Origin of the sequence: Streptomyces zaehneri, assembly GCF_032248645.1 — a bacterium.
GTDB lineage: Bacteria > Actinomycetota > Actinomycetes > Streptomycetales > Streptomycetaceae > Streptomyces > Streptomyces coriariae.
Map to the genome: position 1 here is coordinate 1 of NZ_JASTTJ010000005.1, position 55,410 is coordinate 55,410.

Genomic DNA, 55,410 nt, shown 5'->3' on the forward strand with positions numbered 1-55,410 from the left:
ACCGGCTCAAGAACTCCCGTGCCGTCGCAACCCGTTACGACAAGAGGGCCTACGTCTTCCATGGCACCGTCACCGCAGCAGCGATCCGCTTATGGCTCCGATCATGATCCGTCGGACACTCCCTAGGCCCAGCCGCCTTTTGCCGGGCTCCTGCGCAGCACGGCCGTGAATTCGGCGTTCATGATTGCGTTCGCGCCCGTGAAGTCCTCCGCTCGCGGTGATCTCCCACCGGACAGACCGCCGCGAGCGGAGGAATTCATCGCCGGCCGGCCTCAGGCTCCGGCGGGCACCCGGTCGAGGAATCCGAGGACGACGGTGATCCGGTCCCGGGCGTCCAGCGTGATGACGTCGGATCCGGCCACCGGCGCCGAACCGTCGGTGTCGCTCACCAGCTCCCAGGAGAAGCGGGCCGTGTCGTGGTGGCCGTCCACAGCGCCGGTGAGCCGGAAGGCGAAGCCCGGGAACTGCGCGTGCGCCGCCGCGATCACCGCCGCGATCTGCTCATGGCCCCGGACGTCGGCCAGGGGATCGGTATAACCTCCGTCCACGGCCCACGCGGCCGTAACAGCCTTGGCCAAAGCCTCGGGATCACGCGCGTTCCAGGCCTCGAAGTAGCGAGCGACGGCGTTCTCGTGACGGTCAGTGTTCGCGGACATCGTGAATCGGCCCCCCATGAGGTCATCGATACAGGTCAGGACCCGGATCCCGGTATTCGCCGATCCGGTGTGACCACCTTGCCCGCGCCCGCCGCCCGGGTCGATTACCTGTCGGGTAATGACGACGGGATCGGGGGCTCGCCGCATTTCGGCCATGAACGGCACTGAATATGCCAAGAGACTGGCCGGAAAGTCATGGTGACAGTGTTTCAAGAGTGAACATACTCGAAGGTCAGAAGCAGTTCACCCCACAGGAGCCGCACGGAAAGCGAGGCACGACCGGCCGGCGAGCACCGGGGGAGAGAGACGTGCACGACGAATTCCTGTGCCATGTCACCGCATACGGCGTCTGCGACGGCCGGCGGATCGGCGTACCGCTCGGCACCTATCGTGCCCCGACGCTGGCGCTCGCCCTGTGGTGGCTGCGGGACCGGGCCTCCTGGATGGCCGAACGGCTGGATCCGCGGCCCGAGAGCGAGCACATCCCGCCGGGCGCCCTGGTCCCGGTCGCCGACAAGGTGCCCGACGTGCCCGAGCTGCTGCGGGCCTGGTGTGCCGACATGGGCCGGCAGGAGCTGGTGGCCGACGAGTTGGCGGGCGGGCGGCTGGTGCGGATCGCGATCAGCGACGAGACCACCGAGTACGAGCTGCTCGCCGAATCCGTCGACGCCCTGCGGATGCAGCGGACCGTCCCGGCGCTCGTCCTCCCCGTCGGCTGAGGCCCGCCGCCCGTCGGGCACACAAGGGTACGGATCGATAGAATTCAGGCATGGTGGAGCGACCGGTCTCCTCGACCGCGCCCGAACTCGTGCTGGAGACCGAGACGGGTTCCAGCGTGCTGGTCCCGGGCCACGACTACCGCATCGGACGGGACCCGCTCAGCGACATCGTCATCGACGACACCCGCGTCTCCTGGCACCACGCGGTGCTGCGGCCCGACGGCGACCACTGGACCCTCGCCGACGAACACAGCACCAACGGGACCTACACCGACGGCCGCCGCGTCCAGGAGTGGGGCGTCGGCCCCGGCAGCGTGATCCGCATCGGCAGCCCGGACGACGGTCCTTACCTGGTCCTGTCCGGCCGCCCCCCGCCCGCGGCGGAACGCCCGTCGGCGGTCTCCATGCCCGGCGTGACGGGCACATTCCGCGAGCCCACCAGCGTCCGGCCGCTGCCGGCGCGCACCGTCCGCATCGGCCGCGCCGTCGACAACGACCTCGTCGTCGACGACCTGGTCGTCTCGCGCCGGCACGCCGAACTGCGCGCGCTGCCCGACGGCGGCCACGAGATCGTCGACCTCGGCAGCCACAACGGGACCTACCTCAACGGGCTGCCCGTCACCCGGGCCCCGCTCGACCCCGGCGACATCGTCGGCATCGGACACTCGGACTTCTGTCTCGTCGGCGACCAGCTCCAGGAGTACGTCGACACCGGTGAGGTCTCCCTCGACGTACAGGACCTGACGGTCGCCGTCGACCGCGGCCGCAAGGTCCTGCTCGACCACGTGTCCTTCCCGGTGGGGGAGAAGTGCCTCCTCGCGGTCGTCGGACCCAGCGGCGCCGGCAAGTCCACGCTGCTCGGCGCGCTCACCGGCCAGCGCCCCGCGGATCACGGCACGGTCGTGTACGACGGCCGCGACCTCTACCGCGACTACGCCGAGCTGCGCCAGCGCATCGGCCTGGTCCCGCAGGACGACATCCTGCACGCCCAGCTGACCGTGCGCAGCGCCCTCGTCTACGCGGCCGAGCTGCGCTTCCCGCAGGACACCGCCAAGGCCGAGCGCCGCGAGCGGGTCGAGGAGGTCATCCGCGAACTGGGGCTGGAGCAGCGCGCGGGCCAGCCCGTGCACACGCTCTCCGGCGGCCAGCGCAAGCGCGTCAGCGTGGCCCTGGAACTGCTGACCAAACCCTCGCTGCTCTTCCTGGACGAGCCGACCTCGGGCCTCGACCCCGGCATGGACCGCTCGGTGATGCACATGCTGCGCGGCCTCGCCGACGACGGCCGTACCGTCATCGTCGTCACGCACAGCGTCCTCAGCCTCGACGTCTGCGACCGGCTGCTGGTGCTCGCGCCGGGCGGCAGGGTCGCCTACTACGGACCGCCCGAGGACGCCCTCGCCTTCTTCGGCTTCGAACAGTGGCCCGAGGCGTTCGAGGCCTTCGAACGCGACCAGGATCGGGACTGGGCGGGGGAGTACGGCGACTCGCCGTTCCGGCGGCAGTACGTCGTCAACGACAGCGAGCAGCCCCGGCTGCCCCGCTCCGGCCCGGTGGTCATGCTGCCGCCGGCCCGGCCCCGCAGCAGGGGCGCCCAGCTCGGCACCCTGGTCCGCCGCTACGCGACCGCGCTCGCCGCCGACCGCACCTTCCTCGCGATCATGATCGCCCTGCCGTTCGTCATGGGCGCGATGGCCCGCGCCCTGTCCGGCGGCGAGCTCGACCGCGAGCACGCGATGAACGTGCTGCTCATCCTGTGCGTCGGCGGCGTCCTCACCGGCGCGGCCAACGCCGTGCGCGAACTCGTCAAGGAACGCGTGATCTACCAGCGCGAACGCGCCGTCGGCCTGTCCAGATCGGCGTACCTGATGTCCAAGGTCGTCGTCCTCGGCGCGGTGACCGTCGTGCAGGCGGTGGTGCTGACCCTTGTCGCCCTGCTCGGCGTCGACCTCAACGCTCCCGGCGGCGAAGGCGTGTTGATGCCGCCCCTGGTCGAGATCACCGTCGCCGTGGCCCTGCTGGCCTTCACCGCCATGATGCTCGGCCTGCTGATCTCCGCGCTGGTCCGCAAGGAGGAGGTGACGATGCCGCTGCTGGTGCTGCTCGCCATCGTCCAGGTGGTGTTCTGCGGGGCGCTGCTGCCCCTGGACGGTGTCCCCGGTCTGGAGCAGCTGTCGTGGCTGGTGCCCGCACGGTGGGCGCTCGGCGCGATGGCCGGCACCGTCGGGCTGGCCAGGATCGTGCCCGGGGACATCACCGCGGATCCGCTCTTCGAACACTCGGTGGGGGTGTGGCTGCTCGACGTGGGCATGCTCGTCGTGCTCTCGGCGGTCTGCGGATTCCTCGTCTCCCGGCTGCTGCGCCGGCACGAGCCCGCCGTGATGCGGAAGTAGGGCGGTCCATGACGACTCCCGGATTCCGGCCCACCCACGTGGTCCCCCCGCACGGCATGCCCGCCTGGGAGGCCCCCGACCCGGCCCGCCCCACCGTGCCCCTCGATCCGCTGCTGCCGGTCCGGCTCATGGAGCGGCGCGGCGACTGGGGGCGCGTGCTGTGCTCCAACGGCTGGTCGGCCTGGGTCGACGGCCGCTATCTGGTCGCCGTCCCCCAGGACCCGCCCCGCTCCGACGCCCCCCTCGCGACCGCCGCCGACCCGCGCCCGCTGCTCGGCCGCGCCGAAGAGGCCCTCGCCCGGTACCGGGCGGCGGTGGAGGAACTGGCCGACGCGGGCCTCGACGGCGAGGCCTTCCGGCGCCGCACCCGCGGACTGCGGATCGGCGTGGTCGTCGACGGCGAGGACGTGTGGCTGTACGACACGGCGCGCGAGCGCTGGCTGTACGGCGACGGCACCCGCCTCAGCACCTACGCGGCCGACCGGGCGCCGGAAGCGGCCGAGGCCGCCCAGGACCACACCGCCACCCGGATCGTGCACCCCGACCGGGAATCCCGATGACCCCCGGGACGACCCCCTTCTCCGGCCGGCCATCCGAGCTGGTCGGCCGCAGGATCGCCGGCTACCGCATCGAGAGCGAGATCGGACGTGGCGGCATGGCCGTCGTGTACCGCGCCCACGACCTGCGGCTGGACCGGACCGTCGCACTCAAACTGCTCGCCCCGGAGCTGGCCCGCAACGACGTGTTCCGCAAACGCTTCACCCATGAGTCGCGGGTCGCCGCGGCCATCGACCATCCGCACATCGTGCCCGTCTTCGAGGCGGATGAGACCGACGGCGTCCTGTACATCGCCATGCGGTACGTCGACGGGAGCGATCTGCGCCACCTTCTCGACCGTGAGGGCCCGTTGCCCCCGGCGACCGCCGTCCGCATCGCCGCGCAGGTCGCCTCCGCGCTCGACGCCGCCCATGAGCACGGGCTGGTCCACCGGGACGTCAAACCCGGCAACATCCTCGTCGCCCGCGGCACCGACAGCGACCATCCCGAGCACGTCTACCTCACCGACTTCGGCCTGACGAAGAAGTCGCTCTCCCTGACCGGCTTCACCTCGGTCGGCCAGTTCGTCGGCACGCTCGACTACGTCGCCCCCGAGCAGATCTCCGGGCAACCGGTCGACGGCCGCTGCGACGTCTACGGCCTCGCCTGCGTGGTCTACGAGTGCCTCGCGGGCCGCCCGCCCTTCCTCCGCGACGACGACGTGGCCCTGCTCTGGGCACACCAGAACGCCGATCCGCCCCCGCTGACGCAGGCCCGCCCCGGCCTCCCGCCGTACCTGGACGCGGTGTTCGCCCGGGCCCTCGCCAAGAGCCCCGAGGCCCGCCACCCCACCTGCGGAGCCTTCGTCGCCGAGCTGAGGCCGACGCCGGCCGGCGGGCTCAGGCCCGCTCACCCGCCGACGGAGCCGGCCGCCGCCCAGGCTTCGGCGCCGCAGCCCCCGCCCTGGGCACGGCCGGTCTGCCACCCGATCGGTCGCGGGTGACCGGGAGGGAGGGGCCCGGTCCCGGGTGACCGGAGGGGTCCGGGTGAGCCGAGAGGCCTGCCGCTGCAGGCGCTGTCAAGGGGGTTCCGCCCCGCCCCGGCGGCGCGCCGCCCCCGCCAGCAGCCCGCCCAGGAAGCCGGCCACCAGCCCCCACAGCGCGGCGAGACCCAGCGCCGACCACATCTCGGGGCGCAGGAACAGCTCCCCGGACAGATCGCCGCCCAGGTCGCCGATGCCGAGCACGGACAGGCCGTAGTGCGCCGAGATCCGGCCGACCAGACAGATCATCAGCACCGTGAGCACCAGCGCCACCGCCATGCGCACCGCATGCCGCCAGGCGCGCGTCCCTGCGGGGGAGTGGGCCGCCATCACGAACGCGGCCAGCAGCAGCAAGGCCGCGTCCACGGCGAGGAGCCACCACACGCGGCTGTCGTGCTCGGCGAGGGTGCCGAGGTTCAGCCGGGCGTCCTGCGGGCCGCGCAGCACCTCGTCCAGCACCCGCGGCATCGGCAGCCCGAACGGACCCTCGACCCGGCCGTTCCAGGTGGCGCCCAGCCCGATCGTGAACGCGAGCCACACGAGGTTGGGCAGGCCCAGCAGGACCACGGCGAGGGTCTGGGCGGCGTGCCCGCGGGTCGCCGCGACGACGAGCGCGACGACGAGACCCAGGACGACGCAGCAGAGCAGCAGCAGGACCATGGCGTACGCGGCCGGCCGCACCGATCGGTGCAGGCGCAGCAGCCTTGGCGGCAACGGGGCGCCCGGCGAGACCAGCAAGGCCAGCACCAGCACACCGGCCAGCCACACCAGCCCGACGACAAGGGTGAGGGGGACGTCTGTCGTGAAACCCGCCTCGGGGCTGACGTCGAACAGTTCGCCGAGGTCGCTCAGCGTGTCGTTGCCCAGGGGGATCGGGAAGGTCTGCCGTGCGGACAGGGCCAGACCGAGGAGGCCGAGCAGCCACAGCACCGCGATCCGGGCCGCCCACCCGGCCAGTTCCGCGGCGCCCGCCACCGCCCGGTGCCGCAGCGGCCGCAGGAACCCGGCGCCCACCACGAGCGCCCCGGCCAGGGTGACGGACAGCGGGATCACCGTCAGAGCGGCCTGGGTGTCGGCGAGCCCACCGGCGTTCCCGGAGAGCTCGACCGTGCCGCCGACGCTCGTCACCACGGTCGCCGCGATCACCCGCGGAAAGGCGCCCTGCGGCAGATCCGCGGCCCCGGCCGCCCACAGTCCCAGCCCGGCCACCACCCCCATGGCGAGCAGTCCGGCCAGTGCCACGACGATCGCCGGCACCCAGCCGTGGCGGGAGACTGCCTGGTCGTGCGGGGTGTGCGCGCTCACCCTGCCACGCTAAGCAGCGCGGGGAGAGCGCGCCTGTCGGGAGGGCCGTCCGCGCCCCGCTTGCGAGCCGCGCCCGACCGGCGCACACAATGGTGCGTTGTGGAAGAAAGCGGCGTATGTCGACCATTCGCCCCCGGCGGGACCCGCCGAGTCCTGCCGAGACCCGCCGAGTCCTGTCGGGTTCTGTCGGGTCTTCTCGGGGTCGGCTGTCGAAGCGCTGCGGGAAACCCACGTGGGGAGTGCTCGTGAGCGCAGAACCGCCCTCTTCCGGCCGGCCCACGGGACCGCCCTCCGGCCCGTTGTCGGGACCGCCCTCCCAGCCCCCGTCGGGCCCGCCCTCGGGTCCGCCCTCCCAGCCTCCCTCGGGACCGCCCTCCCAGCCGTCCGACGCGGGCCCCCCGGGGGACGGCGACGGGGAACCGCGCCGGAGCCGCTGGACGTCCGCGCCCCGGATCGCGCTGATCACCACGGCGGTGGTGGCCGTGACGGCGCTCGCCCTGGTGCTCGCCCTGGTGAACGGCGGCGGCTCCGGATCCGGCGGAGGCGGCTCCGGCCAGGTCGGCGAGGTCTTCATGCAGCCGGCAGGCAAGACGGGCCCGGAGCCCTACACCGAGCCCCCTGTCACCGACAGTTCCTTCCCGCCGGCCTCCGTCGCCCCGTCGGGCACCGCGCCGCCCACCGACACCGTCTCCGGTGTCGACGGCGGGGAGGAAGGACTGTACGGCGGCACCCGCAACGTCTCCAGCTGTGACGTGGAGCGGCAGATCAAGGCCCTTCGGGCGGATCCCGCCAAGAACCGGGCCTTCGCCTCCGTGGCCGGCGTCGCCCCCTCCGGGGTGCCGGCCCACCTGCGCTCGCTCACCCCCGTCCAGCTCCGCCTGGACACCCGCGTCACCAACCACGGATACCGCGACGGCGCCGCCACCACCTACCAGGCGGTCCTGCAGGCCGGTACGGCCGTCCTGGTCGACCGGCACGGCGTGCCGCGGGTGCGCTGCGCCTGCGGCAACCCGTTGACCCCGCCGCTCGCCCAGCGGGCCGGGTTCAGGCGGACCGGCGACCCGTGGCCCTCGTACAGTCCCGCGACCACCGTCGTGGTCAAGCCCTCCGTGACCGTGGTCGACGTGTTCGTGCTCTACGACCCCCGACACGACCACCACTGGTTCGCCCGCCGGCCGGGCGACAAGCCGCACCAGGACCGGCCGACCCGGCCGCCGGCGAGGCTCACGCCGTCCATCACGGTCAGCACGCCGAGCGCACCGACGGGCGACGGCCCGCGGACGTCCCCGCCGTGCGTCTCGCCGCCCGCCGACCGGCCTCCTGGCTGTCCGCTGCCGCCGTCCTCCGGGTCGTCCACGCCGCCCCCGTCCTCGGAGTCCCCGTCGAAGGAACCGCCGTCGAAGGAGCCGCCGTCGAAGGAGCCGCCGTCGTCGAAACCGCCGTCCTCGCCGTCATCGAGTTCCGAGTCGAGGAGGTTCGCACCCCCCTCCTCGAAGTCCCCTTCCTCGGAGTCCCCGTCGTCCGAGCCCCCGTCCTCCGGGTCCCGGTCCTCCCAGCACCTGGCGCCCGACTCGCCGGGTTCCGAGTCGCGGCCGAGCTCACCGTCCGAACCCACGAGCGAGTCCGGCAGCTCCTCCGCGGCTGCGCGGCTCCCGCTGACGGGCGACAGCACGAGCCAGACGCCGCCGACCTCGGCGGACTCCTCCGGCGTGAGCTCCGCCGCCCCCGGCACACCGGCCGAGTCGTCAGCCGTGTGAGGCATCCGTGGCCGTCCCGCGTACAAGTGGAAAACTGACGGGGACTGCGCGGCGCAACTCGGGGTACGAGCACAGATGCACACCCAGCGGCGTCCGGCCATTGTGGCCTTCGAGAGAGAAACGCATGATCGAGTACCTGGACGGGGCAGTGATACCTACTGGTTTCGACGTACCCGTGGAACCGCTGCGGCGGGCGGCGCACTACACCGGTGAGCCCGGCTGCATCGCCGAGGCCCGCGCCTTCGCCGCACACTTCGTCGACCAGCTGAGGACCGAGTGGTGCGCCACGATCGGGGACCGGGCGAGCGGTGAGGTGCTGCTGGTGGTCAGCGAACTGATCACCAACGCCGACCGGCACAGCAACGGGCCGTACATCCTGGAACTGGAGGGTACGGAGTCCTCGGTCACCATCTGCGTCTACGACAGCAGCGACGCACTGCCCCTGCGGTTCCCCAAGGACCCAGAGCGCATCGGCCGGCACGGTCTGGAGATCGTGCACGCGGTGGCGGCGGAGGTCACCGCCGAGCGTGTGCCGGTCGGCAAGCGGGTCCGGGCCGTGCTCACCTTCGGCCCGTAGGCCCGGGGGGCGCGCGCCCCCCGGCGATCAGGCGTGGTCCAGCTCGCCCAGCATCCCGTGGCGCAGTCGCACGATGATCCGCTTGATCAGTCGCGACACGTGCATCTGCGAGCAGCCCAGCCGCTCGCCGATCTCCGCCTGGGTGGCCTCCTCCACGAACCGCATGTGGATGATCTGCCGGTCGCGCTCGCTCAGCTCGGCCATCAGCGGGGCGAGCGAGTGGAAGTCCTCGACGAGCCGGAGCCCCTCCTCCTCCACGCCGATGAAGTCCGCGAGGACCGACTCGCCGTGCTCCGGGCCGTCCCCGGTGAGCGCCGCGTCGAGGGAGGAGGAGTTGTAGCCGTTGGCGGCGATCTGCGCCTCGACGACCTGGCTCTCCGCCAGGTTCATCAGGGTGGCCAGCTCGGGCACGGTCGGGTCCCGGTCCAGACGGCTGGAGAGCTCGTCGCGGGCCTTGGCCAGCTCGACGCGCAGCTCCTGGAGCCGCCGCGGCACGTGCACCGCCCACGTCGTGTCCCGGAAGAAGCGCTTGATCTCACCGACGATGTACGGCAGCGCGAAGGAGGTGAACTCCACCTCACGCGAGATCTCGAACCGGTCGATGGCCTTGATCAGGCCGATCATCCCGGTCTGGACGATGTCCTCCATGTCGTCCCCGCGGCCGCGGAACCGGCCGGCCGCGAACCGTACCAGGGACATGTTCATCTCGATGAGGGTGTTGCGCGCGTACTGGTACTCGTGGGTCCCCTCCTCGAGGACGGCCAGCCGCCGGAAGAACTGACGGGACAGTTCCCGCGCGTCCCGTGGAGCCACGCTGCGGGGCGCCTCGATGCCCGGGAGCGGCGCGCCGGCCGTGCTGATGGCTACGGCGGTGTCCTCGACGGCCTTGGCCTCTGACCGGATCACGGCGGTCTCCATTGCCTCTCCCAGTATGGTCACGGCTCGACGTCTGCTGTACTCGGTCCGTGAGCGAGCACCGACGGGCAGACTCCCTCTGGTGGCGACTACCCCGTCCGGGGAGACCCATGCACGCGGGATTCGCCCTCTCGCGACGCGAGGGCGTTTCGTCCGATTCCACCGAGGGCGCAACGCCCGGCCCTTCCGCAGGCGGCCCGCTTTCCTAGGCTGGGGAGGTGAGCAACCAAGCGCCGAACCGAGCCCGCGTGATCCCGCTGCGCCCGCCTGCCGAGCGTCCCGGCTTCGCCGCCACCGTCTCTCCCACCGCCCCCGCGCCCGTTCCCCGGTCCGCGCCGCGCGAGCCCTTGTGGCGCGATCTGGTCGGGGACGTCCTGCGCCGGGAACGCCGGGCCCAGGAACGAACGCTCAAGGACGTCGCCGACTCGGCCCGCATCTCCATGCCCTATCTCTCGGAGGTGGAGCGAGGCCGCAAGGAAGCCTCCTCGGAGGTACTCGCGGCCGCCGCCCACGCCCTCGGCCTGAGCCTGGGCGACCTGCTGGCGCGGGCCCAGGGCGAGCTGATCCGGCTCAGCAGCCGGTCCTCCGCCCGGCATTCCGCCCGGAGCCGTACATCGACGTCGTCGCACGACGGTCTCTGCCTGGCCGCCTGACGAGCCGCGCGGGCCGGCGTCTCACACCCGTAGGGGACGCCGGCTCAGCACCTCGTCGGCCAGTCCGTACGCCACCGCCTCCTGCGCCGTGAACACCTTGTCGCGGTCCATGTCCGTGCGCAGGGTCGCGATGTCGTGACGGGTGTGGCGGGCCAGCACCTCCTCCACCTGGGCGCGGATGCGGACCATCTCCTTGGCCTGGAGCGTCAGGTCCGACACCGTGCCCTGGCGGCCGCCGCTGGCCGGCTGCCCGAGCAGCACGCGCGCGTGCTCCAGGACGAGCCGCCGGCCGGGATCCCCGCCCGCCAGCAGCACGGCCGCCGTGGACGCGGCCTGCCCGACGCAGAGCGTCGAGATCGGCGCCCGGACGAACGTCATCGTGTCGTAGATCGCCATCAGCGAGGTGAACGAGCCACCGGGGGAGTTGAGGTAGATCGAGATCTCGCTCTCCGGTGACGCCGCCTCCAGATGCAGGAGCTGCGCGATGACGACGTTGGCCACGCCGTCGTCGATCTCGGTGCCGATGAAGATGATCCGCTCGGACAGCAGCCGGCTGAACACGTCGTACGACCGCTCGCCCTGCGGGGTCCGCTCGACCACGTTCGGAATCGTGTAGGTCCCCATGTTCACATCCCCACCCGTCGCTTCTGCCCGGCCGGGCGGACGTCCGCGAGGGACTCCACGACCCGGTCCACGATGCCGTACTCCCTGGCCTCCTCGGCCGTGAACCAGCGGTCGCGGTCACCGTCGCGCGAGATGGTCTCCGGCGACTGGCCGGTGTGCTCGGCGGTGATCCGCTCGATGGTGCGCTTGGTGTGCTCCAGGTTCTCCGCCTGGATCTCGATGTCCGCCGTGGTCCCGCCGATCCCGGCCGACGGCTGGTGCATCATGATCCGCGCGTTCGGCAGCGCGTACCGCTTGCCTGACGCACCGACACCGAGCAGGAACTGGCCCATGCTGGCCGCGAAGCCCATGGCGAGCGTCGAGACGTCGTTGGGGATCAGCCGCATCGTGTCGTAGATGGCGAGCCCCGCGTGCACCGACCCGCCGGGGCTGTTGATGTAGAGGGCGATGTCGGTGCGCGGATCCTCCGCCGACAGGATCAGCAACTGCGCGCAGACCCGGTTCGCCGAGACCTCGTCGACCTGGGTGCCGAGCAACACGATGCGCTGGTTGAGCAGTTGGGCGGCGAGTTGGTCGTCGAAGCGGGAGGGCGCGGTGTCGCCCTCCTCGGCACGGGGAGCGAGCGTGGTGCATGGAGTCATCGGTTCTCCTCGTCGTGGCGTGACTGCCGTCGACTCCACTGTTGACCTCCGGAGGCGCCCGCACGCGGTTTCTCTGCCCGCGGCAGATTCGCCACGGGCAGAGCGCCCCTCGCCCCGCTCGCGCGCTCAGCCCTTCTCCCGCAACAGCCGCCGAGAACGCCCGTACGCCACCCACCAGCAGGTCGGGCTCCACCGGCCGGGGACGCTCGGTACGACGACGTGGAAGGCGGCGGCCGGGTCCCGGCCGTGGGCCGCCGGGTCCGTCGACGGGCCGACCACCTCCAGGAACTCGACGACCGAGCCCGGCCGGCCATGCACGGGGATCGGCGGGGTGGCGTCCGGCTCGGGAGCGGGCACGGCCGGCGCGCCGTACGACCAGCCCGTCGCGGGCAGGTCATGGGCCGGATGCCAGTGGCGCGGGCCGCACCGGCCATCCGGATTACCCCACGGCCGAGCGATGACTTCCGGGCCGAGCGGCAGTCGACACTGATGACCGCGTTCCACGCCCAGGAGGTACTCATGACCACCGACGGATTCACCACGTGTCTCTGGTTCGACGGCCAGGCCGAGGAAGCCGCCCACTACTACGTCTCCATCTTCAAGAACTCCGCCATCGGCGACATCGGCCGCTACAACGAGGCCGGTCCCGGCCCGGCCGGTTCCGTGCTGGCCGTGGAGTTCACGGCCAACGGGCAGAAGTTCGTCGGCATCAACGGCGGCCCGCAGTTCACGTTCAGCGAGGCGATCTCCTTCCAGATCCACTGCGCGGACCAGGCGGAGGTCGACCACTACTGGACCAGGCTCACCGAGAACGGCGGCGAGCCCGGCCCGTGCGGCTGGCTCAAGGACAGGTACGGCCTGTCCTGGCAGGTGATCCCCGACGGACTGATCGAGATGATCAGCGACCCCGACCCCGAGAAGGCCACCCGCACCACCAAGGCCATGTACGCCATGGGCAAGCTCGACATCGCCGCCCTGCGGAAGGCCTACGACGGCGAGTAGGGACCGGTCTGCGAGGGTGCGTCGGCGGTCCGGGCCTCGGCCAGGATCTCCCTGATCACATGCCGGGAGTTCTCCGCCAGCGGCGGATTGGTCTCCCAGTAGTACGGCAGCTGGATCAGCGAGATCGACAGTGCCCAGCCCCGGCCGCGGGCCCACTCGGCGTCGTCCGCGCCCACCGCCTCCCGGAAGGCGGCGCGGGCCGAGGCGGGCAGCAGGTTCCAGGCGACGATCAGGTCCACGGCCGGGTCGCCCACCCCGACGCAGCCGAAGTCGATCACCGCCGTCAGCCGTCCGTCCCGGACCAGCACGTTCCCGGGCATCAGGTCTGCGTGGGCCCAGGCGGGCGGCTGCGTGTGCCCCGGCGCCCGCAGTGCCTCCTCCCACAGGGCGGTGACCGCGGTGGTGTCGATCCGCCCCGCCAGCCGGGCGAGGGCGTCGCGGGTGGGGGTGTCCCGTTCGGCGAGCGGGACACCCCGCGGGTTCGGTGGCCCGCCCCGCGTCTCGATCCCGCGCAGGGCGGTGACGAACGCCGCCAGGTCCGCCGCCAGCGCCAGGGGCTTCTCGACGGCCCCGGCCACCGGATTGGCGCCGTCCAGCCAGCGGTAGACCGACCAGGGCCAGGCGAACCCCTCACCGGGTCGGCCCAGTTCCAGCGGCACGGGCGCGGCCACGGGCAGCGTCGGCCCCAGCCGGGCCAGCCAGCGCTGTTCGTGCGCCACGCTCTCGACGGCGCCGGGATGCCGGGGCAGCCGCACCACCTTGTCGGAGCCCAGCCTGAACATCGCGTTCTCGGTCCCGGAGGACGCCAGCCGCCGCACGGGCAGTCCGGCCCATCGCGGGAACTGACCGGCGACGAGCCGGCTCACCAGCCGGGCGTCGAGGTCGACCTCGTCCGCATGCATCTTCAGCGCGCACATGCGCACCATTGGAGGAGACCGGCCTCGCCGCTGTCCAACGGAAATCCAGACCCGCTCGGCCGCGATCAGCCCGGTGTGTGTCACCGCTTCCGCCGTGTGCTCCCGCGCGCCGGAGCGCTCAGGGGACACTTCGGGTCACCCGTGTGTTCGGCGCGCGAGCGGACGGCCGGATGGCTAGCGTGAGGAATCGGACAACCCGTCTCACCGGAAGGCTGCGGTCATGGTCGTACGTCCAGAGGGAATCCCTTGTTGGGCCGACGCGATGTTCAGTGACGTGGAGGGCGCCAAGACCTTCTACGGCGAGGTCCTCGGCTGGACCTTCGGCGATGCGTCGTCGGAGTACGGCAACTACACGCAGGCCTATGCGAACGGCAAGGCGGTCGCCGCCGTCGTCCCGCCGATGCCCGGCCAGGAGGGCCAGTCGCAGTGGTGCCTGTACATCGCCTCCCCGGACGCCGCGGTGACCGCCGGCAAGATCCGTGAGAACGGCGGTGAGGTGCTGATGGAGCCGATGCAGGTCGGTGACTTCGGCACGATGTGCCTGGGCCGCGAGCCCGGCGGCGCCGTGTTCGGCGTCTGGCAGGCGGGCGTCCACGAGGGCTTCGAGGCGCCGCCCGAGCAGCCCGGCGCGTACTGCTGGGCCGAGGTCTTCACCCGCGAACCCGAGAAGACCGACGCGTTCCTTCCGGCCGTGTTCCCGTACACGGCGAAGCAGATGCAGGACGACGCGGTCGACTTCCGGATGTTCGAGGTCGACGGCGACACGGTCCTCGGCCGCATGAAGATGACGGACGAGTTCCCGCCCGAGGTGCCGTCGTACGTCAACGTGTACTTCACGGTCGACGACTGCGACGACGCCGTGGCCAGGGCCACCAAGCTCGGTGGCGTCCTGCGCTTCGGACCGATGGACACCCCGTTCGGACGGTTCGCGGCGATCAGCGACCCGCAGGGCGCGAGTTTCTCCGTGATCGACGTCACGACCACCGCGGGCGACATGCCGCGGACCACGGAGGTGTCCTAGCCGCCCGGCGGGGCGTCGGCGCGGCCGTGGCATGATCGGGCACATGCGTGAACGAGTGGTGGCCGCGTGCGACGGGGCTTCGAAGGGAAATCCGGGACCGGCGGCCTGGGCGTGGGTGGTCGCGGACGACGCGGAGAACCCGGCCCGCTGGGAGGCGGGACCGCTCGGCAGAGCGACGAACAACATCGCCGAACTCACCGCGCTGGAACGCCTGCTGGCCTCGACCGACCCGGCGGTCCCGCTCGAGGTCCGGATGGACTCGCAGTACGCCATGAAGGCCGTCACCACCTGGCTGCCGGGCTGGAAGCGCAACGGCTGGAAGACGTCCGCCGGGAAGCCGGTGGCCAACCAGGAGCTCGTCGTCCGCATCGACGAACTGCTCGACGGCCGCTCGGTCGACTTCCGCTATGTGCCCGCCCACCAGGTCGACGGCGACCCGCTCAACGACTTCGCCGACCGCGCCGCCAGCCAGGCGGCCGTCGTCCAGCAGCCGGCCGGCAGCGAGCAGGGCTCCCCGGAGCCGCCGGCCTCGCCGGACACCCCGAAGGGCAAGTCCGCGAAAACCGGCCGCTCCGCCGGGGGCAAGTCTCCCCGGCGGAGCGGTGGTTCGGCGTCCCGCACGCTCAAGGCCAAGTTCCCCGGCCGCTGTGTGTGCGGCCGCCCGTACGCGGCAGGCGAGGAGATCGCCAAGAACGCGCAGGGCTGGGGGCATCCGGAGTGCCGTACGGCGGACGCCGACGCGGGCTGAGCGGCGGGCGGGTCACAGCACGACGCCGCGCCAGCCTCCGGTCTCCCGGCCGCGCTTCTCGATGAACTCCTTGAAGCGCTCCAGGTCACCCTTGGTCTGCCGCTTCACGAAGCCCAGCTTGTCGCCGACGGTCTCGGTGACGCCCTCCGGCTGGAACACCATCTGGAGCATCACCTTGGTGTGGCTGTCGTCGAGCCGGTGGAAGGTCACCACGCCGGCCTGCCGGGCCTCGCCGGAGACCGTGGTCCAGGCGACCCGTTCGTCCGGGATCTGTTCGGTGATCTCCGCGTCGAACTCCCGGCGCACGCCGTTCACGCTGGTCACCCAGTGGGTGAGCGTGTCCGTGCGCTGCTCGATGCGGTCCACCCCGCTCATGAACGCCGGGAACGTCTCGAACTGCGTCCACTGGTCGTAGGCCGTGTGCACGGGCACGCCGACCTCGATGGATTCCTCGACCTGCGACACGATCGTCTCCTCCTTCGTCCTGGTGCTTCGTCTCGTCGCTGAGTGTCCGTCGCGGGTACCCGTGACCTGCCGGGCAAACCGGCGGGTGACGATCAGTCGGTGTCGAAGGTGTAGTGGGCCGTGTGATCGAGCAGGTCCGCCGGGGTGGTGTCGTTCCAGGGCTTCATCGTCTCGTGGAGGTCGACGACATCCGGCGTGCCGCCGCCGGGAAGGTACGCGGACCCGGGGTGCCGGCGCTGCCACTGGGCCCACAGCTTGTCGATGTAGGCGTGGTGCAGCCAGAACACCGGGTCGTTGGGGGAGACCCCGGTCGCCATCTGCCCGCCGACCCACACATGGACCCGGTTGTGCAGGTTGACCCCGCGCCAGCCCTCCAGATGATTGCGGAAGCCGTCGGAGCCGCTGTTCCAGGGGGCCATGTCGTAGGTCGCCATCGACAGCACCGACTCGACCTCGGACCGGGTCGGCAGCGCGGCGACGCCCGTTCCCAGCGCGCGCCGGAGGTAGGTGCGGCCGTCCACGCGGACGTTGACGGCCCAGTTGCCGGCCGAGGCGGCGAACGGACCGTCCATCACCTGGCCGTCCCGGCTGCGCCCGCTGCCGCCGAGGAAGTCCGGTGCCCACAGCGAGGAACGCGGGGAACGGTCGGTGGACCAGTCCCAGTACGGCAGCGCCACCGAGGCGTCCACCGACTGGAGCGCCCGCTCGAACTCCAGCAGGAATCTGCGGTGCCACGGCAGGAAGGAGGGGGAACGGTGGCCGGTGCGCTCGCCGTTGTCGGTGTCACCGAGGATGAACCCGTTGTGCGTGGTGACGAAGGCGTCGTAGCGGCCGCTGCGCTTGAGCTGGAGGACGGCGGCGACGAAGCGCCGCTTCTCGTCGGAGGTCAGGGACGCCTGGTTCTTGCGGACGGTCATGTGCGGTGCTCCAAGTGTGCGCGGAAGTGGGGCGGTCGGCCGGTCAGCCGGCGGGGAACGGGACGAGTCGCGCGCCCTGGAGCTCGTCGACCGCGGCGCGGGCGGCGGCCCGCGGGGTGGGCACCGGGTCGTAGTGGCTGACCACGCTGATCCAGGTCCCGTCGGCGTTGCGCATCACGTGCAGTTCGACCCCGTCGACGTACACGCCGTAGCCGCCGCCGTGGTGGTGGCCGCCGCCGTCGGTGGGCCGGCCCTGTATTCGGCGGCCCTTGTAGACCTCGTCGAAGGAATCGGGGGAGCCGTGCGCGTCGTGGTGATGGTCGTCCGCCCGGGCGGCGGGGACAGTGACCAGCGCGGCACCGGTGACGGCGGCCGCCGCGGTGAGTGCGCGACGACGGCTGAGTTCCGGCATGCGGGACCTCCTGGGGTGCGTTCGGTTGACGACCCCGTATGCCTATCGACCTGGGGGAGAAAGGGAGAAATCGCCCGAGAGTGGTTGGCTGTGATCAGGACAATCAATTACATGTCGTGCAATCTTGAACGAAGATGATCTTGTTGTGGACGGGGGGCCGGGCCGGGCGGAAGGGGCAATTCCTTTCCGTGAACGCACCGGTTCCGGTGATCTTTCGCGCGCCGGCCCCTCCGCGGTGGTGTGGCCCACGTGGGGAAAGTGGCGTGATCGGGCAGGTGGGGCGGCCAGGCGCGGGCGTCGGGCACTGCTACCCTGCGTCGTCAATCAACCACGTCTGGTAACTCCTGGGAGTGTGCGTGAAGGTCGCCTGTGTCGGCGGCGGGCCCGCCGGCCTGTATCTCTCGATCCTGCTCAAGCGGCAGGATCCGTCCCACGACGTCACCGTCCACGAGCGCAACCCGGAGGGCTCGACCTACGGCTGGGGTGTCACGTACTGGCAGGGGCTCCTCGACCGGCTGCGCGTCTGCGACCCCGAGTCGGCGAGCGCGATCGAGGCGGAGTCCGTCCGCTGGAACGAGGGTGTCGCCCACGTACGGGACCTGGCGACCCGCCAGCCGGGCGACGAGGGGCACGGCATCGGCCGGCACAAGCTGCTGGAGATCCTCGCCGCCCGCGCCCGCGCGCTCGGCGTGCGGCTGGAGTACGAGAGCGGGATCACCGCCGAGAACCTGCCGGACGCCGATCTCGTCGTGGCCGGCGACGGCGTCCACAGTGCCCTGCGCACGCACCACGCCGACGACTTCGGCGCCGAACTCACCCCGGGGCGCAACTCCTACATCTGGCTCGGCACCACCAAGGTGTTCGACTCCTTCACCTTCGCGTTCGTGGAGACCGAGCACGGCTGGATCTGGTGCTACGGCTACCCCTTCAGTTCCGAGCGGAGCACCTGTGTCATCGAGTGCGCCCCCGAGACCCTGGCCGGACTCGGCCTCGACCGGGCGAGCGAGGGTGACGGACTGGCCCGGCTCGAGAAGCTCTTCGCGCACATCCTCGACGGCCGTCCCCTGATCGGCCGTGCCGCCGCCGACGGCAGCACCCAGTGGCTGACCTTCCGGACCCTCACCAACCGCAGCTGGTACCGCGGCAACCTCGTCCTCCTCGGCGACGCCGCCCACACCACCCACTACTCGATCGGCGCCGGCACCACCCTCGCCCTGGAGGACGCCATCGCCCTCGCCGACGCCCTGCGGGAGAGCGCCGAGCTGCCGACGGCCCTCGCGCGCTACGAACAGGAGCGCAAGGCCGCCCTGTTGTCGCTGCAGAGCGCCGCCCGCTACAGCGCCCAGTGGTACGAGAACCTCACCCGCTACATCCATCTCCCCCCGGAGCGGATGTTCGCCCTGCTCGGCCAGCGCCACTCGCCGCTGCTGCCCTACGTCCCGCCCCAGCTGTACTACCGGCTCGACCGGGCCGCCGGTCAGCTGGGCGCCCTGCGCCGGCTCAAGCGCTGGCTGGGGCCGAAGCTGGCGCGTGGCGCGCACGCCAGGGCGCTGACCTCGCGAAAGTAGCCGGGAGGCGGTCGCGGCGGCCCCGAGGGGCAATGAGGTGAATGGCAATTCACTGACACGGTGAATTGCCATTCACCTCTTTTCTCCGTTTGATTCAGGCCGCTGGAGTGTCTTCGAGGTCGCTGACCGTCGCCGGTCTTCCGATCCCCCTGGGGGAACAGCCGCCCGTGCAGGGGCGCGCGGAACACCCTGTGCGGATCGAGCCGTTCCGGCACGGCCGCCGCCTCGTCCGACGCGGTGCCGAAGCTCGTCCCACGCGGTGCCGAAGGAGCCGGCACCGTCGTCCAGTGCACCTCCCCGTCGCTCCACGCGGCCTCGTCCGTGTACGCCCAGCCCTTCGACCACTCCACCCGGGTGCGGGCGTGCGTGCCGTCGTAGGTCGAGAGGCGGCATACGGCCGCCGTGTCGAACAGCGTCACTCACGATGGCGAAGACTCCCCGGTGGCGGCCCGGAGCGGCCCGTTCCGCACCAGGACACGCCGGATGACAGACTGACGTCATGGACGAGCGCGAATTCGGTAGGTCTGGTCAGCACGCATCCGTCGTCGGTCTCGGCACCTGGCAACTGGGCGCCGACTGGGGAGACGTCGACGACAAGGAGGCGCTGACCGTTCTGGAGGCGGCGGCCGAGTCGGGGGTGACCTTCTTCGACACCGCCGACGTCTACGGCGACGGACGCAGCGAGCAGACCATCGCCACGTTCCTGAGCGGCCGGCCCGACCTGCATGTGCTGGTCGCCACCAAGATGGGCCGCCGCGTCGACCAGATCCCCGAGAACTACGTCCTGGACAACTTCCGCGCCTGGAACGACCGCTCCCGCCGCAACCTCGGCGTCGACCGCATCGACCTGGTGCAGCTGCACTGCCCGCCCACCCCCGTCTACTCCAGCGACGAGGTCTTCGACGCCCTCGACACCCTCGTCGAGGAGGAGCGCATCGCGCACTACGGCGTCAGCGTGGAGACCTGCGCCGAGGCCCTCACCGCGATCGCCCGGCCGGGGGTGGCGAGTGTGCAGATCATCCTCAACCCGTTCCGTCTGAAGCCCCTGTACGAGGTGCTCCCGGCGGCCCGGGAAGCCGGCGTCGGCATCATCGCCCGCGTCCCGCTCGCCTCCGGCCTGCTCTCCGGCAAGTACACCAAGGACACCGTCTTCCCGGAGAACGACCACCGCGCCTACAACCGTCACGGCGAGGCCTTCGACCAGGGCGAGACGTTCTCCGGCGTCGACTACGCCACCGGCGTCGAGGCCGCCGTCGAGTTCGCCGCCCTCACGCCCGAGGGGTACACGCCGGCCCAGCTGGCGCTGCGCTGGATCATCCAGCAGCCCGGCGTGACCACCGTCATCCCCGGCGCCCGCTCACCCGAGCAGGCCCGCGCCAACGCGGCCGCCGCAAAACTCCCGGAGCTGACCGGGGAGACCCTCGCGGCGGTCCGCGACCTCTACGAGCGGCGCGTCAAGGAGCAGGTCGAGGGACGCTGGTAGCCGGAAACGGGGCGGCGGACCGAGAGAACCGCCGATCACGGGGTACTCGCCGGGAGAGAGGGGACCGACCACTCGACCGGGAGGACAGTACACGTGGCCGACACGGCGGCGAAGGCCGAGCAGCGCAGGGGGCGGGACGAGACCGAGGAGGAGAGAGCCGACCGTATGTGGGTGGAGCTGATCCAGGAGATCAGGGTCGCCCAGACGGGAGTGCAGATCCTCTTCGGCTTCCTGCTGACCGTCGTGTTCACCCCGCGCTACGCGGACCTGCAACACGTCGACCAGGTCATCTACATCGTGACCGTGGTCCTGGGAGCCTGCGCGACGGGCGCCCTCATAGGTCCCGTCTCCCTGCACCGCCTGGTCTCCGGACGGCGGGTGAAACCGCAGGCGGTGCGGTGGGCGTCCCGGCTGACCTTCGTCGGCCTGCTCCTGCTGCTCGCCACCATGACCGCCTCGCTGCTGCTGATCCTGCGTGTGGCCACCCACGACGCGTTCGTGCCCTATCTCGTCGCGGGTGTGTTCACGTGGTACGCGCTGTGCTGGTTCGTGCTGCCGCTGTGGACCCGCCGCCGTTACACGACGGACTGAGCCGCACCACCGGCTCCGGGCGCGGTGCGGGCACCGCGCAGCGCGGTGATACAGCTGCCGATGGCCTGCTGAAGCTCCTCCAGCTGCTGGACCATGTCGTCCTCGTAGAACTCCTGGGCGTCGACGTCGTCGAAGGTCAGTTCCTCGAACACCTTCGTCGCCCGCTGGAGGCTGCTGTAGAACTTCGTGCGCCGCTCCTGGACGCGCAGCTCGGGGTCGGCCTCGACGGTCTCCACGACCAGGCTCTTCATCGTGTCGTAGGCATCGCTCGCCCACTCGCCCGCGTCCTCGTCGTCGTTCAGCTCGTCGAGCAGCGAGAGGTGCCGTTCGGCCTCCTGGCGCAGCTCGACGGGCGCGTCGAGGGTCTGTCCGGCGGGCGTCTTGATCTGGCCGGACTCGGCGATCTGACGCACGTACCCGATGCGGTCGGCCGAGCGGCTCTCGGTGGCCACGGCCTTCTTGAGGTCGTCGGTGCGTACGACGTCCCGGGCCAGCTCGATCTGCAGGTCGGGGTCCTCCTTGATGCGGTCCAGGAGGGCGGCGCGGGCCGCTCGGGCGGTCGACGGGTCGGCGAGGATCGCGGCGCGCAGCGCGGTGGGGTTCTCCGCGACCTCCAGCGCCTTCGTCGGGCGGATGCCCTCGGCCTCGGCGGCCTCCGCGATGGCGGTACCGCGCTCCGAGCCGGCGCTGGACCGGGAGACGTAGTAGGTCAGCCACACCTCGGCGTCCGGCAGCTCGACCTCCTGGCCCGGCGCGAGCTCCTCGAAGTGCGGGACGAGACCGTCGTCCGCCGCCCGGTCCCAGGCCTTGTAGTACCGCATGACGCGCTCGGGGGAGCAGCCGGCCAGTTCGGCGAACTCCTTCGCCGACACCTTCGGCGTCTCGTCCGCGCTCTGCCCGCCCGGCCGGACGCTGCGCGCCACCATCAGGCCGAAGGCCCACCCGCCGGTCCGCGCGTAGACGCCGAACTCACGGGCGTCCCGGGCCACGAGGTCGGACAGGGGCGCGGGGGACGTCTCGGGGGACGTCTCGGGCAGGTCGATCGCCAGGGTCACGGATGACTCTCCTCTGCGGGCTGCTGGACGTAGGATCGGCACTGCGAAAGTGCAGACCGGCAGCCTATATGCACCTCTTGGCGATGCTTTGCCGGACCCGTGTGCGGGCCGGGCGGCCCGTCAGCCGAAGGCGCCGCGCAGCGCGGGCAGCAGGGTCTTCTCCGACCAGTCCAGGTACGCGGGCTGGGTGTCCCCGCCGATCTGCACCAGGGCGATCTCCGTGAACCCGGCCTCGGCGTACGGACGTACGGCCTCGACGAAGTCGTCCGGATCGTCGCCGCAGGGGATCGAGGCGGCGACGTCGTCGGGCGTCACGAACCGGGTCGCCGCGTCGAAGGAGTCCGGGTGCGGCAGTTCGGAGTTCACCTTCCAGCCGCTGCCGAACCAGCGGAACTGGTCGTGCGCCCGCTGCACGGCCGCGTCCCGGTCGGGGCCGTGGCAGACCGGAAGCTGGCCCACCCGCGGCTTGCCCGCGCCGCCGTGGCGGTCGAACGAGGACAGCAGGTCGGCCTTGGGCTCGGTGGCGATCACAAGGTCGGCGAGCCGGCCCGCGAGGGCGCACGAACGCTCGCCGGACACGGCGACGCCGATCGGCGGCGGCTCGTCGGGCAGGTCCCACAGCCGGGCCGAGTCCACGTCGTAGTGGGTGCCGTGCCGGGTCACATGCCCACCCTCGAACAGCGCGCGGATGATCTCCACGGCCTCCTCGAGCATCTCGTGCCGCACGTCCACGGAGGGCCAGCCGCCGCCCACCACATGTTCGTTGAGGTTCTCCCCGGAGCCCAGGCCCAGCCGGAAGCGCCCCTCGGACAGCAGCTGCATCGTGGCGGCCTTCTGCGCCACCACCGCCGGGTGGTAGCGGAAGGTCGGACACGTCACGTACGTCATCAGCGGAATGCGTGACGTGGCCTGGGCGGCGGCGCCGAGCACGCTCCACGCGTACGGCGCGTGGCCCTGCGAGCGCAGCCACGGAAAGTAGTGGTCCGAGGTCACCGAGAAGTCGAAGCCCGCCTCCTCGGCACGCACCACGTGGTCGACGAGGTCACGAGGGCCGGCCTGTTCGGTCATCATCGTGTATCCGATTCGCACCATGGGGGCCGAGTCCCCGGCCGCCGGGGGCGGAAACAGGTGCCCGTGACCGGAAACAGAGCCGACGCGGCCCTCGCACTGCGCCTGGCACACCTCGCACTGCCTGTTGCCCCCGGCGCGCCCGCGCCGCCCGAGCGCGGCGCGCACTGGTCGGGCGCCGAGTTCACCCCCGGCGGCGGATTCTGCGCCGACCAGCCGGAACTGACCGGAGCCGTCGTCACCGCGGGCCCCGACGGCTGGACGCTGAGTCTCGTGGAGGAGCCGGGTGCCCGGCGGCTGGTGCTGCCCCTGGGGACCGGCGGCCGACATCCGGGCGAGGAGCCGCCGCCCACCGCGGTGAGCGGCGGCTGGACCGACGGCGACACCCTCGCGGTGCACGTCGTGTTCCTCGAGACCCCGCACCGCCTGCGGGTGACCTGCTCCCTCGCCGACCGCACGTTCACCGCCCGCTGGGACACGAAACCGCTGCACGGCGCCCCGCTGCGCAGGCTCCGCGCACCGCGCCGGTCGCCCCGGTCAGGCGGCTGAACCCGGCCGGAAGGTCCGCAGGAACGTGTCCAGCGCCTCGCGGTTGGCGCTCTTGCCCCAGTCCGCCGCGGGTGTCGTCCAGCGGAGCGAGAAACTGCGCTGCCCGCCGAGGAGGAGACCGCGGCCGAACGTGCGCACCCGGGCGCCGTCGACGTCCACGAGCCACTCCATGTCGGCGGCCTCGTAGCCCTGGTACGTCGTCGCCTCGATGTCGCCGAGCCGGCGGAAACCGTCGTCCTTCTTCAGGTTGGGCTCGACGTCCTCGCGCCACACGGCCACCGGGTCCGGTCCGGCGCTCTCGCTGTAGGTCACCGCGAGGGTGCGCGGATCGCCGGTCGCCCCGAAGGTGACGCGATACGCCTCATCGGTGCCGCGCTTGGTCTCCAGCGGCTTCCAGCCCTCGGGGAGCGCGACCGAGAATCCCTCGGGCGCGCGGTACACGCGGTAGCCCTCGGGGAGGGCGTCGGCCTTGGCGGGCGCCGAGGGGGAGGATTCCGGGGACTCGCCGGGTGACGGGGTGCCCGACGCGGTCGACGCGGTCGGCTCGGCCGGCGTCGGTGTCGCGGGGTCTCTTTCGCCGGCGTCCTCGCCGGGTGTCGCGGCGGACGCGGACGGCCGGGCCTGCGCGCCGCCCCCCGCGGTGTCGTCGGTGTCGGGCTGTTGGTGGGTCACGGCGAGGGCGGCCACGGCCACGGTGACGACGGCCAGCGCCGTGCCGGCCGCCATGGCCCGGCCGCTCCACCGCGGACCGACGTACCGGGCGGTGGCGCAGGCCCGCTTCAGCCGGGGGGCCTGCATCACCGCGTGCGGATCCTCGTCCAGCACCCGGGTGAGGGACTGGCGTACGACGGTCCTGGTCAGCCGCTCCCGGGAGTCCTTGCGCAGCAGCCCCTGCACGGTGGGGGTGAGCGAACCGGCCCGCAGCGGGGTGCGCAGCGGCAGCCGGTCCACGCCCTTCAGCGTGCTCTCGGGCCGGTCCCGGTCCCGGTACGGCGGACGCCCCTCGACCATCGTGTACAGGATCGCGCCGAGCGCCCACAGGTCGGCCGCCGGGCCGATCCGGTCGTCCCGGGCCTGCTCGGGGGAGGCGTACGCCGGGGCCGCCACCCGGGGGGCGAGGGTCGCGCCCGCCAGTCCGAACCCGGTGAGCACGAGGGGGCCCCGGGCCCGCACGAAGACCTGACCGGGGCTCAGCTCGCCGTGGGTGATGCCCTCGCCGTGCGCGACCTCGAGCACGTCCAGCAGCTGCAGCCCGATCGCCGCGGCCTTGGCCGGGCTGAACGCCCCCTTCTGAGCGAGGAGTTGACTCAGGGGCAGACCGTCGATCCACTCGGTGACGGTCCACAGGGAACCCGCCTCCTCCACGGCGTCGACGACCGTGGCGATCCGGCCGGGACACAGTCGCGCCATCGTCTCCGACATGCGCAGGACCCGGTCGGCGGCCTGGCGGCCCTTCTCCTCGCCCTGGCCGGCCGGCAGCCCGATCCCGGTGACCAGGCAGGGCCGGGCCGTCCCGGTGTCCTCGACGTACTCGCCGTACCAGCCGACGCGGTTCGTCTCCCGGTGGACGACGTCGAGCAGCCGGTACCTCCCGGCGACCCACTCGTGCGTGGAGACGTGCGTCTTGACCATGGCCATCCCTCGCTGAACCGCCGGCGCTCACCTTTCCCAGTGGTACGACCGGCGCGAGGGGGTCCGTTCAATTGGACCGCAACTCCGGTGTGATTCCTGTCTTTTATTCAAAAAAGGCGCCGCTTTGAGTCGAGTGCATGTACGAGAAAGGGAATTGCCGGGAGTCGCCGTGCGTCCGTCCTGCGGTGTAACCAGCGGTAAACAAGCCGGGCGGGACTCGTCGCGGTTCCCGCGAACGACCTTCTCGACCGCGCTGCATTCCTGCTCGGCGGCCCTCCCGGCGATTCTCCTAATCCGGTGGAGTCGCCCCGTACGGCGATCCGCTCGGGGACCGGTAACAGCGCGTTCCGCGAGCACGGCCGGGCCCGTGTCAGAGGTCCCGGAGCGCCGCGAAGCCGATCAGGGAACGCAGGTCGCGCACGGCCCCGGCGGCCAGCGGGGCGTCCGCCAGCGCCGACTCGGCGGCGGCGACCTGTCGGCCCGCCTCGGCCAGCGCCGCCACACGGCCACCCGCCGCCTCGGCCAGCGACGCCGCCTCACCCGGGTCGCCGCCCCGTTCCAGCAGTCCGGCCAGCCGACGCGCTGCGGGAGCGGGTGAGTCCAGCGCGGCCAGCACCGGGAACGTCTTCTTCCGCTCGCGCAGATCGCCGTGGACGGGCTTGCCCGTGACCGACGGGTCGCCCCAGATGCCCAGCACGTCGTCGACCACCTGGAACGCGACCCCGAGATGCCGCCCCGCCCGGTCCAGCGCGGCCGCGGCGGCCGGGGACGCGCCGGCCAGCACGGCCCCCAGCGCGGCGGCACAGCCGAGCAGCGCACCGGTCTTGCCCTCGGCCATCGCCCGGTAGGCGTCCGGCCGCACCCGCTCCGGACCCGACCAGGGCCGCGCGGCGAACAGCAGGTCGTCGGCCTGTCCGCGGACGAGGTCCCCGAGGGCGCCGGACAGCAGGCGTACGGCGTCGGCGCCGGCCGGGGGCGGCTGGAGCGCGAGGGTCTCCACCGCCAGGGCGAACAGGGCGTCACCCGCCAGGACCGCCGGTCCCGTGCCGTACGCCTTCCACACCGTGGCACGCCCGCGCCGGGTCGGATCGCCGTCCATGATGTCGTCGTGGAGCAGGGAGAAGGCGTGCACCAGCTCCACCGCCACCGCCGCGGGCACCCCGGCCCGGGCGGGCCCACCCGCCGCCTCGGCGCCGAGTACCGCGAGGGCCTGCCGTACACCCTTGCCTCCGGAACCGGCCGCGGGCACCCCGCCGACCCCGCACCAGCCGAAGGAGTAGCCGGCCATCTCACCCACCCACGGGTGCGACCGGCCGACGGCCTCCATGAGCGCGGGTCGCACCAACGCCCGGCAGCGGGCGAGGATCCGCGGCGCGCGGGACCGGGTCGCGGTGGCTCCCCGCACCGTCGTGCCGAGCGCGGTCACCGGCCGACCGCCGCGTGCGCGTCGGAAACCCCGGGTGCGGGTGCGGGTGCGGGTGCGGGAGTCTGAGTCGGCTCCGGTGTCGGAGCGGGTGTCGGAGTCGGCTTCGCTGTTGGTGCCGGTGCCGGTGCCGGTGCCGGTGCCGGTGTCGGTGTCGGTGTCGGTGTCGCTGTCGCCGGGGACGACGTCTCGACCCCCAGTTCGGTCTGTGCCCGGGCGACCATCTCCCGTGCGTGCCGCAGCCCGATGCGCTCCAGCTCCCTTGCCAGTTCCGCCAGTTCGGCCGCCGTCTCCCCGTGGTCGCGTCCCAGCCGGGCCAGCGCCTTCGTCAGGCCGAGCCGGGAGAGTGCCTCGCCGCGGGGCTCGCCCATGGCGCGGAACTCGTCGAGCGCCTGCGTGTACATCCGCCGCGCTTCGGGGTAACGCCCGGTCCGGTACAGGACGTTGCCGCGCATCTTGTGGTTGTAGGCCAGTGCGCCGGTCAGGTTCATCGCACGGCAGGACTCCTCGGCCTCCGTCAGCAGGGCGAGGGCGCGTGCGGTGTCCCCGTCCCGCGCGGAGACGATGTCGGCCAGCCCGCGCAGCGCCCAGGCGTGGCCGCGGCGGTCCTCGGCGCCCTCGGCGATCCGGGCCGCCTCCTCGAAGAGGGCGTACGCCGTGTCGTGGTCGCCGGAGTTGCGGTGCATCTGAGCGATGCCCTCCAGGGCCCACACCGTGTGCCGCGCCTCGCCGCGCCTGCGCGCCTCGGCCAGCAACTGCTCGTGCAGCCTGCCCACGGCCTCGTAGTCGCCCTGGATCCGTCCGGTCTCCGCCAGCCCGGCCAGCGAGTAGCCGCGGACCACGATGTCGCCGCCTTGCTCTCCCAGGTCGGCCGCGAGCCCCAGCAGCCTCCGGGCCAGCGGGAACGCGCCCCGTTGCCGGGCCAGGGTGCCGCCGCTCCACAGGGCCCACGCCATCGCGGCGATGTCCCCGGCGTCCCGGGCCGCCCGGTAGCTCGCCTTCCAGGCCCGGTCGGCCTCCCGTACCTGTCCCAGACGCCGGTGCGCCTCGGCGACCGCGAGCCCCGAGCGGGCCGCCTCGCCGTGTTCCCCGGCCTGCTCCGCCGCCCGCAACCGATCGGTGCCGGCGGCCAGTACGTCGTCCAGCGAGGAGTTCACGGACAGGGTGGTGAGAGCGCCCTGGTACTCCGGGGCGAATGCCTTGCCGTACATCGGTTCCCTTCGGCAGACCACCGTCGTATTCACGTATGCGCTCTGTGTATACACGGTGGGTATAGTGCGGTGTGCTGCCGGTCAAGACGCGGGCACGGTGAGGGGGGTTGCCTGTGAGGCGTAGATCACCCCCGGAGGCTGGTGGGGTGTCAGGCGCCGAAGAGCTGGGTCCAGTACGTGCCCGAGGGGCCGCCGCCCGCGAAGCCGACGCCGATGTGGGTGAAGCCGGGCTTGTGGATGTCGGCCCGATGACCGGGGCTGTTCATCCAGCCGTCCATCACCTCGGCGGGGGAGCGCTGGCCGCAGGCGATGTTCTCGCCGATGGTCCGCCGGGTCGAGCCCGCGGCGGCGGCCCGGTCCCAGGGTTGGCTCCCCTCGGGCGAGGTGTGGGCGTAGAAGGCGCGCGCCGCCATGTCCGCGCTGTGCGCCTGCGTCGCCGCCGTGAGCAGGGGATCGACGGCCAGGGCGGGCAGCCCGGCGCTCGCCCGTTCACGGTTGGTGAGGTCGACGACCTCGGCCGCGGTCCGGGCCAGGCCGTCCGGGGTGAGCGGGCTTGTCCACCGGGCGGTCCAGTAGGTGTCGCCGGTGCGTGCGTCGGTGGCCCCTGCCAGCGCGGCGTGCGCGAACGCCGGGTCGTGCAGGGTCCGCCGGGCCCGGTCGGTGCGCAGGCAGTACGCGACGAACTCGGCGGTGGTGCGCGGCCCGGAGACCAGGTGCTCGCCGACGGCGAGATACCGGTATCCGGCGGCCGTCACCCGCTGGTGCACCGAGACGCCGTCCGCACCCTCGGTACCGAGCCGCCCGGCCGCGGCCAGGGCGGCCGCGTGTGCGCGGGCCGCGGAGGCGAGGCGGGCGTCGAGGGACACCGGAGGTGAACCGGCGCTGGCGCGGGAGGGGTTGACGAGGGCGAGGAAGCCGTCGGGATCGGAGACGGACATCGCGGAACTGCGGGAGCCGGACGAGCCGCGCGGTGCGAAGACGGGTCCCGGACCCACGGGCCGTGGTGCGGTCGTCGGCTGTGGGCCGGCGGGGCGTGGGCCGGTTGTCGGCTGTCGGCTCGCCGGGTGTGGGGAGCTCGTCGGCTGTCGGATCGCGGGGGCGGGGCCGCTCTGCCCGGCGTACCCGGGTGGGGGTCCGGCGGCGGTCCGTCCCCCCGTGGGCGGGCTGTCCTCCGCCACGACCTCCACCCCGAAGTCCCGGGCCAGGCCCGCCAGTCCGTCCGCGTACCCCTGGCCGAGCGCCCGCAGCTTCCAGCCGCCGCCCCGCCGGTAGAACTCCGCGAGCAACAGCACCGTCTCGCCCTGGGTGGGCGGTGGCGTGAACCGGGCCAGTACGCGGCCCGGTGCGTCGCTGACGTGCAGCGTGGGCAGGGGCAGCCGGGCCAGGGGTGTGCCCGGCTCGGCCGCGCCGACGACCAGCGTGACGCGGGTCGCGCCGGCCCGCAGCCTGTGGGGTTCCAGCGTCAGGGTGTCGCCCCGGAGCAGGGCTCCCGGCGCCTTCGGCTGGTTGTGGAACACGAGGTCGGCGTCCCCGCGGACCTTGCCGCCGTCGTCCGTGACGAGGGCGAAGACGTCGAAGGGGCCGGGCACCCGGGCGGCCAGGGCGCCGTCCGGGAGGGGCAGGTTGCCCCCGGGAACCAACACGTTCATCCTGCCGCCCCGATGTCGTCGTGCCGGCCCCGCCGGGGGCCTGTCCGGACAACGGGCGGCAGGCCCCCGGGGTTCCTCGCCCGCATCCGGCCGCCCGCCCGCCGGTCGTGGCCGGGCCGCGAACGCCGGGATCAGCCCGACGCGCCGGGCTCCGGTTCGAGCAGCCGCTCGCGGTAGGCGATCGCCACGGCCTCCGTACGGCTCGCCGCGCTCAGCTTGGCGAGGATGTTGGAGACGTGGACGCTCGCCGTCTTGCCGCTGATGAACAGTTCCTCGCCGATCTGCCGGTTGCTCCGGCCGAGCGCGAGCAGCCGCAGGACATCCCGCTCCCGGGCCGTCAGGGCGACCGGACCACCCCGGGCGGTGGGCCCGGCGTCCGTGAGACGTCCACGCCGGAGCAGGTCGTCCGTCCGCGCCAGCAGGGGAGTGGCGCCCAGCCGTAGGGCCGTCTCCCGGGCGGCGCGGGCCTCGGTCGCCGCGTCCTCGCGCCGGCCGGCGGCCAGCAGGGCCTGCGCGTACCGCAGCCGGCAGCGGGCGAGTTCGTAGGCGTCGCCGTAGCCGAACGCCGCCACCGTCCGCTCCCAGGCCGCCGGGTCGGGCCCGGTGGTGGCCCATGCCCACTCGGCCTGCGCACGAGCCAGCCAGGCGCGCCCCTCCGGGCCCTGCGGCACGCCCGCCGCGCCCCGCAGGGCCACCGACCGGGCCGGTTCCAGGAGTTCGGTCGCGGTCGCCGACCAGCGGTCCGCCGCCGCCTCGTCCCCGCCGCCGCGCGCCGTGGCAGCCGCGTCGGCGACCGCCGTGAGGGCGAGAGCGGTGAGCCGGACCGTGACGTCCGGGAGCATGCCCGTGTCGTCCGTGAGGGCTTCGACGGAGGACCGCAGCCGGGCCACCGCCGCCTCGGCGTCACCGCTCTGTGCCGCGGCGTCGGTCAGCACGATGCCCGCGACGAGCGCCGCCATCCAGTCGAAGCGCCCCCCGATCAGGGTCCGGGCCCGGTCGGCGACGCCCTTGTCGCCGCGTGCCAGGCCCACGTACAGGGCGGGACCCACCGCGAATCCACCCGACGCCGGCAGCACCGCCAGGTCGGTCGTCGCCGTGCGCAGACACTCGTCCCAGCGGCCCAGCGTGTAGAGCACCAGCAGCTGGAGGTACCGCATCTCCAGCGGATACGGCGAGGACAGCAGCCCCGCCCGGCGGGCGCGGTCCAGGCCCTCGGCCAGCCAGGGCAGGCACTCCGCCGGCTCCCCGGCCTCGAAGGCGCCGATGGCCAGGGTGAACAGGGCCCGCATCTCCACCGGCGCGTTCCCGCCGCGCCGGGCCAGCTCACGTGCCTGAGTCAGCCGCGCGCGGCCCTCGGCGGAGCGGCGGCCCTCGCCCTCGAGGTTGGCCAGCGAGACCAGGAGGTCGGCACGCGCGTCCGTCAGATCGAGTTGCTCGGCGGCGCGCAGCGCCTCGCGCGCGACCCGCAGGGCGGTCGCTGAGTCACCCACCTGACGGGCCGCCAGGACATGCGTGGCGGCGGCCCACACCCAGGTCGGCGTCGGCGGCTCGGCGGGGATCATCGCCAACGCCTCGCTGCTGTAGGCGAACGCGGCCGTCAGGCTGTCGACGTTCATGAGCGTGCCGGCCAGCGTGTACCGCACCCGTGCGGCGAGTTCGGAGTCGGTGTCCCGGCCGACGCCCGCGAGCGCGGCCCGGGTCAGGGACACCGCGCGGTGCGCCTCCCCGGCGTGCGCGGCCGCCGCCGAGGCGCGCAGCATCAGCGTGACCCGGTCGGTCGCCTCGCCCGACGGGCGGGCCGTCGCGGGCACCGACTCCCAGAGGTCGAGCAGGGCCTCCAGATGGCGCAGTTCCTCGGCGGGCGCGCCGACCCGCCGGGCGTGGTCGGCGGCCTCCAGCGAGGCGGCGAGGGCCTCCCTCAGGTCATGGCTCTCGCGATAGTGGTGGGCGCGCTCCGCCGCGGTCTCGGGCCGGTGGCCCCGGCCGGCCAGCAGAGCGGCGAACGCGCCGTGCAGCCGCGACCGTTCACCCGGCAGCAGATCGGCGTACACCGCCTCGCGGGCGAGGGCGTGCCGGAAGGCGTACGCGCCGTCGTCGCCCGCGACCAGGAGCTGGTGGCCGATGGCCTCCCGCAGTGCCGACTCCAGCTCGTCCTCGGGCAGTCCGACCGCGTCCCGCAGCAGTTCGTGTTCCACCCGCCGGCCGGCGACGGCGGCGGTCCGCAGTACCTGCTGCGCGGTGCCGGGCAGTTGCTCGACGCGGATGAGGAGGAGGTCGGCCAGCCCGCTGGGCATTTTGCCGGCCCCCGTGTCCTTGGCCGCGAGCAACTCCTCGGCGTAGAAGGCGTTGCCCTCCGCGCGCTCCACGATCCGGCGCACCGTGGCGTCCGGCAGCGGCCGGCCCTCCAGGGCACGCAGCAGCCGGGTCACCTCGGCGTCCGCCAGCGGCCGCAGCTCCAGCCGGTCCACGGCCGGCAGCCGCACCAGCTCCGCCAGCAGCGGGCGCAGCGGGTGCCGGCGGTGCAGGTCGTCCGCCCGGTAGGAGGCCAGGACCGCCAGCCGGTGACCGGAGCCGTTGCCGGTGGACCGCTGGAGGAAGCCCCGGCTGAGCAGGAACCGCAGCAGGTCCCGGGAGGACTGGTCCGCCCAGTGCAGATCCTCCAGGACGAGGAGCAGCGGGGTGACGTCCGACAGGTCGGCGAGCAGCGCCGCCATCCCCTCGAACAGCCTCAGCCGCCCCTCTCCGCTGCCGGAGCGCGGGCCGGGACCCGCTTCGTCTGCGTCCGTGCCCGCGCCGAGCAGCCGGTCGACCTCGGGGTGCGCGGCGAGGACGGCGGCGCACCGCTCGTCGGCGGCGAGCAGGCCGAGGATCTCGGTGAACGGCAGATACGGCAGCCCCACGTCCCCGAGGTCGACACAGTGCCCGGTGAGCACGGTCATGCCGGAGCGGGCCGCCCGCGCGGCGACCTCGTCCAGGACCCGGGTCTTGCCCACGCCGGCGTCCCCGGCGATCAGCACCGCGCGTGACTCACCGCCCCGGGCGCGTTCGAGCACGCCGGAGAGCCGGGCCAGCTCCTCTTCCCGGCCGATGAACGCGGTGGCGAACACGGTCTGAGACACGACCCCATCCTGGCACGCGCCACCGACGACGCGGCCCGCGACCAGGAACGGAGCCCTGCCGGGGAGGATGCCAGGAGCCCTGCCGTGACGCGCTCGAAGGCCCGCGCTCGACCCCCGTGCTCAACGGTGCAGTGACCGCGCCCAGTCCTCCGGCACCCGCCCGGCCGGGCCCGGCACGGGCTGGTCCGCGGGGTGAGCGGCCGGAGGGGCGAGCTCCGGCCCGGACTCGTACAGCTCGTCGGTGGAGTAGTCCCAGAACCACTCCTCGCCCGGCTCGAAACTGCGCACCAGGGGATGCCCGGTCGCCTTGTAGTGCGCGGTGGCGTGCTGCGCGGGGGAGGAGTCGCAGCAGCCGACATGGCCGCAGCTCGCGCAGCGCCGCAGGTGGAACCACCAGCCGCCCGCCGCGTCGCAGTCCACGCAGCCGGCGCCGCTGGGCGCAACGTTCGGGTCGATCGCGTCCGTGTCGGTCATACGGGCTCCTCGGCGGTCTCGGGGTCGGGTGCGCTCTCGGGGTCGGGTGCGGTCAGCGGCAGCAGCACCTGGAAGCGGGTGTCTCCCGGCACGGACTCCACATGGAGGTTGCCGTGGTGCTTGTTGACGACGATCCGCCAGGAGATGTCCAGGCCGAGCCCGGTGCCCTCGCCCACCGGCTTGGTGGTGAAGAAGGGGTCGAAGATGCGTCCCCGGACGTCCGGCGGGATCCCGGGACCCGTGTCGCGGAACTCCACCAGCAGCCGGTCGCCCTCGCGCGCCGTCCGCACGGTCAACGTGCCTTCGCCGCCCGCGCTGTTGACGGCGAAGACGGCGTTGTCGACGAGGTTCGTCCACACCTGGTTGAGCTCCGCCGGGTAGGCCGGGATCGCCGGGAGCGCACGGTCGTAGTCCTTGACGACCTCGATGCGCTGCCCGATCTTGCCCGAGAGCATCAGCAGGGTGCTGTCGAGGAGTTCGTGCACGTCGACGACCCGGTAGGGAGCGCGGTCGAGCTGCGAGTACTGCTTGGCGGCGTCGACGAGGTGCGAGATGCGGGTGGTGGAGTCGTCGATCTCGTCCATCAACAGCTCGGTCTCGACCGTGTAGTTGAGCCACCCCACCGCACCCGGCAGGGTGTCCTCGTCGACGGCGGCCGCGACCTGCTCCAGCCAGTCCACGTCCAGCCCGGCCTGCACGAAGGTCGGCGCGATCCGCCAGCCCTCCTGGATGCCGTGGTCGTCGAGCCAGTCGGTGAGGTCGTCCTCCCGGTCGGAGGCCTCCAGCGGGCTCAGCACCGGTGCCTTGGCGACCAGTTCGGCCGTCCGCTCCTGGATCTCGATCAGCCGGGTCAGCGCCTCGGCGTCGTAGGCTCCGGAGGCGATGACGGCCAGCTTGTGCCGCATCTTCGCCACCCGCTCGCGCAGCGTCGCGGTGGCGCGCACGGCCGCCGCGGCCGGGTTGTTGAGCTCATGGGTCAGACCCGCCGACAACGAGCCGAGGGCCAGCAGCCGTTCGCGCTGCCCGACGGCCCGCTGGGTGTTCTTCGAGCCGAAGAACAGCCCCTCCAGCAGATGCGCCGCCATCGGGAACCACTCCCGCATGACGGCCGAGAACGACTCGGCGGGCAGCACGAAGAACCGCGTCGGCTCGGTCACCCGCATCGAGTTGTTGTAGACCTGCGGCACCTGGTCCCCCAGGTATGCCTGCATGGCCCCGGCGTACACCCCGCGCTGGGAGGTGCGGCTCACCTCGATGTCGTCCCCGCCGACCCGGCGGTACAGCACGACCGAGCCCTCGAGCATCACGTAGAAGCAGGTCGCCGGATCGCCCTCGGTGTACACCGGACCGGGCTCGAACCTCTCCACCCGGCCCTCGCTGCACAGCCGCCCCAGCTGCTCGGGGGAGAGCTTCTCGAACAGGAACAGCGAGCTGATCTCGGTCGGGCTGCACGGCATCAACTGCCCGCTCATGACTGCTCCAGGTAGCGGTGGACGAGCATCACGGCCATGGCTCCCTCTCCTACGGCGGACGCGACGCGCTTCGCGGACTCGGCGCGCGCGTCGCCCGCCACGAACACGCCGGGAACACTGGTCTCCAGGTGGTACGGCGGCCGGTCCAGCGTCCAGTCCGCGGGCGGCCGCCCGTCGGGCGTGAGGTCGGGTCCGGCGAGGATGAACCCGCGCTCGTCGCGCAGCACCGTGCCGTCCAGCCAGCCGGTCAGCGGGGCCGCGCCGATGAACACGAACATCCACTGCGCGTCGACGAGTTCGGTCTCGCCGGTCGTCACGTCCCGCAGCGTCAGCTGCTCCAGGTGGCCGTCCCCGTGCGCGGCCTCGACGACCGTGCCGGGGCGCACGGAGATGTTGGGCGACTCGTCGATCTGCTGGATCAGGTAGTACGACATCGACGCCGCCAGGGACTCCCCGCGCACCAGCAGCGTGACGGACTTGGCCCCTCTCGCCAGGTACATGGCCGCCTGGCCGGCCGAGTTGGCGCCGCCCACGATGTAGACGTCCTGCCCCTGGCAGGAGGCCGCCTCGGTGAGCGCCGACCCGTAGAACACCCCGCAGCCGGTCAGGTCGTCGCAGCCCGGCGCCGCCAGCTGCCGGTACGACACGCCCGTCGCGAGGATCACGCTGTGCGCGGCCACCGCCGAGCCGTCCGAGAACCGCACGACGCGCGCGGAGCCGTTGACCTCGAGCCCGGTCACCTCGCGCGCGGTGAGGATCTCGGCGCCGAACTTGGTGGCCTGCCGCCGCGCCCGGTCGGTGAGCTGGGCCCCGGACACGCCGTCCGGGAAGCCCAGGTAGTTCTCGATACGGGAGCTCTGCCCGGCCTGGCCACCGGTCGCGGACCGTTCCACCAGCACGGTGCGCAGGCCCTCGGAGGCCCCGTACACCGCCGCGCCGAGCCCGGCCGGGCCGCCGCCGATCACCACCAGGTCGTAGAAGTCGGCCGTCGGAGTCGTCGCCAGCCCCACGTGGGCGGCCAGTTCGGGCGCGTCCGGCTCGACCAGGGGGGTGCCGTCCGCGGTGACCACCAGCGGCAGCCGCTGCCCGTCGACCCCGGCCGCGGCGAGCAGCCGCTGTCCCTCCGGCTCGTCGGCGGAGTACCAGCGGTACGGCACCTGGTTGCGGGCCAGGAACTCCCGTACCTCCGACGACCGCGCCGACCAGCGGTGCCCGACCACCTTCGTGGCGGGCACCGGCCGGTGGTCGCTGGACCGCCAGGCGTCCAGCAGATCGTCCAGGACGGGGTAGAGCTTCTCCTCCGGCGGGTCCCACGGCTTGAGCAGATAGTGGTCGAGGTCGACGACGTTGATCGCGTCGATCGCCGCGCTCGTGTCGGCGTACGCGGTCAGCAGCACGCGACGGGCGCCCGGATACACGTCCAGGGCCTGCTCGAGGAACTCGATGCCGTTCATCTGGGGCATCCGGTAGTCGGCGAGGATGACGGCCACCAGATCGCCACGGAGTTTCAGCTCGCGCAGCGCCTCCAGCGCGGACTCCCCGGACTCGGCGCGCACGATGCGGTACGCGCCGCCGTAACGGCGCCGCAGGTCACGGGCGACGGCACGGGAGACCCCCGGGTCGTCGTCCACGGTCAGGATGACGGTCCGCGCCGAATCGGCGGCCTGTGCCATACGTCTCCCACCCCGAGAGGGTCGTCACTCACGGCGGCGCGGCGAAGCCCGCGCGCCGGCTCCGCCCATCGTATGTTCGATCGCCCCGCTCCGCTCCGGGATACCGGCGGACCGTGCGCTCTGAGGACAGGGCCGGGCGCCCGCGGTCAAGACGGCCGCCGCGCCCCGAGCACGCAGAACTCGTTGCCCTCGGGGTCGACCAGCGTCACCCAGGGCTGCTCGCCCTGCCCGATGTCCGTGCGGCGGGCGCCCAGGGACAGCAGGCGGGTCACCTCGGCGTGCTGGTCGTCGGGGCGCAAGTCCAGGTGGAGCCGGTTCTTGACCGTCTTCCCCTCCGGCACGGGCACGAAGATCAGGCCGGGCAGCCGGTCCCGCTCCGGTCGGATCTCGTACTCGTCGGACGCGTCGTCGATCACGACCCAGCCGAGGGCCGCGGCCCACCAGCGGCCCAGCGCCACCGGGTCGGCCGAGTCGACGACCACTTGCTCCCACTCGAGTGCCATGGCCGAAGCGTAGTGAAGACTGGGCCCGACGGATGTGATCACGACACAAGGAGGCGGCGGGATGACGGTCCCGATCACGGCAGGGGTCGACGGGACGGACGAGAGCCTCGCGGCGCTCGCCTGGGCGGCCCGCGAGGCCGTCCGGCGCGATCTGGAACTGCGGGTGGTGCACGCCTGGCGGTTCCAGCCGAACGCGGCGGCCGACGTGGCGGACCGGGACGCCCAGGAGCGGTGGGTGCGGGACTCGGTGCGGGAGGCCGTCGCGACGGTCGCCGAGCGGCACCCGGCGCTCGCCGTCACCACCGACGTCCAGGAGGGCAGCCCGGTCGAGACGCTCGTCGCGGCCGCGGCGGACGCGGAACTGCTGGTGCTCGGCTCACGCGGACACGGGGCCGTGGTCGGATTCCTGCTGGGTTCGGTCGGCCGGCAGGTGATCGCCGGGGCCGCGCGCCCCGTCGTGCTGGTCCGCGCCGGTGACAAGCCGTCCTGCGAGGTGGCCGGCCACGAGATCGTCGTCGGCCAGCACGGTGAGCCCGAGGACAGCGCCCCCGCGCTGCGCTTCGCGTTCGAGACGGCGGCCGCCCGGGGCGCGGGCGTCCGTGCGGTGCGGGCCTGGACGCTCCCGCCGGTGTTCGCCTACAGTCCCGGCTCGCTCAAGCTCGCCGACGACGCCGGCGGTCTGGAGCCGTACGAGAAGAAGGCGCTGGCCGCGGCCCTGGAACCGTGGCGGGAGCGGTTCCCCGACGTGCCGGTGGTGGAGCACGTGGAGATGGGCAGCGCCGGACAGGTGCTGCTGTCGGTGTCCGGGCGGGCACAGCTGATGGTGGTCGGCCGCCGCGCCCACCGCACGGCCGTGGGCGCCCGGATCGGCTCGGTGGCGCACGGCGTCCTGCACCACGCGGACTGCCCGGTCGCCGTCGTGCCCCACGACTGACTCACTCGGGGATCGTCGGCTCCAGGGTCTCCCGTGCCCTGGGCAGGATCTTCCTGATGTAGTCCTCGACCGCCGTGTCGAGCCCGATGTCGTGCTGCGCGTGCTCCGAGAGGTACCAGCGGTGTTCGAGGAGCTCGTGGTAGATCTCCGCCGCGTCCATGGAGCCGCGCAGCTCGAGGGGGACCGCGCGCACGGTGGGCCGGAAGACGTCCCGTACCCAGCGGTGCGCCAGCACCTCCGGGCGGGCGGCGAGGGGGTCGCCCGGGGCGTAGTCGTCCTGGGTGGCCATCCAGCTCTCGAGGTCGTTCAGCAGCCGCCGGGCCTGGTTCTCCTCGGTGTCCAGACCGGTGAGGCGCAGCAGTTGGCGCTGGTGGTGGCCCGCGTCGACGACCTTCGGCACGAAGGTGACCGTGTCGCCGTTGGAGGAGTGCTCGATCTGCATCTCGGCGACGTCGAAACCGAGCTCGTTGAGCCGGCGGATCCGGCGCTCGATGTAGTGGTACTTGCCCGCCGGGTAGACCGAGGTGCGGGTCAGTTCCTCCCACAGCGCCCCGTAGCGGGCGCAGATCTCGGTGCCGAACTCGATCGGGTCCACCGAGGGGTGCAGCGCCCCGGACGCCTCCAGGTCGAGCAGCTCGCCGCTGATGTTGACGCGGGCGAGGTCGAGGTCGTAGTCGCGCTGGCCGGGGCTCAGCTGGGGGTGCAGGTCGCCGGTCTCGGCGTCGACGAGGTAGGCGGCGTAGGCGCCCGCGTCCCGTCGGAACAGCGTGTTGGACAGCGAGCAGTCGCCCCACGCGAACCCGGCCAGATGCAGCCGGACCAGCAGCACGGCGAGGGCGTCCATGAGCCGGTGCATGGTCGCCGGGCGCATGGTCGTCTCGAACATCGAGCGGTACGGCATCGAGCCGCCCAGATGCCGGGTGACCAGCACCGACTCCAGCGGGACGCCGCCCTCGTCGGCGCGGCCGGTGACCACGGCCAGCGGGTCGACGGCGGGGATGCCGAGCCGGTCGAGGTCGCGCAGCAGCTCGTACTCGCGCAGCGCGGGGCGCTCGGCGAGCTCCTTGACGGCGATCACCTCGTCGCCGGCCTGGGCGTAGCGCACCACGTGGCGGGAGATGCCGCGCGGCAGCGGGACGAGGACCTCCTCGGGCCACTCCTCCAGGGGCAGGTGCCAGGGCAGCTCCAGCAGGAGTGCCGGGTGCTCCGGGTTGGTGGCGCTGATCTGCAAAGCCATGGCCTGACCTTAGACGGCGCGTTCGCGGGCCTGCTGGGCCGCCGCCCTCACGGAGCCCTGGTGCAGTGGGCCGTGCCCGGGCAGCAGCAGGTCGGCCGGGAGCCCTTCGATCAGGCTCAGGGACTCCACCGCGCGGGCGCGCTCGTGGTGGAACATGTCCGGCAGCAGTTGCGGCCCCACCAGCCGGGAGGTCGGATGGCCGCTGACCAGGGCGTCGCCGGAGACGACCACACCCGCTTGCGGGAGATGGAAGACGGCGTGGCCGCTGGTGTGGCCGGGGGTGTGCACCGGTACCGGCCGGCCGGGCAGGTCGAGCGGGCCGCCGGCGCCGGGGAACGCCTCGGGCGCGGTGACCGGGTGCTGCTCGGTGCCGCCGGAGCGCAGCGCGTGCACCATCCACGGCAGGACGCCGGGCCGCCAGGCGTTCCCCAGCACCTCGCCGACGCTCACCTGCTGGAGGAACTCCCGTCGGGCGTGCGGCACTTCGGCCTCGTGCAGATACACCGGGGTGCCGTACACCGAGCGCAGGTGCTCGGCGGAGCCCAGGTGGTCGTTGTGGGCGTGGGTGATCAGCACGGCCGCGACCGCCTCCGGTGAACTGCCCACGCAGGCGAGGGAGTCCAGGACCAGCTGCCGGTCTCCCGGGTAGCCGGTGTCGATGAGGGTGACGGCGTCCCCTTCGGCGAGGATCACCCAGTTGGTGTTGCTGCCGTGCACCAGGTAGGTGCCGTCCGCCACTTGCCGTACGTCTGCCCGCATGGCCGTCCCGTGTCCTGGAGATCCGTCGTCGACGGGGACAGCAAAGCAGATCACCGCAACGGATGCGGATGGTGGGGTTCCGCGCATGCCGAACAGGGATCCGGTCGTCCGCGGGTGACGACATCGGTCGTGTCGCGGTTCTCGACCTGGAAGTCGTCGTCCGGGGAGAGGGCCAGGGCCCCGGCGGTGGTGGCGGGCTGCGGTGGTCGGTCACACGGTCGAACCACGTACCCCCGAGGGGGCGGGGCACAGGTGACGTCGGCTCCGTTTCAGCGCACCCCGCTCGGGCGGAACTGGACGCTGATGCGGGGCCCGGCGGCGCGGGTGGACTTGGGCACGCAGTGCTCCCAGGTCCGCTGGCAGGAGCCGCCCATCACGATCAGGTCGCCGTGTCCCAGCGGACGCCGTACCGTCTCGCCCCCGCGCGCCGGGCGCAGCAGCAGGTCGCGCGGGGAGCCGACGGAGAGGATCGCGACCATGGTGTCCTCCCGGGCGCCGCGGCCGATCCGGTCGCCGTGCCAGGCGACGCTGTCCCGGCCGTCGCGGTAGTGGCACAGGCCCGCGGTGACGAAGGGCTCGCCCAGCTCCTCGGCGTAGTGCGCGGACAGCGCCCGGCGCGCCTGGGCCAGCACCGGGTGGGGCAGCTCCTCGCCGGCCCCGTAGAACGCCAGCAGGCGCGGGACGTCGATGACGTTGTCGTACATCTTCCGGCGCTCGGCACGCCACGGAACCCCGGTCGCCAGCTCCTCGAACAGGGTGTCCGATCCGGTGAGCCAGCCCGGCAGCACGTCGATCCAGGCGCCCGCGCCGAGCGTGGTCCGGCGGATCCCGTCGAGGGGGCCGAGACGCAGTTCGTCGGTCTGGTCGAAGAGGGAGCCCTGGAGGTGGTGCGCGGTCATGGTCCCAGCGTACGCCTTAATCGAAAGTGTGTTCCCTTCGGTTCCGTGGGGGTGGTGCGGCCGGCTTCGGGAGGGCTTTCGATACATCGGTGTATCGGATACATTCCCGTATCGAACGGAGGTCCGAGATGGCGGCGGAGCAGACCGGGCGATCGACCGGGCGCGTCACCAGGCGCCGGGTCCGCACCCAAGCCAGGCTGCTCGACGCCGCCTTCGAGGTGTTCGCGGCCAAGGGCTTCGGGCGGGTCTCCATCGAGGAGGTCTGCGAGGCCGCCGGCTACAGCAGGGGCGCCTTCTACTCCAACTTCGACAGCCTGGACGAGCTGTTCTTCGCCCTCTACCGGCAACGGGCCGACCTGATCGCCGAGCAGGTGTCCGGGGCCCTCGCCCTCGACGGACCCGACCTCGACGTGCCCGCCGCCGTCGACCGGGTCACCGAGGTGCTCCTGCTCGACCTGGACTGGCTCCTGGTGAAGACGGACTTCCTGGTGCACGCCGCGCGCGCCCCGGACGTCGCGCAGACCCTGCTGCAACACCGGGCGCGGCTGCGGCGGGCGATCGCCGACCGGCTCGCCCGGGCCCGCGGCCTCGCCGAACCGCCGGCCGTGCTCGGGGACGTCGACAGCGCGGCGCACGCCGTGGTCGCCGCCTACGACGGAGTCACCGCCCAACTGCTGCTGGACAAGGACGTCGAGGGTGCCCGCGTCTGGCTGAAGCAACTGCTCACCGCGCTGCTGACCGACGGCAGCGGCACCCCGGAATGACATCCTCAGGAGAAAGGCAGCGGACGCCATGGACGCGGACGTCATCGTCGTCGGAGCGGGCCTCGCGGGCCTGGTCGCGGCGCACGAACTCACCAGCAGGGGGCGGCGGGTCGCCCTGGTCGACCAGGAGAACGCCGCCAACCTCGGCGGCCAGGCGTTCTGGTCCTTCGGCGGGCTCTTCCTCGTCGACTCCCCCGAGCAGCGCCGCCTCGGCATCAAGGACTCCTTCGACCTCGCCTGGAACGACTGGCAGGGCAGCGCGCAGTTCGACCGCGCCGACGACGAGGACTCCTGGGCGGTGCGCTGGGCGCGCGCCTACGTCGAGTTCGCGGCGGGGGAGAAGCGATCCTGGCTCGCCGGGCACGGAATCTCCTTCGTGCCGACCGTCGGCTGGGCGGAGCGCGGCGATCTGCGCGCCGACGGACACGGCAACTCCGTGCCCCGCTTCCACGTCGCCTGGGGCACCGGCACGGGCGTCGTCGAGCCGTTCGCGCGGTATGCCAAGCAGGCGGCGAAGGACGGGCTGCTGACCTTCTACCACCGGCACCAGGTGGACGAGCTGGTCCTGGCCGACGGCGCCGCCCGCGGGGTGCGCGGCACGGTCCTCGCCCCCGACGACAGCGCGCGAGGCGTGGCCTCCAACCGCGACCCCATCGGCGAGTTCGAGCTGACCGCCCAGGCCGTGGTCGTCACCAGCGGCGGCATCGGCGCCAACCACGAGATCGTGCGGCGCTACTGGCCGGAGCGGCTGGGCACGCCGCCCGCCGAGATGGTCACCGGGGTCCCCGCCTACGTCGACGGCCGGATGCTCGACATCAGCGCCGAGGCCGGCGTCCGGCTGGTCAACCGCGACCGCATGTGGCACTACACCGAGGGCATCCAGAACTGGGACCCGATCTGGCCCGGCCACGGCATCCGCATCCTGCCCGGCCCGTCCTCCCTGTGGTTCGACGCCCTCGGCCGCCGCCTGCCCGACCCGTGCCTGCCGGGCTACGACACCCTCAACACGGTCAGGCACCTGCGGACGACCGAGGACATCGCCGGGCACGACCACTCCTGGTTCATCCTCACCCGCAAGATCGTCGAGAAGGAGTTCGCGCTCTCGGGCTCCGAGCAGAACCCCGACATCACCGCCAAGGACCGCAAGGCCGTCCTGCGCGACCGGCTGCTCGGCAAGGGCGCCCCGGCGCCGGTGCAGGCGTTCCTCGACCACGGCGCGGACTTCGTCATCGCCGACACCCTCGAGGGGCTCGTCGAGAAGATGAACGGCCTGACGGAGAAGGCGCTGCTCGACGTGGACACCCTGCGCCGCCAGATCCAGGCCCGCGACCTCCAGATGGCCAACCCGTACGCCAAGGACTCCCAGGTCCAGGGGATCCGCAACGCGCGCCGCTACATCGGCGACCGGCTCGGCCGGGTCGCCACCCCGCACCGCGTCCTGGACCCGGAGGCCGGCCCGCTCATCGCGGTCAAGCTGCACGTCCTCACCCGCAAGACCCTCGGCGGCATCCAGACCGACCTCGACTCGCGCGCCCTGGGCGCCGACGGGCAGCCGGTCGAGGGACTGTACGCGGCGGGCGAGGTGGCCGGCTTCGGCGGCGGTGGCGTGCACGGCTACAACGCCCTCGAAGGGACCTTCCTCGGCGGCTGCCTCTTCTCCGGACGGGCCGCGGGCCGGGCCGCGGCCCGGCAGACGGGCTGAGGGAGGGCCTGCCGGGGACGACCAGGAAGACGGGCGCGCGGACGGACGGGCCGGCGGCGGGCCGACCGTCCCGGACCGTCAGCGCCGGTCCGCCTCCAGCAGGCGGACCAGCACCGCCGTATGGCTCTGCGCCGGGGACTTCGCGGATGTCAGCAGCGTCACCGGACCCTCCCGGACCGACCTGCGCAACCGGTCGAGGAGTCCGGCCGCCTCGGGGTCGGTCAGCTCCGCCTCGTACCGGCGCGCGAACTCCTCGTACGACCCCTCGCCCGCGTGGTACCAGCGGCGCAGCTCGGTGGACGGGGTGAGGCCCTTGGGCCACTCGTCCACGCGGGCCGCGTCCTTGGACACCCCGCGCGGCCACAGCCGGTCGACCAGGACCCGCACCCCGTCGTCGGGCTCGGGCGGGTCGTAGACACGACGCACGCGGACACTCATGGGCGGGCCGTCCGTCCGTCATCGGGTGGGCAGGTCCTGCCGAGCGTAGGCCCCGGACGCCCGCCGACACCGCTCGGCTTGACCTGAATGAGGGGGAAGCCGGAGGCGCCCGACCCTAGTCTGAGGACGTTTGATCACACGCCACCCCCCCAGGAGCGCACGTGACCCACCCTCGCAGACGCGCCACCACCCTCCTGCGCCGCGAAACCGTCGCCGTCACCGTCCCCGTCGCCCTGGCGGCGCTGCTCGCGGCGGCCGGACCCGCCACCGCGGCCGGACCGGCGGGCACCGCAGGCGTCGGCGACCCCTACTTCCCGCTCGCCGGCAACGGCGGCTACCACGTGACCCACTACGACCTGACCCTCCGCTACGACCCGGACAGCCGGCACCTCGACGGCACGGCGGTTCTCACCGCCCGCGCCACCCGGCGGCTGACCCGCTTCGACCTCGACTTCCAGGGGCTGAAGGTCACCGGCCTCACCGTCGACCACGTCAAGGCCGCCCACCGGCGCGACGGCCAGGAACTGGTCGTCACCCCGCGGCGCGCCCTGCGCAAGGGCGAGCGGTTCCAGGTCACCGTCGCCTACAACGGCACCCCGGGCCCGGTCACCGACCCCGACGGCTCCCTCGACGGCTGGATCCCCACCGACGACGGGGCCTTCGTCGCCGGCGAACCGCAGGGCGCCATGACCTGGTTCCCGGCCAACAACCATCCCCTCGACAAGTCCTCCTACGACTTCACGATCACCGTCCCCGAGGACCGCGCCGCCGTCGCCAACGGCGTCCTCCTCGGCCGGCGCACCACCCACGGCAGGACCACCTTCCGCTGGCGCCAGAGCGAACCCATGGCCGCCTACCTCGCCACCGCCACCGTGGGAAAGTTCCAGGTCAAGCAGTACACGACCCGCGACGGCCTCAAGGTCTACGACGCCGTCGACCCGCGCGAGGCCGCGGCCGCCGCGCCCGTGGTCAAGCAACTGCCCTCCGTGCTGGAGTGGGAGAGCGCACTGTTCGGGCCCTACCCGTTCCGCGCCGCCGGCTCCGTCGTCGACCACGCCCCGGACGTCGGCTACGCCCTGGAGACCCAGTCGCGGCCCGTGTACGACCGGGCCCCCGACCTGAGCACCCTCGTCCACGAGAGCGCCCACCAGTGGTTCGGCGACTCCGTCTCGCTCACCTCCTGGAAGGACATCTGGCTCAACGAGGGCTTCGCCACCTACGCCGAGTGGCTCTACGCCGAGCAGCACGGCGGCAGCACCGCCCAGAAGACCTTCGACGCCCTGTACGCCCGCCCCGCCACCGACGGCCTGTGGGCGTTCCCGCCCGGCGACCCCGGCAGCGGCGCGAACATCTTCGACACCCCCGTCTACGCCCGCGGCGCCATGACCCTGCACGCCCTGCGCACGACCGTCGGAGACCGGGCCTTCTTCCGCGTCCTGCGGGCATGGGCCGCCGCACACCGCTACGGCCACGGCACCACCGCCCAGTTCGAACGGCTCGCGGAACGGGAGTCCGGGCAGGACCTCGGCGCGCTGTTCAGGAGCTGGCTGTACGGCCGGGGCAAGCCCGCGAGGCCGTAGGCCGGGTCCGCGAAGTCCCGCCTGGCTCGCGGCGCCCGCTCCCTCGCAGGGCGACCCCCAGCCGCGTCGTCGGGGTCGCCCGCGTACACCCGGTACGAGGGTGACCCTCCGCCTCGCGATCGCACGCACCGGACACCGCGAGACCTGCCCTGCCCTGCGGGCGGACGGCGCTGCTTCGCGGACCCGACGCGGCGCCCGAACGGGCCCCGGAACCTGACGAGTTCCAAACACCCGTCGGAGAAGGTCGAACGATGATCACCCTTCGCCGCCGGGCCGCGCTGCTCGCCGCATCCCTCCTGCTCACCGGATGCGGCGGCGGCGCCGCGGCCACACCGGAGCACCGGCCCGCCGCCACCGCCACCGGCCCACCGGCGACGTCCGGCACACCCGCCCCCGCGATCTCCGTCGAGGCGGCACCGCAGCGGATACCCGGCCTGGGGACGAAGACCTGGGCAGCCCTGCCCCCGGCCCCGGCTCTCTCGGCTCGTGCCCAGGGGCCCACAAGGCCCCGGCACGGCTCACGAACTGCGTCGGGCGGCCCGTATCCGCCGCTTGAGGGCGCGTCGTTCGTCCTCACTGGTGCCGCCCCAGACCCCGAGGGTCTGCTCGGTCTCCATGGCCCACTCCAGGCACTGCTCCCGCACGGGGCAGCGTCGGCAGACCGTCTTCGCCTGCTCCGTCTGGAGCAGTGCCGGACCGGACGTACCGATCGGGAAGAAGAGGTCGGGGTCCTCGTTGCGGCACTCGGCATGCTCTCGCCAGTTGTCCATCGAAGTCACCTGCGATCTCGTCGTATGCGCTTTTCCGGATGAGTTGCTCCCGGTCGGGTCACCGGAGGGGCGGCGGTGAAACAGGATGGCCCGGAAAAGCGTTCACCGGTCCCGCAGCCCCCACGGGGAGCCGTACGCCGTGAGCAGGTCGAGGAACGGCCGGGGCGCGAACGCCTCGGGGCCCAGGACGCCCGCGCCGGACCACGCGCCCGTGGCGAGCAGTTCGAGGGCGACCACCGGGTTGACGGCGGTCTGCCACACCACGGCCTGGCTGCCGTACTCGGCCATGGACCACTGGTTGTCGACCACGTGGTACAGGTACACCTCGCGCGGCGCGCCGTCCTTCACGCCCCGCACCCAGGTGCCCGCGCAGGTCTTGCCGTGCATCAGCTCGCCCAGGGTCGCCGGGTCGGGCAGACAGGCTGCCACCACGTCCCGGGGCGAGACGGACACCGGTCCCGACGCGCTCGGCACGGTCACCGGCGCGGTGCGGTCCAGCCCCAGCAGGTGCAGCGTCTTCAGGGTCTCGATGAACTCGTTGCCCAGGCCGTACTTGAAGGTGACCCGGCGCGCCTTCACCCAGCGCGGCACGAGCAGCACCTCCTCGTGCTCGACGTTCACGCACTCCACCGGCCCGATGCCCTCGGGGAAGTCGAACACCTCGGGCTCGCTGAACGGCGCGGTGGTGAACCACCCCCGGTCGGCCTCGTAGACCACCGGGGGGTTGAGGCACTCCTCGATGGTGGTCCAGATGTTGAAGGAGGGCGCGAAGTCGTGGCCCTCGACGGTGAGGTTCGCGCCGTCGCGGATGCCGATCTCCTCGATCTCGTCGAAGAGTTCGTCGGCGGCGTACCGGGCGAAGACGTCCGAAAGACCCGGCTCGACCCCCATGCCGACCAGGGCCAGGGCGCCCGCCTCGGCCCACTCGTCGGCCTCGGCGAACTGCGCGTCGCCGAGCCGGACGCCGCACTCCTCGTACGGCCGGTCCGGGTGTGGCCGCGACAGTGACATCGCCATGTCGACGTAGGTGGCCCCGGCGGTGCGCGCCGCGTGGAACAGCGGCATCACGAACCGCGGGTCGGTGGCGTTGAGCAGGACGTCGCAGCGGTGGCGGGCGAGCAGGTCGGCCACGGCCGCCTCGTCGCCGGCGTCGACGCGCTCGGCGTGGAAGCGGTCGTCGCCGTCGAGCGCGGCGACGGCGGCAGCGGCGCGATCGGGGTCGTAGTCGGCGACCACCAGCGCCTCGAAGAACGGACGGCGGGCCGCGATCCGGGTGATGGCGGTGCCCACACCGCCGGCGCCCACGAGAAGGACACGCATGAACGGAACTCCCTCGGCTGAGAATGCGAATGGATGCTAACGAAGGTGAACAAGCTGAACGAAGTTGGGCGAAAGCGCGCTAAGGGGCCCTGAGGCAGATACAACTCCGTGCGTCCACGTAAGGTCAATGGTGTTGGCATAAGAGCGCAGGCCCGCAGAAGGGGCGAGGGGGCGAGGGACCGTGGCCAAGCAGGTCGTATCCGAGGAGAAGCGGCGTCGGCGCCGGCCCACCCGGAGCGGCACCGTGCTGTCCGAGCGGCTGATCGTCGAGGCGGCGCTGCGCCTGCTGCGCGAGCACGGCAGCGCCGGCCTGTCCGCCCGCCGTCTCGGCATCGCCCTCGACTGCGACCCCAGCACCCTCTACCGGTACTTCCGGGGCATGGACGAGCTGACCCTGGCCATCGGCGACGCGCTCGTCGGCGAGGCGCTGCGCGGCTGGCGGCCGACGGGGGAGTGGCGCACGGATCTGCACACCGTCGGGCTGCGCATCCACGCCGCCTACGTGGCCCACCCGCAGGCGGCCCAGCTCACCGCGAGCCGGGTGACCGGCCGGGCCAACGAACTCGCCGCCGACGAGGCCGTCCTGGACGTGCTGCGCACCGCGGGGTTCCCGCTGCCGGACACCGTGCGGATCTACCACGCCTTCATCGACCAGACGCTGGCCTTCGCCGCCCTGGACGCCGCGTCCCTGGCCCTGCCCCGGGCCACGCGGCGCGCGGACGACGCGGTCTGGCGTTCGACGTACGCCCGGCTGCCCGCCGAGACCCACCCGCGGATCGCCGAGGCGGCCCCGCTGCTGTCGACCCGCATGGTGACCAGCGCCTATCCGACGGCGCTGGAGATGCTGCTGGACAGCGCGCAGGCGACGCTGGCCGGGCTCAGCTCCTGAGGGCCTCGGCCGCCGTCGCCGCCACCGCGTCCGCCACGGCCGCCAGCGCCGGGGAGTCGAGCTTCCACTGCTGCCAGTAAAGCGGGACGTCCAGCGGGCGCTCGGGGGCGAGACAGACCAGGCGGCCGGAGCGCAGCAGCGGGCCGGCCTGCACCTCGGGCACCATGCCCCAGCCCAGGCCGGCGACCACGGCGGTCACGAATCCCTCCGAGGTCGGCACCGCCTGTCGTACCGGACCCGCGCCGCCGGTGCCCCGGCGCAGTCCGCGCACGAACGCGTCCTGGAGGTCGTCGCTCCGGTCGAAGGTCATCACGGGTGCCCTGCCGAGGGTTTCGTGCAGCGGGCCGCCGCCCAGGTGGCGGGAGACGAAGTCCGGGGTCGCGGCGGCCAGGTAGCGCATCGTGCCGAGGGTCCGCACGGTGCAGCCGGTCACGGCCTCGGGCGACGAGGTCACCGCGGCCATCACCAGCCCCTCCCGCAGGAGTTCCGCCGTGCGGGTCTCGTCCTCGCGGTGCAGTTCGAAGCAGAGCTGCGGCTCCCGCGGCATCCGGGTCAGGGCCGGCAGGAACCAGGTGGCGAGCGAGTCCGCGTTCACCGCGACCGTCACCCTGGCCGGCTCGCCCTCGCCGCTCATGCCGAGCTCGGACCGCGTGTCGCGCTCGAGCCGGGCGAGCTGGCGGGCGAACCGGACCACGATCTCGCCGGACTCCGTGGGCCGTACCGGCTTGGTGCGCAGCAGCAGTACCCGGCCCGTGCGCTGCTCCAGTGCCTTGACGCGCTGGCTGACCGCCGAAGGCGTCACGTGCAGGGCGGCGGCGGCCGCGTCGAAGGTGCCCTCGTCCACCACCGCGAGCAGGGTGCGCACCTGGTCGAGCGGGAGGTCCGTCATCATCCGATCATCACGAGAGCTAATGATACGTAAGAATCTTTAGCTGTACGTACAGTGATCGCGTCCCTAGCGTGGACGTCATGTCCCACACCCTCACCGCCGCGGCCGCCGGATTCGGCACCGGTCTGTCGCTCATCGTCGCCATCGGCGCCCAGAACGCCTTCGTCCTGCGCCAGGGCGTCCGCCGTGACGCCGTCCTCGCCGTCGTCGGGATCTGCGCCCTGTCCGACGCACTGCTCATCGCCCTGGGGGTGGGCGGAGTGGGCGCGCTGGTGGTGGCCTGGCCCGGGGTGCTGACCGCGGTCGGCTGGATCGGCGGTCTGTTCCTGCTCTGCTACGGGGCGCTGGCGGCCCGGCGGGCGTTCCGGCCCGCGGGTGGCCTGGCGGTCGAGGGGGAGAGCGCGGGTTCCCTGCGCCGCGCCGTGCTGACCTGTCTGGCGCTGACCTGGCTCAACCCGCACGTCTACCTCGACACGGTCTTCCTGCTCGGTTCCGTCGCCGCAGACCGCGGCCCGATGCGCTGGACCTTCGGTCTCGGCGCCGCCTTCGCCAGCCTGTGCTGGTTCGCCGCGCTGGGCTTCGGCGCCCGCCTGCTCGGCCGGTTCCTGACCCGGCCGGCCGCCTGGCGTGTCCTGGACGCTCTGGTCGCCGCCACGATGATCGTCCTCGGCGTGACGCTCGTCGCCGGGGCCTGACCGGTGAGGGCTCGTCATGCGCCGTCCGGAATCTGAGATCCCGTATCCACAGGGCGGTGAAAGCACAGCAGGTGCTGGGATAGTGACCTGCGATCCGAAAGATGTAACGAGCAACCAGGAATCGCGTGGACACGAGTGAGAGCAGCACCGCACCCGAGGCCGGGGAGGCCGGCCCGAGTCCGCAGGACCGGCCCCGGAGCGGCTGGCGCCGCTGGGCGATGGACACCCGCCCGCTGCGTCGGCCGGCCTACCGGCGACTGTGGTCCTCGACCATCGTCACGGCCGTGGGCAGCCAGCTCACCGCCGTCGCGGTACCCAAGCAGATCTACGACATCACCGGCTCCTCCGCCTGGGTCGGCTATGCGAGCCTCGCCGGGCTGGTGCCGATGGTGCTGTTCGCGCTGTGGGGCGGCGCGGTCGCCGACACCGTCGACCGGCGCAAGCTGCTGCTGGTCACCAACAGCGGTATCGCCGTCACCTCGGTGCTGTTCTGGCTCCAGGCGGTCTCGGGACTCGACTCGGTGGCCGTGCTGATGGTGCTGCTCGCCACCCAGCAGGCCTTCTTCGGCCTCAACGCGCCCGCTCGCAACGCCTCCATCGCCCGGCTGGTGCCGGCGGGCGAACTCGCCGCCGCCAACGCCCTCGGCTCGACCGTCATGCAGACCGGTCTGGTCGCCGGGCCGCTGCTCGCGGGCTCCCTGATCCCCGTCATCGGCCTGCCCGAGCTGTACCTCCTCGACGCCGTCGCGCTGTGCGTGACGCTGTGGGCGGTGGCCCGTCTGCCCGCGCTGCCGCCCCTGGCGAGCGCCACCGCCCGGCGCGCCGGGGTGCGGGAGATCGCGGAGGGCTTCCGCTACATCTCCCGGCACAAGGTCCTGCTGCTGTCCTTCCTCGCCGACGTCATCGCCATGGTCTTCGGCATGCCCCGGGCCCTGTTCCCGCAGCTCGCCGCCGAGACGTACGCCTCCTTGGGCGAAGGGCTCGCACTCGGCCTGCTGTTCGCGGCGATCCCCATCGGCGCGGTGCTGGGCGGACTGTTCTCCGGCACGTTCTCCCGGGCCCGGCGGCACGGCTGGATGGTCATCGGCGCCGTCGTCGCCTGGGGTGCGGCGATCGCCGGGTTCGGACTGAGCGGCAGTCTGTGGCTCGCCGTGGTGTTCCTGGTCTGTGCCGGGGTCGCCGACATGGTCTCCATGGTCTTCCGCGGGGCGATCCTGTTGTCCGCCGCCACCGACGAGATGCGCGGCCGCATGCAGGGCGTCTTCACCGTCGTCGTCGCGGGCGGCCCCCGGCTGGCCGACGCCCTGCACGGCACGGCCGGCGCCGCCTTCGGGCCCCGTGTCGCCGTCGCGGGGGGCGGTCTGCTGGTCGTCGCCTCGATGCTGGGCCTGGCGGTCGCCGTGCCCGCGCTGCGCCGGTACCGCGTCTGAGCCGGGCGTGGGGTCTACAGGTCCCCGCGCCGGTACGACCCGTACTGCTCCATCAGCTTGCCCCGGGTCGTCTCCAGCCGGTGCGCGAGGATCTCCGCCACGATCCGTATCAGCGACATCCCGAGCGCCGGATCCTCGTCGCACAGGGCGAGCACCGGTGGCGCCTCGAACTCGTAGGCGCGTACCGGGCTGAAGGCCTCCGCGCCGAAGTCCCACCGGTACGGCGGGAACAGCCAGGACCAGCCCAGCAGGTCGCCGGCGCCGAGGCTCGCGACGGTGACCCGCCGCAGGGAGGTCACCTGCTGGACGAGCGAGACCGCGCCTGAGCGGATGACCCAGAAGCGGTCGGCGGTGCCGCCCGCGTCGAAGATCCGGGCGTCCTCCGGGAAGGACACCTCACGGGCCAGTGTCATCAGATGCTGACGCTGGGGCGGGGGAAGCGCGGTCAGCAGTTTCGTCGCTTTGGTCATGGCCCGGAGCTCCTCGCCGACGATCGGTAGGGGTGCTTCCCCTTCCCATTTCAGCCGCTGCCGACGCGCCGGGCACCTCGGCGGGCCGCACTTTCGACGTGCGGGCCACGAGGACAGGAAAAAGCCCTGGCTGGACGGGGGAGGCCAGCCAGGGCAGCAAAGGTGGTGGACGGAGGAGGAGTGGCTACGACCCCGCTCACCAGGTATGAATGAACCGTAAACCATTCGCGGAGATTTTGTGCACTCGAAACCCGGTCCCGTGACCGGTTTCACTCCGCGTGCGGTGTTGTGGGCGACGACCCTGATCGCCCGCGGTCCCGGCACGGCCGGGGTCGGGGAGGTTCATGCCCGCCGTCGGGCCGGTGCCCGGACGGCGCGCACCGCGGGCTCGGTGAGTCGCTCACCGGGCGGGGCGGCCGGGATCCCGGCGGATACGGCGTGATCATCCCGGCGGCGGTCCACCCGGCGGTCTCGCTCCGTGCCACGCTCTCGGCGGCGCCGGCGAAGACGTCCCGGGGCAGCGTCCCCCGCGCCCGCGACGGGCGGGGAGGATCGTCGCCGACCGCCCCGGTCAGCGCGGCTCGGTGCTCCGGCCGGGCGTCACGATCTCGTCCAGCACCTTGAGCACGGCTTCGTAGGCGAGACCGCGGGTCCGCGCGTCCCGCGCGTCGTCCGCGCGTTCCGTGTCGGTCCGGGCGAGGTCCGCGCTCCGGGCCCGCCAGGCCAGCAGTTCCTCGTGGGCGCAGGCCCTCGCCCGCTGGATGCGCCGCAGCAGTTCGTCCGAGTCCACCACATCGGTCATCTGTTCCGCCTACCCGGATCGTCGGGACGAATGCTCCCCGTCCGGGAGGTTTGGGCGCCGCGGGGGCGGCCAGCCGCATAAGGAGACCGCACCGTCCGGTGGAACAGGGCGCCGGGTGCGCAGGAGAAGCCGAACCCGCCGCGGAGGTGCGGCCGTCCGACCAGCCGGGACCAGCCAGGGGAGCGAAAGGATGCGTACGAACGACTCGACCGACCGTGAGGACGCCCAGGACGGCGCCTTCGGTCGCGGAGGGCACGAGTGCAGGCCGGCCGACGTCCGCAGCGCCGTACGACAGGCGGTGACCGGGCGCTGCGGGACCCTCGGCTGTCCGTACGACGAGGACGGGCTCTCGGACGCCCTGCTCGTGGCCTCGGAACTGACGAGCAACGCCATCCTGCACGGCGGCGGCATCACCGGATTCGACGTCGACATGGACGGGCCGGCCGTGCGCGTCTCCGTCAGCGACCGCAGCGACCTGCTGCCGGTCACCACCGACCCGCTCGACGAACAGGGCCGGCAGCGCACCGGCGGTCGCGGCTGGCCGATCGTCTGCCGGCTGGCCGGCAACGTCAGGGTGGCCTGTCTGCCCTCCGGCGGTAAGCGCATCACCGCCGTCGTCCCCGTGTTCTGACCCCGGCGCCGACCGGTCCGGGCCACGGCCCGCGAACCCGTGAACGCCTTTCGCGCAGGCGGAGTTTGTTCCTCCAGGGTCGGGGCAGACGGAGGTTCGTGCTTCGGACCGGAGGCGCGCCGACGGGAGCGAGTCGTCGCTCCGGGGCGCCGCACGCGCTCCGGACGGCAGGAGTTCTCGTCGCCAGTCCCTGAAACCACCGTTCAGGAGAGCGATACCGCATGCCCATCGACATGTCGACAAGCCGTCCTTCCGCTTCCGCCCCCACCACCGCGCAGCTGCGGCGCACCCATGCCGACGCGCCCGACACCATGAGCCGGTTCGCCCGGCTGGTCACCCTGGAGGAGGGCCCCGAGCGGGACGCCGTACGCGACGAGCTCGTCACCGCCTGGCTGCCCATGGCCCACCGCATCGCCGGCCGCTTCCGCGACCGCGGCGAGGCGATCGAGGACCTGCGGCAGGTCGCGGCGCTGGGACTGGTCAAGGCCGTCGACCGTTTCGACCCCGAGCGCGGAGCCTTCGAGAGCTACGCCGTGCCCACCATCACCGGGGAGATCAAGCGGCACTTCCGGGACCGGATGTGGGCGCTGCGCGTGCCCCGTCGGGTACAGGAACTGCGCAACAAGGTGCGCGTCGCCCGCCGGGAACTCACCCAGAACCCCGGGGCGGCCGAGCCCTCGGTGGCCGACATCGCCACCCACACCGGGCTCACCGAGGACGAGGTGAGCGCCGGTCTGGAGGCCCTGGAGAGCTTCAGCACCCTCTCGCTGGACGCCGAGACCTCGACCGGTGACGACGGCTACAGCCTCGCCGACACCCTGGGCGACTCCGACGCCTCCTTCGACGTCGTGGTCGACCGCGAGTCCGCCAAGGAAGGCCTGCGCCGGCTGCCGGAACGCGAGCGCGCCATTCTCTACATGCGGTTCTTCGAGGACATGACGCAGAGCAGGATCGCCGACCAGCTGGGCATCTCCCAGATGCACGTGTCCCGGCTCATCAGCCGCAGTTGCGAGCGGGTGCGCCAGGAATCCCTGCGCTGACGGCACGACATTCACCCATTCCGAACGGAGGAGAAGCAGACCGATGCTCATGCCGCATCCCGCTGTCCTGCGCAGACTCGTCGACGAGTACGAGGCGCTGACACGATCCGGATCCACCGAGGAACAGCCACAGGCACAGGCGCAGGCGCGGGCGCGTGACCTCGCCTACACGCTGTGCGTGTCCACCGGCACGCGCGACGTGAGGCACGCCCTGGAGACGGCACGTCAGTGGCTCGAGGCGGCGTCGGCCGCCGACGCCGCGATACGCCCGCCGACCGACAGAGATCCCCACGTGTACGCCTGACGGGCGGGGTGGACGCGCCGGATCCCGCGTCCACCCCGCCGCTCTTTCGGCCGGGACACGGTCCAGGAGCGCCGGACGTGTGTACCGCGAGAGCCGGGGCATGCGGATCCCGCAGGAAATCGGGGAGACATCGGGGAGGGCGACATGAACGCGAGTGCGCTGGCGCGCAACGGCAGGGTCGGGGCGGAACGAGCCGCACGGGGCTCGGTGACGAAGGGCGCCGCCAAGGCGGGGCTCGCCGCGAGAGGCGTCATCTATCTGCTGGTCGGACTGCTGGCCCTGCAGATCGCCTTCGGCGACGGCAGTCAGCAGGCGGACCGTCAGGGGGCTCTGGAGGAGATCTCGCACAAGCCGTTCGGCGCCGTACTGCTGTGGGCCCTGGGCATCGGACTCGTCGGCATGGCGCTGTGGCGGCTGTCGGAGGCCGTCTTCGGCGCAGCCGGCGCCGACGGGCGCAGCGCCAAGAAGCGCCTGCTCGCCCTCGTCCGGTGCGGCTTCTACTCCTTCGTCGCCTACTCCGTGCTGGCCTTCGCCGCCGGATCGGGCAGCGGCGGCGGTTCCGGCGACGAGCAGTCCCGGGACGTCACCGCCCGGGCCCTCGAGCTGCCCGCGGGCCAGTGGATAGTCGGCGCGGCAGGCGCGGGGATCATCGTCGCGGGCCTGTGGATCGGCGCCCGCGCCGTCATGCGGTCCTACCGCAAGCACCTGCGGCTGGGGGAGATGTCCCCGCGCATGCGGCGGCTGGTGGACATCACCGGGGTGGGCGGCGGCGCGGCCCGTGGCCTGGTGTTCGCCGCCGCGGGAGTCTTCGCCGTACGGGCCGCCGTCGAGTACCAGCCGGACGAGGCCAAGGGGATCGACGACACGCTGCGTTCCTTCGCCGGCACGCCCGCGGGGCCCGGCCTCCTGGCCTGCGTCGCGGCCGGACTCGTGCTCTTCGGACTGTTCTCGTTCGCCATGGCCCGCTGGCGCAAGGTCTGACGTCCGGCTGTGTGGGAACACGGACCAGATGAACGAATCAGAGTTCCCGCGCGACGGACGGCCCGTGGACATGTACCTCGACCTTCTGCGCGTCCGCATGGACAACGA

55 protein-coding genes and 3 pseudogenes (1 of these 58 only partly in view) are annotated in these 55,410 nt (G+C 72.7%); 27 read left to right on the plus strand and 31 right to left on the minus strand.

All coding sequences use genetic code 11. The features are described from left to right. Positions 1-107: pseudogene (locus QQM72_RS10145) on the plus strand (IS5/IS1182 family transposase); the annotation flags it as partial. Positions 108-272: 165 nt separating this feature from the next. On the opposite strand, the gene QQM72_RS10150 reads toward QQM72_RS10145, so the two are convergent. Then, positions 273-656 carry a nuclear transport factor 2 family protein gene (locus tag QQM72_RS10150; RefSeq protein WP_314220488.1) on the minus strand — a complete coding sequence of 128 codons (384 nt, stop codon included), beginning with the start codon at positions 654-656 and terminating at the stop codon, positions 273-275. Between the two features lie 308 nt (positions 657-964). Between QQM72_RS10150 and QQM72_RS10155 the strand changes: the two genes are divergently transcribed. From QQM72_RS10155 to QQM72_RS10170, 4 genes are read left to right on the plus strand one after another with little or no spacing between them, the layout of a single operon-like run. Further along, positions 965-1,375 carry a hypothetical protein gene (locus QQM72_RS10155; RefSeq protein WP_314220489.1) on the plus strand — a complete coding sequence of 137 codons (411 nt, stop codon included), beginning with the start codon at positions 965-967 and terminating at the stop codon, positions 1,373-1,375. 50 nt (positions 1,376-1,425) lie between these two features. Continuing rightward, entirely contained in the window at positions 1,426-3,765 is a 2,340-nt protein-coding gene (locus QQM72_RS10160; RefSeq protein ID WP_314220490.1) for an ABC transporter ATP-binding protein/permease, read from the plus strand. Positions 3,766-3,773: 8 nt separating this feature from the next. Further along, positions 3,774-4,325: an SH3 domain-containing protein gene (locus tag QQM72_RS10165; protein ID WP_314220491.1), complete on the plus strand. Its 552-nt coding sequence runs from the start codon at positions 3,774-3,776 to the stop codon at positions 4,323-4,325. Beyond that, entirely contained in the window at positions 4,322-5,305 is a 984-nt protein-coding gene (locus tag QQM72_RS10170) for a serine/threonine-protein kinase (RefSeq protein WP_314220492.1), read from the plus strand. Before QQM72_RS10165 ends, QQM72_RS10170 begins: the two co-directional genes overlap by 4 nt. 75 nt (positions 5,306-5,380) lie before the next feature. Here QQM72_RS10170 and QQM72_RS10175 read toward each other — a convergent pair whose 3' ends face one another. Further along, positions 5,381-6,649, minus strand: coding sequence for a streptophobe family protein (locus QQM72_RS10175; protein ID WP_314220493.1), 1,269 nt, complete (start codon positions 6,647-6,649; stop codon positions 5,381-5,383). Positions 6,650-6,894: 245 nt separating this feature from the next. On the opposite strand from QQM72_RS10175, the pseudogene QQM72_RS10180 reads away from it, so the two are divergent. Continuing rightward, positions 6,895-8,157 (plus strand): annotated as a pseudogene (locus tag QQM72_RS10180) (DUF6777 domain-containing protein); the annotation flags it as partial. A 373-nt stretch (positions 8,158-8,530) separates the two neighbouring features. After that, complete coding sequence (locus tag QQM72_RS10185) at positions 8,531-8,983, plus strand: ATP-binding protein (RefSeq protein WP_314220494.1); 453 nt, start codon at positions 8,531-8,533, stop codon at positions 8,981-8,983. Positions 8,984-9,010: 27 nt separating this feature from the next. Here QQM72_RS10185 and QQM72_RS10190 read toward each other — a convergent pair whose 3' ends face one another. After that, positions 9,011-9,901 (minus strand): SigB/SigF/SigG family RNA polymerase sigma factor, encoded by an 891-nt coding sequence (locus tag QQM72_RS10190; protein ID WP_314220495.1) that lies wholly within the window; start codon positions 9,899-9,901, stop codon positions 9,011-9,013. Positions 9,902-10,116: 215 nt separating this feature from the next. On the opposite strand from QQM72_RS10190, the gene QQM72_RS10195 reads away from it, so the two are divergent. Further along, positions 10,117-10,551, plus strand: a complete 435-nt coding sequence (locus QQM72_RS10195; RefSeq protein WP_314220496.1) for a helix-turn-helix domain-containing protein — start codon at positions 10,117-10,119, stop codon at positions 10,549-10,551. A gap of 21 nt (positions 10,552-10,572) precedes the next feature. Here QQM72_RS10195 and QQM72_RS10200 read toward each other — a convergent pair whose 3' ends face one another. The 3 genes and pseudogenes from QQM72_RS10200 to QQM72_RS10210 all read right to left on the minus strand — a co-directional run. After that, positions 10,573-11,175: a ClpP family protease gene (locus QQM72_RS10200; RefSeq protein WP_314220497.1), complete on the minus strand. Its 603-nt coding sequence runs from the start codon at positions 11,173-11,175 to the stop codon at positions 10,573-10,575. Positions 11,176-11,177: 2 nt separating this feature from the next. Further along, the gene (locus QQM72_RS10205) at positions 11,178-11,816 is read right to left on the minus strand and encodes an ATP-dependent Clp protease proteolytic subunit (RefSeq protein WP_314220498.1); all 639 of its coding nucleotides are present in this window, start codon (positions 11,814-11,816) and stop codon (positions 11,178-11,180) included. Positions 11,817-12,011: 195 nt separating this feature from the next. Next, a pseudogene (locus QQM72_RS10210) lies at positions 12,012-12,212 on the minus strand (epoxide hydrolase); the annotation flags it as partial. 123 nt (positions 12,213-12,335) lie between these two features. On the opposite strand from QQM72_RS10210, the gene QQM72_RS10215 reads away from it, so the two are divergent. Further along, the gene (locus tag QQM72_RS10215) at positions 12,336-12,818 is read left to right on the plus strand and encodes a VOC family protein (protein WP_314220499.1); all 483 of its coding nucleotides are present in this window, start codon (positions 12,336-12,338) and stop codon (positions 12,816-12,818) included. Here QQM72_RS10215 and QQM72_RS10220 read toward each other — a convergent pair. Continuing rightward, complete coding sequence (locus tag QQM72_RS10220) at positions 12,803-13,735, minus strand: aminoglycoside phosphotransferase family protein (RefSeq protein WP_314220500.1); 933 nt, start codon at positions 13,733-13,735, stop codon at positions 12,803-12,805. The two genes, QQM72_RS10215 and QQM72_RS10220, sit on opposite strands and share 16 nt — an antisense overlap. Positions 13,736-13,955: 220 nt before the next feature. On the opposite strand from QQM72_RS10220, the gene QQM72_RS10225 reads away from it, so the two are divergent. Continuing rightward, positions 13,956-14,756, plus strand: a complete 801-nt coding sequence (locus tag QQM72_RS10225) for a VOC family protein (RefSeq protein WP_314220501.1) — start codon at positions 13,956-13,958, stop codon at positions 14,754-14,756. A 31-nt stretch (positions 14,757-14,787) separates the two neighbouring features. Further along, positions 14,788-15,504, plus strand: coding sequence for a ribonuclease H family protein (locus QQM72_RS10230; RefSeq protein ID WP_314220502.1), 717 nt, complete (start codon positions 14,788-14,790; stop codon positions 15,502-15,504). 12 nt (positions 15,505-15,516) lie between these two features. Here the strand turns inward: QQM72_RS10230 and QQM72_RS10235 are convergent, their stop codons facing one another. The 3 genes from QQM72_RS10235 to melC1 form a co-directional block, all read right to left on the minus strand. After that, positions 15,517-15,969, minus strand: coding sequence for an SRPBCC family protein (locus QQM72_RS10235; protein ID WP_314220503.1), 453 nt, complete (start codon positions 15,967-15,969; stop codon positions 15,517-15,519). A 92-nt stretch (positions 15,970-16,061) separates the two neighbouring features. Beyond that, positions 16,062-16,886 carry a tyrosinase MelC2 gene (melC2, locus tag QQM72_RS10240; protein ID WP_314220504.1) on the minus strand — a complete coding sequence of 275 codons (825 nt, stop codon included), beginning with the start codon at positions 16,884-16,886 and terminating at the stop codon, positions 16,062-16,064. Positions 16,887-16,929: 43 nt separating this feature from the next. After that, a complete protein-coding gene (gene melC1 / locus QQM72_RS10245; RefSeq protein ID WP_314220505.1) occupies positions 16,930-17,298 on the minus strand; it encodes an apotyrosinase chaperone MelC1 in 369 nt (122 codons plus the stop codon). Between the two features lie 350 nt (positions 17,299-17,648). Here melC1 and QQM72_RS10250 point away from each other — a divergent pair, with 350 nt between their 5' ends. After that, the gene (locus QQM72_RS10250; RefSeq protein WP_314220506.1) at positions 17,649-18,866 is read left to right on the plus strand and encodes an FAD-dependent monooxygenase; all 1,218 of its coding nucleotides are present in this window, start codon (positions 17,649-17,651) and stop codon (positions 18,864-18,866) included. Here QQM72_RS10250 and QQM72_RS10255 read toward each other — a convergent pair. Then, complete coding sequence (locus tag QQM72_RS10255) at positions 18,776-19,285, minus strand: cholesterol oxidase substrate-binding domain-containing protein (protein ID WP_314220507.1); 510 nt, start codon at positions 19,283-19,285, stop codon at positions 18,776-18,778. The genes QQM72_RS10250 and QQM72_RS10255 overlap by 91 nt on opposite strands. A gap of 80 nt (positions 19,286-19,365) precedes the next feature. On the opposite strand from QQM72_RS10255, the gene QQM72_RS10260 reads away from it, so the two are divergent. After that, positions 19,366-20,349 carry an aldo/keto reductase gene (locus tag QQM72_RS10260; protein ID WP_314220508.1) on the plus strand — a complete coding sequence of 328 codons (984 nt, stop codon included), beginning with the start codon at positions 19,366-19,368 and terminating at the stop codon, positions 20,347-20,349. A 165-nt stretch (positions 20,350-20,514) separates the two neighbouring features. Beyond that, entirely contained in the window at positions 20,515-20,940 is a 426-nt protein-coding gene (locus QQM72_RS10265; RefSeq protein ID WP_314220804.1) for a DUF6328 family protein, read from the plus strand. Here QQM72_RS10265 and QQM72_RS10270 read toward each other — a convergent pair. Beyond that, positions 20,925-21,995, minus strand: a complete 1,071-nt coding sequence (locus QQM72_RS10270; protein WP_314220509.1) for a hypothetical protein — start codon at positions 21,993-21,995, stop codon at positions 20,925-20,927. The genes QQM72_RS10265 and QQM72_RS10270 overlap by 16 nt on opposite strands. 120 nt (positions 21,996-22,115) lie before the next feature. After that, on the minus strand, positions 22,116-23,087 hold the full coding sequence (locus QQM72_RS10275; protein WP_314220510.1) for an LLM class F420-dependent oxidoreductase: 972 nt from the start codon (positions 23,085-23,087) through the stop codon (positions 22,116-22,118). 42 nt (positions 23,088-23,129) lie between these two features. Between QQM72_RS10275 and QQM72_RS10280 the strand changes: the two genes are divergently transcribed. After that, positions 23,130-23,612, plus strand: coding sequence for a hypothetical protein (locus tag QQM72_RS10280; protein ID WP_314220511.1), 483 nt, complete (start codon positions 23,130-23,132; stop codon positions 23,610-23,612). On the opposite strand, the gene QQM72_RS10285 is transcribed toward QQM72_RS10280, so the two are convergent. From QQM72_RS10285 to QQM72_RS10325, 9 genes are all read right to left on the minus strand, one after another. Continuing rightward, a complete protein-coding gene (locus QQM72_RS10285; RefSeq protein WP_314220512.1) occupies positions 23,601-25,250 on the minus strand; it encodes a serine/threonine protein kinase in 1,650 nt (549 codons plus the stop codon). The genes QQM72_RS10280 and QQM72_RS10285 overlap by 12 nt on opposite strands. A gap of 364 nt (positions 25,251-25,614) precedes the next feature. Further along, entirely contained in the window at positions 25,615-26,670 is a 1,056-nt protein-coding gene (locus tag QQM72_RS10290; RefSeq protein WP_314220513.1) for a polyprenyl synthetase family protein, read from the minus strand. Further along, on the minus strand, positions 26,667-27,878 hold the full coding sequence (locus QQM72_RS10295; protein WP_314220514.1) for a tetratricopeptide repeat protein: 1,212 nt from the start codon (positions 27,876-27,878) through the stop codon (positions 26,667-26,669). Before QQM72_RS10295 ends, QQM72_RS10290 begins: the two co-directional genes overlap by 4 nt. 149 nt (positions 27,879-28,027) lie before the next feature. After that, a complete protein-coding gene (locus QQM72_RS10300) occupies positions 28,028-29,527 on the minus strand; it encodes a CAP domain-containing protein (protein WP_314220515.1) in 1,500 nt (499 codons plus the stop codon). Positions 29,528-29,658: 131 nt separating this feature from the next. Beyond that, entirely contained in the window at positions 29,659-32,646 is a 2,988-nt protein-coding gene (locus QQM72_RS10305; protein ID WP_314220516.1) for a helix-turn-helix transcriptional regulator, read from the minus strand. A gap of 120 nt (positions 32,647-32,766) precedes the next feature. Then, the gene (locus tag QQM72_RS10310) at positions 32,767-33,120 is read right to left on the minus strand and encodes a UBP-type zinc finger domain-containing protein (RefSeq protein ID WP_314220517.1); all 354 of its coding nucleotides are present in this window, start codon (positions 33,118-33,120) and stop codon (positions 32,767-32,769) included. Then, a complete protein-coding gene (locus QQM72_RS10315; RefSeq protein ID WP_314220518.1) occupies positions 33,117-34,592 on the minus strand; it encodes an ATP-binding protein in 1,476 nt (491 codons plus the stop codon). Before QQM72_RS10315 ends, QQM72_RS10310 begins: the two co-directional genes overlap by 4 nt. Beyond that, on the minus strand, positions 34,589-36,265 hold the full coding sequence (locus QQM72_RS10320; RefSeq protein ID WP_314220519.1) for an FAD-dependent oxidoreductase: 1,677 nt from the start codon (positions 36,263-36,265) through the stop codon (positions 34,589-34,591). Before QQM72_RS10320 ends, QQM72_RS10315 begins: the two co-directional genes overlap by 4 nt. Positions 36,266-36,411: 146 nt before the next feature. Next, positions 36,412-36,768 (minus strand): VOC family protein, encoded by a 357-nt coding sequence (locus QQM72_RS10325; protein ID WP_314220520.1) that lies wholly within the window; start codon positions 36,766-36,768, stop codon positions 36,412-36,414. Between the two features lie 61 nt (positions 36,769-36,829). Here QQM72_RS10325 and QQM72_RS10330 point away from each other — a divergent pair, with 61 nt between their 5' ends. After that, positions 36,830-37,702, plus strand: coding sequence for a universal stress protein (locus tag QQM72_RS10330; protein ID WP_314220521.1), 873 nt, complete (start codon positions 36,830-36,832; stop codon positions 37,700-37,702). 1 nt (position 37,703) lies between these two features. On the opposite strand, the gene QQM72_RS10335 is transcribed toward QQM72_RS10330, so the two are convergent. The 3 genes from QQM72_RS10335 to QQM72_RS10345 all read right to left on the minus strand — a co-directional run bounded on the left by QQM72_RS10335 (position 37,704) and on the right by QQM72_RS10345 (position 40,597). Then, positions 37,704-38,939: a DUF4032 domain-containing protein gene (locus tag QQM72_RS10335; protein WP_314220522.1), complete on the minus strand. Its 1,236-nt coding sequence runs from the start codon at positions 38,937-38,939 to the stop codon at positions 37,704-37,706. Between the two features lie 9 nt (positions 38,940-38,948). Beyond that, the gene (locus tag QQM72_RS10340) at positions 38,949-39,698 is read right to left on the minus strand and encodes an MBL fold metallo-hydrolase (RefSeq protein WP_314220523.1); all 750 of its coding nucleotides are present in this window, start codon (positions 39,696-39,698) and stop codon (positions 38,949-38,951) included. A gap of 269 nt (positions 39,699-39,967) precedes the next feature. Further along, entirely contained in the window at positions 39,968-40,597 is a 630-nt protein-coding gene (locus QQM72_RS10345) for an alpha-ketoglutarate-dependent dioxygenase AlkB (protein ID WP_314220524.1), read from the minus strand. 128 nt (positions 40,598-40,725) lie between these two features. Between QQM72_RS10345 and QQM72_RS10350 the strand changes: the two genes are divergently transcribed. Further along, a complete protein-coding gene (locus QQM72_RS10350; protein WP_314220525.1) occupies positions 40,726-41,361 on the plus strand; it encodes a TetR/AcrR family transcriptional regulator in 636 nt (211 codons plus the stop codon). A gap of 28 nt (positions 41,362-41,389) precedes the next feature. Beyond that, positions 41,390-43,063 (plus strand): FAD-binding dehydrogenase, encoded by a 1,674-nt coding sequence (locus tag QQM72_RS10355; RefSeq protein ID WP_314220526.1) that lies wholly within the window; start codon positions 41,390-41,392, stop codon positions 43,061-43,063. A gap of 78 nt (positions 43,064-43,141) precedes the next feature. Here QQM72_RS10355 and QQM72_RS10360 read toward each other — a convergent pair whose 3' ends face one another. Beyond that, positions 43,142-43,501 (minus strand): DUF488 domain-containing protein, encoded by a 360-nt coding sequence (locus tag QQM72_RS10360; RefSeq protein WP_314220527.1) that lies wholly within the window; start codon positions 43,499-43,501, stop codon positions 43,142-43,144. A gap of 161 nt (positions 43,502-43,662) precedes the next feature. On the opposite strand from QQM72_RS10360, the gene QQM72_RS10365 reads away from it, so the two are divergent. Further along, on the plus strand, positions 43,663-45,081 hold the full coding sequence (locus tag QQM72_RS10365) for a M1 family metallopeptidase (protein WP_314220528.1): 1,419 nt from the start codon (positions 43,663-43,665) through the stop codon (positions 45,079-45,081). 518 nt (positions 45,082-45,599) lie between these two features. Here QQM72_RS10365 and QQM72_RS10370 read toward each other — a convergent pair. Together QQM72_RS10370 and QQM72_RS10375 are read right to left on the minus strand one after the other, a co-directional pair. Continuing rightward, complete coding sequence (locus QQM72_RS10370) at positions 45,600-45,851, minus strand: WhiB family transcriptional regulator (RefSeq protein ID WP_314220529.1); 252 nt, start codon at positions 45,849-45,851, stop codon at positions 45,600-45,602. 102 nt (positions 45,852-45,953) lie between these two features. Next, positions 45,954-47,171 carry a saccharopine dehydrogenase family protein gene (locus tag QQM72_RS10375; RefSeq protein ID WP_314220530.1) on the minus strand — a complete coding sequence of 406 codons (1,218 nt, stop codon included), beginning with the start codon at positions 47,169-47,171 and terminating at the stop codon, positions 45,954-45,956. A gap of 181 nt (positions 47,172-47,352) precedes the next feature. Between QQM72_RS10375 and QQM72_RS10380 the strand changes: the two genes are divergently transcribed. Further along, positions 47,353-48,060 (plus strand): TetR/AcrR family transcriptional regulator, encoded by a 708-nt coding sequence (locus tag QQM72_RS10380; protein ID WP_314220531.1) that lies wholly within the window; start codon positions 47,353-47,355, stop codon positions 48,058-48,060. On the opposite strand, the gene QQM72_RS10385 is transcribed toward QQM72_RS10380, so the two are convergent. After that, the gene (locus tag QQM72_RS10385) at positions 48,050-48,952 is read right to left on the minus strand and encodes a LysR family transcriptional regulator ArgP (RefSeq protein ID WP_314220532.1); all 903 of its coding nucleotides are present in this window, start codon (positions 48,950-48,952) and stop codon (positions 48,050-48,052) included. The genes QQM72_RS10380 and QQM72_RS10385 overlap by 11 nt on opposite strands. Positions 48,953-49,029: 77 nt before the next feature. On the opposite strand from QQM72_RS10385, the gene QQM72_RS10390 reads away from it, so the two are divergent. Beyond that, the gene (locus QQM72_RS10390; RefSeq protein ID WP_314220533.1) at positions 49,030-49,644 is read left to right on the plus strand and encodes a LysE/ArgO family amino acid transporter; all 615 of its coding nucleotides are present in this window, start codon (positions 49,030-49,032) and stop codon (positions 49,642-49,644) included. A 125-nt stretch (positions 49,645-49,769) separates the two neighbouring features. Beyond that, positions 49,770-51,074: an MFS transporter gene (locus tag QQM72_RS10395; RefSeq protein WP_314220534.1), complete on the plus strand. Its 1,305-nt coding sequence runs from the start codon at positions 49,770-49,772 to the stop codon at positions 51,072-51,074. Positions 51,075-51,088: 14 nt separating this feature from the next. Here the strand turns inward: QQM72_RS10395 and QQM72_RS10400 are convergent, their stop codons facing one another. Both QQM72_RS10400 and QQM72_RS10405 read right to left on the minus strand, forming a co-directional pair. After that, entirely contained in the window at positions 51,089-51,544 is a 456-nt protein-coding gene (locus QQM72_RS10400; RefSeq protein ID WP_314220535.1) for a cyclic nucleotide-binding domain-containing protein, read from the minus strand. 571 nt (positions 51,545-52,115) lie between these two features. Continuing rightward, complete coding sequence (locus QQM72_RS10405; RefSeq protein WP_314220536.1) at positions 52,116-52,346, minus strand: hypothetical protein; 231 nt, start codon at positions 52,344-52,346, stop codon at positions 52,116-52,118. 190 nt (positions 52,347-52,536) lie between these two features. On the opposite strand from QQM72_RS10405, the gene QQM72_RS10410 reads away from it, so the two are divergent. The 5 genes from QQM72_RS10410 to QQM72_RS10430 all read left to right on the plus strand — a co-directional run. Continuing rightward, a complete protein-coding gene (locus QQM72_RS10410; protein ID WP_314220537.1) occupies positions 52,537-52,977 on the plus strand; it encodes an ATP-binding protein in 441 nt (146 codons plus the stop codon). A gap of 221 nt (positions 52,978-53,198) precedes the next feature. Further along, entirely contained in the window at positions 53,199-54,017 is an 819-nt protein-coding gene (locus tag QQM72_RS10415) for a SigB/SigF/SigG family RNA polymerase sigma factor (protein WP_314220538.1), read from the plus strand. Between the two features lie 43 nt (positions 54,018-54,060). Beyond that, positions 54,061-54,321 (plus strand): DUF5133 domain-containing protein, encoded by a 261-nt coding sequence (locus QQM72_RS10420; protein WP_314220539.1) that lies wholly within the window; start codon positions 54,061-54,063, stop codon positions 54,319-54,321. Positions 54,322-54,465: 144 nt separating this feature from the next. Further along, on the plus strand, positions 54,466-55,302 hold the full coding sequence (locus QQM72_RS10425) for a DUF1206 domain-containing protein (protein ID WP_314220540.1): 837 nt from the start codon (positions 54,466-54,468) through the stop codon (positions 55,300-55,302). A 28-nt stretch (positions 55,303-55,330) separates the two neighbouring features. Further along, positions 55,331-55,410 carry the 5' portion of a hypothetical protein gene (locus QQM72_RS10430; protein ID WP_314220541.1) on the plus strand. 352 nt of this gene lie beyond the right edge of the window, so the window shows 80 of its 432 coding nt (coding positions 1-80); the start codon lies at positions 55,331-55,333; its stop codon lies beyond the right edge, outside the window.

Coding starts and splice junctions, on each gene's coding strand:
- QQM72_RS10165 (WP_314220491.1), top strand. CDS start 3,774: ATGACGACTCCCGGATTCCGGCCCACCCACGTGGTCCCCCCGCACGGC.
- melC1 (WP_314220505.1), bottom strand. CDS start 17,298: ATGCCGGAACTCAGCCGTCGTCGCGCACTCACCGCGGCGGCCGCCGTC.
- QQM72_RS10345 (WP_314220524.1), bottom strand. CDS start 40,597: ATGACCGCGCACCACCTCCAGGGCTCCCTCTTCGACCAGACCGACGAA.
- QQM72_RS10200 (WP_314220497.1), bottom strand. CDS start 11,175: ATGGGGACCTACACGATTCCGAACGTGGTCGAGCGGACCCCGCAGGGC.
- QQM72_RS10275 (WP_314220510.1), bottom strand. CDS start 23,087: ATGGTGCGAATCGGATACACGATGATGACCGAACAGGCCGGCCCTCGT.
- QQM72_RS10300 (WP_314220515.1), bottom strand. CDS start 29,527: ATGAACGTGTTGGTTCCCGGGGGCAACCTGCCCCTCCCGGACGGCGCC.
- QQM72_RS10205 (WP_314220498.1), bottom strand. CDS start 11,816: ATGACTCCATGCACCACGCTCGCTCCCCGTGCCGAGGAGGGCGACACC.
- QQM72_RS10360 (WP_314220527.1), bottom strand. CDS start 43,501: ATGAGTGTCCGCGTGCGTCGTGTCTACGACCCGCCCGAGCCCGACGAC.
- QQM72_RS10170 (WP_314220492.1), top strand. CDS start 4,322: ATGACCCCCGGGACGACCCCCTTCTCCGGCCGGCCATCCGAGCTGGTC.
- QQM72_RS10265 (WP_314220804.1), top strand. CDS start 20,515: ATGTGGGTGGAGCTGATCCAGGAGATCAGGGTCGCCCAGACGGGAGTG.
- QQM72_RS10260 (WP_314220508.1), top strand. CDS start 19,366: ATGGACGAGCGCGAATTCGGTAGGTCTGGTCAGCACGCATCCGTCGTC.
- QQM72_RS10150 (WP_314220488.1), bottom strand. CDS start 656: ATGTCCGCGAACACTGACCGTCACGAGAACGCCGTCGCTCGCTACTTC.
- QQM72_RS10425 (WP_314220540.1), top strand. CDS start 54,466: ATGAACGCGAGTGCGCTGGCGCGCAACGGCAGGGTCGGGGCGGAACGA.
- QQM72_RS10230 (WP_314220502.1), top strand. CDS start 14,788: ATGATCGGGCACATGCGTGAACGAGTGGTGGCCGCGTGCGACGGGGCT.
- QQM72_RS10400 (WP_314220535.1), bottom strand. CDS start 51,544: ATGACCAAAGCGACGAAACTGCTGACCGCGCTTCCCCCGCCCCAGCGT.
- QQM72_RS10310 (WP_314220517.1), bottom strand. CDS start 33,120: ATGACCGACACGGACGCGATCGACCCGAACGTTGCGCCCAGCGGCGCC.
- QQM72_RS10340 (WP_314220523.1), bottom strand. CDS start 39,698: ATGCGGGCAGACGTACGGCAAGTGGCGGACGGCACCTACCTGGTGCAC.
- QQM72_RS10350 (WP_314220525.1), top strand. CDS start 40,726: ATGGCGGCGGAGCAGACCGGGCGATCGACCGGGCGCGTCACCAGGCGC.
- QQM72_RS10420 (WP_314220539.1), top strand. CDS start 54,061: ATGCTCATGCCGCATCCCGCTGTCCTGCGCAGACTCGTCGACGAGTAC.
- QQM72_RS10390 (WP_314220533.1), top strand. CDS start 49,030: ATGTCCCACACCCTCACCGCCGCGGCCGCCGGATTCGGCACCGGTCTG.
- QQM72_RS10330 (WP_314220521.1), top strand. CDS start 36,830: ATGACGGTCCCGATCACGGCAGGGGTCGACGGGACGGACGAGAGCCTC.
- QQM72_RS10285 (WP_314220512.1), bottom strand. CDS start 25,250: ATGGCCATGGTCAAGACGCACGTCTCCACGCACGAGTGGGTCGCCGGG.
- QQM72_RS10335 (WP_314220522.1), bottom strand. CDS start 38,939: ATGGCTTTGCAGATCAGCGCCACCAACCCGGAGCACCCGGCACTCCTG.
- QQM72_RS10325 (WP_314220520.1), bottom strand. CDS start 36,768: ATGGCACTCGAGTGGGAGCAAGTGGTCGTCGACTCGGCCGACCCGGTG.
- QQM72_RS10315 (WP_314220518.1), bottom strand. CDS start 34,592: ATGAGCGGGCAGTTGATGCCGTGCAGCCCGACCGAGATCAGCTCGCTG.
- melC2 (WP_314220504.1), bottom strand. CDS start 16,886: ATGACCGTCCGCAAGAACCAGGCGTCCCTGACCTCCGACGAGAAGCGG.
- QQM72_RS10320 (WP_314220519.1), bottom strand. CDS start 36,265: ATGGCACAGGCCGCCGATTCGGCGCGGACCGTCATCCTGACCGTGGAC.
- QQM72_RS10160 (WP_314220490.1), top strand. CDS start 1,426: ATGGTGGAGCGACCGGTCTCCTCGACCGCGCCCGAACTCGTGCTGGAG.
- QQM72_RS10190 (WP_314220495.1), bottom strand. CDS start 9,901: ATGGAGACCGCCGTGATCCGGTCAGAGGCCAAGGCCGTCGAGGACACC.
- QQM72_RS10215 (WP_314220499.1), top strand. CDS start 12,336: ATGACCACCGACGGATTCACCACGTGTCTCTGGTTCGACGGCCAGGCC.
- QQM72_RS10295 (WP_314220514.1), bottom strand. CDS start 27,878: ATGTACGGCAAGGCATTCGCCCCGGAGTACCAGGGCGCTCTCACCACC.
- QQM72_RS10220 (WP_314220500.1), bottom strand. CDS start 13,735: ATGTGCGCGCTGAAGATGCATGCGGACGAGGTCGACCTCGACGCCCGG.
- QQM72_RS10225 (WP_314220501.1), top strand. CDS start 13,956: ATGGTCGTACGTCCAGAGGGAATCCCTTGTTGGGCCGACGCGATGTTC.
- QQM72_RS10375 (WP_314220530.1), bottom strand. CDS start 47,171: ATGCGTGTCCTTCTCGTGGGCGCCGGCGGTGTGGGCACCGCCATCACC.
- QQM72_RS10370 (WP_314220529.1), bottom strand. CDS start 45,851: ATGGACAACTGGCGAGAGCATGCCGAGTGCCGCAACGAGGACCCCGAC.
- QQM72_RS10385 (WP_314220532.1), bottom strand. CDS start 48,952: ATGATGACGGACCTCCCGCTCGACCAGGTGCGCACCCTGCTCGCGGTG.
- QQM72_RS10405 (WP_314220536.1), bottom strand. CDS start 52,346: ATGACCGATGTGGTGGACTCGGACGAACTGCTGCGGCGCATCCAGCGG.
- QQM72_RS10355 (WP_314220526.1), top strand. CDS start 41,390: ATGGACGCGGACGTCATCGTCGTCGGAGCGGGCCTCGCGGGCCTGGTC.
- QQM72_RS10415 (WP_314220538.1), top strand. CDS start 53,199: ATGCCCATCGACATGTCGACAAGCCGTCCTTCCGCTTCCGCCCCCACC.
- QQM72_RS10185 (WP_314220494.1), top strand. CDS start 8,531: ATGATCGAGTACCTGGACGGGGCAGTGATACCTACTGGTTTCGACGTA.
- QQM72_RS10410 (WP_314220537.1), top strand. CDS start 52,537: ATGCGTACGAACGACTCGACCGACCGTGAGGACGCCCAGGACGGCGCC.